Here is a 57,671-nt window from a genome sequence, read left to right on the forward strand (position 1 = left end):
GGTTGATGAAGTACTGCCTGAACAACCCATGCGTCAGTGGGTGTTGAGCTTCCCGTTTCAGCTGCGTTTCCTGTTTGGGGTCGTTTGCGGGAAGGGGCGGAATCCTACGCTAAGGCTTTGGCCAGCGATATTCTCCGGTGAGATTGATGTGTTCCCAGGGGATAGGAGAAGTCGCTTGATATCTAGTATGACGTCTGTCGCACCTGCTTGATCGCGGCCGCGATAGCTAGATCGCGTTGCTCCTCTTCTCCATCCGCGTTCCAAGCTGCGGAAAGGCACCCATAAGCGTACGCCTGGTCGAGCAGGCGACGCGGATCGACGTCCAGCGCACGAGAGAATGCGTCCGCCATCTGTGCAATGCGTCTAGGATCGAGACAAAGGTCGTCTCTGTCAGCCGGATCGTAGAACATATTGGCGGCGCCAAAGCCCACTTCACCGACCAGACCGACGGGATCTATCACCAGCCAGCCGCGACTGGAGAACATGATGTTTTCATGATGCAGATCGCCATGTAGCCCACGCAGTTCCGAGGCATTGCTCATCATTTGATCGGCTATAATCGCCGCGTGGACGTAGTCAGTTTGACAACCTGCGTTTTGATCATCGCGCGCCCGCTGAAACAAAGCTGCAAAGCGATCCCGGATCGGGAGAAGGGCAGAAGGCAGGGGTTCCTCAGATGCGGCATACAGCTTCGCCATTAGTTCCGCTGCAATTTCGGTCGCCTGGTAGTCGCCGTGCTCGGCAACGATGTGAGAGAGCATTCGCTCCCCGGCATATTCGAGCAACATCAGATTGTTCTCACGACCGAGCAACCGGACTGCTCCCCTCCCATTGCGCCATACCAGATAGTCGGCCCCGCGCAGTTCATCAGCAATGTCTTCTATAGGTTTCAATCCCTTGACGATTGCAGGAGTCCCGTCTGGCAATGAAACTTTCCAAACGAGGCTGGAAAAGGTGTCCGCAATGAGAACAGGTTGCGAAACGTGCCAATGAGCAGGAAAAACAGGCGGCATGAAGGGGTCGTCTCAGAAAACGGAAAATAAAGCACGCTAAGGCGTAACTACCCTCGGCTACACCGCGTCGGCACCACGCGGCTCTTTCTCCCCTTGCAGCGAAGCAATCAGCGGGCAAGAAACGTTCCCTTGCCGCGCATGGCAGGCGAACACAAGTTCGGATAGCACGGTTTCCATGCGCGCCAGGTCGGTCATTTTTTCGCGCACGTCCTGAAGCTTGTGCTCGGCCAGGCTGCTGGCTTCCTCGCAGTGGGTGCCGTCATCCAGCCTCAGCAGCTCTGCGATCTCGTCGAGGCTGAATCCGAGCCGCTGGGCTGATTTCACGAAGCGCACCCGCGTCACATCCGCCTCGCCAGAGAGGCCGAGCGCGGCCGTGAGGCTTGGACGGCTAGGGCAGGGCATGAAAAAGCCCGTAGCGGGCTGCTACGGGCGTCTGACGCGGTGGAAAGGGGGAGGGGATGTTGTCTACATGGCTCTGCTGTAGTGAGTGGGTTGCGCTCCGGCAGCGGTCCTGATCAATCGTCACCCTTTCTCGGTCCTTCAACGTTCCTGACAACGAGCCTCCTTTTCGCCAATCCATCGACAATCACCGCGAGTCCCTGCTCGAACGCTGCGTCCGGACCGGCTTCGTCGAAGGCGTCTATCGCGGCCCGCAACAGCGGCGAGAGCGGAGCCTGTTCAACGGTGCCGCCGCGCTCGCCGGCATCGCTGTCGCCGGCCTGCTCCTCAAGCACGGCCCCAACAGTGAAGTAGCTGATTGTCATCAGCGCATTGACGGCGTCCCCGGCCGAAAAACCCGCCTCGCAGAGGAAGCGAAGCTGCGCGTCGGCCGTTTCCATCTGCGGTGCGCCCGGTCGCGTGCCGGCATGGATGCGCGCGCCATCGCGGTAGGCGAGCAGCGCCTGCCTGAAGCTGCGGGCATTCCCGATCAGAAATGAGCGCCAGTCGTCGTCGGCTCTCGGCACCGAATGCGTATGATTCTCCGCCAGCATGGCTTCGGCCAGTGCGTCGAGCAGCGCCCGCTTGTTCCTGAAGTGCCAGTAAAGCGCCGGCTGCTGAACCCCCAACCGTTCCGCCAGTTTGCGTGTCGTCAGACCGTCTACGCCGACCTCGTTCAACAGGTCCAGGGCGGCACGGATCACTGTATTCGGCTGCAACTTTGTCATGCTTGACACTTTATCACTGATAAACATAATATGTCCACCAACTTATCAGTGATAAAGAATCCGCGCGTTCAATCGGACCAGCGGAGGCTGGTCCGGAGGCCAGACGTGAAACCCAACAGACCCCTGATCGTAATTCTGAGCACTGTCGCGCTCGACGCTGTCGGCATCGGCCTGATTATGCCGGTGCTGCCGGGCCTCCTGCGCGATCTGGTTCACTCGAACGACGTCACCGCCCACTATGGCATTCTGCTGGCGCTGTATGCGTTGGTGCAATTTGCCTGCGCACCTGTGCTGGGCGCGCTGTCGGATCGTTTCGGGCGGCGGCCAATCTTGCTCGTCTCGCTGGCCGGCGCCACTGTCGACTACGCCATCATGGCGACAGCGCCTTTCCTTTGGGTTCTCTATATCGGGCGGATCGTGGCCGGCATCACCGGGGCGACTGGGGCGGTAGCCGGCGCTTATATTGCCGATATCACTGATGGCGATGAGCGCGCGCGGCACTTCGGCTTCATGAGCGCCTGTTTCGGGTTCGGGATGGTCGCGGGACCTGTGCTCGGTGGGCTGATGGGCGGTTTCTCCCCCCACGCTCCGTTCTTCGCCGCGGCAGCCTTGAACGGCCTCAATTTCCTGACGGGCTGTTTCCTTTTGCCGGAGTCGCACAAAGGCGAACGCCGGCCGTTACGCCGGGAGGCTCTCAACCCGCTCGCTTCGTTCCGGTGGGCCCGGGGCATGACCGTCGTCGCCGCCCTGATGGCGGTCTTCTTCATCATGCAACTTGTCGGACAGGTGCCGGCCGCGCTTTGGGTCATTTTCGGCGAGGATCGCTTTCACTGGGACGCGACCACGATCGGCATTTCGCTTGCCGCATTTGGCATTCTGCATTCACTCGCCCAGGCAATGATCACCGGCCCTGTAGCCGCCCGGCTCGGCGAAAGGCGGGCACTCATGCTCGGAATGATTGCCGACGGCACAGGCTACATCCTGCTTGCCTTCGCGACACGGGGATGGATGGCGTTCCCGATCATGGTCCTGCTTGCTTCGGGTGGCATCGGAATGCCGGCGCTGCAAACAATGTTGTCCAGGCAGGTGGATGAGGAACGTCAGGGGCAGCTGCAAGGCTCACTGGCGGCGCTCACCAGCCTGACCTCGATCGTCGGACCCCTCCTCTTCACGGCGATCTATGCGGCTTCTATAACAACGTGGAACGGGTGGGCATGGATTGCAGGCGCTGCCCTCTACTTGCTCTGCCTGCCGGCGCTGCGTCGCGGGCTTTGGAGCGGCGCAGGGCAACGAGCCGATCGCTGATCGTGGAAACGATAGGCCTATGCCATGCGGGTCAAGGCGACTTCCGGCAAGCTATACGCGCCCTAGGAGTGCGGTTGGAACGTTGGCCCAGCCAGATACTCCCGATCACGAGCAGGACGCCGATGATTTGAAGCGCACTCAGCGTCTGATCCAAGAACAACCATCCTAGCAACACGGCGGTCCCCGGGCTGAGAAAGCCCAGTAAGGAAACAACTGTAGGTTCGAGTCGCGAGATCCCCCGGAACCAAAGGAAGTAGGTTAAACCCGCTCCGATCAGGCCGAGCCACGCCAGGCCGAGAACATTGGTTCCTGTAGGCATCGGGATTGGCGGATCAAACACTAAAGCTACTGGAACGAGCAGAAGTCCTCCGGCCGCCAGTTGCCAGGCGGTAAAGGTGAGCAGAGGCACGGGAGGTTGCCACTTGCGGGTCAGCACGGTTCCGAACGCCATGGAAACCGCCCCCGCCAGGCCCGCTGCGACGCCGACAGGATCTAGCGCTGCGTTTGGTGTCAACACCAACAGCGCCACGCCCGCAGTTCCGCAAATAGGGGTCGTTTGCGGGAGAGGGCGAAATCCTACGCTAAGGCTTTGGCCAACGATATTCTCCGGTAAGATTGATGTGTTCCCAGGGGATAGGAGAAGTCGCTTGATATCTAGTATGACGTCTGTCGCACCTGCTTGATCGCGGCCGCGATAGCTAGATCGCGTTGCTCCTCTTCTCCATCCGCGTTCCAAGCTGCGGAAAGGCACCCATAAGCGTACGCCTGGTCGAGCAGGCGACGCGGATCGACGTCCAGCGCACGAGAGAATGCGTCCGCCATCTGTGCAATGCGTCTAGGATCGAGACAAAGGTCGTCTCTGTCAGCCGGATCGTAGAACATATTGGCGGCGCCAAAGCCCACTTCACCGACCAGACCGACGGGATCTATCACCAGCCAGCCGCGACTGGAGAACATGATGTTTTCATGATGCAGATCGCCATGTAGCCCACGCAGTTCCGAGGCATTGCTCATCATTTGATCGGCTATAATCGCCGCGTGGACGTAGTCAGTTTGACAACCTGCGTTTTGATCATCGCGCGCCCGCTGAAACAAAGCTGCAAAGCGATCCCGGATCGGGAGAAGGGCAGAAGGCAGGGGTTCCTCAGATGCGGCATACAGCTTCGCCATTAGTTCCGCTGCAATTTCGGTCGCCTGGTAGTCGCCGTGCTCGGCAACGATGTGAGAGAGCATTCGCTCCCCGGCATATTCGAGCAACATCAGATTGTTCTCACGACCGAGCAACCGGACTGCTCCCCTCCCATTGCGCCATACCAGATAGTCGGCCCCGCGCAGTTCATCAGCAATGTCTTCTATAGGTTTCAATCCCTTGACGATTGCAGGAGTCCCGTCTGGCAATGAAACTTTCCAAACGAGGCTGGAAAAGGTGTCCGCAATGAGAACAGGTTGCGAAACGTGCCAATGAGCAGGAAAAACAGGCGGCATGAACATCAACCCCAAGTCAGAGGGTCCAATCGCAGATAGAAGGCAAGGCGTTCGCGGTCGGGGGCTTCGATCCCCAATACATTGAATAGGACAGCGAAGGCGCGCTCTGCTTCATCTGGCGCTGCCCAGTTCTCTTCGGCGTTAGCAATCATGAGTGCCAAATCGGCATAGCGATCTGCTGTTCCGAGCCGCCCAAGGTCGATCAGACCCGTGCATTGAAGAGTTTTAGGGTCCACCATGAAGTTCGGCATGCAGGGATCACCATGGCAAACAACCATATCGGTGCGCTCTTGGTCGAGCCGCACCGGTAGCTCTCGTTCGACACGAGCCAAAAGATCGAGCTGCGGCGTACTCTTGTCCTCGTCCGGTAAGAAGTCGGGATTGACGGCATTGCGGGACACCACATCAACGGCGCGTCCGAACATTCGCGACAGCCTGCGCTCAAACGGACATTGATCAACCGATAGGCTGTGAACAGCGCCAAGTTGCTGCCCCATTGACGGCCACGCTTTGAGCAAATCCGCTCCAGACAGATCAGCCGCCGGTACTCCCGGAATTGCCGTTATCACCAAGCATGCACCCTCCTGTTCCTCCTGCCAGTTGATCACCTCGGGGCAAGCCACACCTCGACCTTTGAGCCAAATGAGGCGGTCACGCTCTCCAGCGAGCTCACCGCGGCGGGAAGCAGGTGCGATTTTCGCGAAGGCATGCCCGTCACCACGTCGAAAAACAAAATCACCAGATTCTCCGCCTCTGACAGGCAACCAGTCAGAATGCGATTCACCAAAAAAAATATTAGTTCGATTCAATGGAGGTTCCTTCAGTTTTCTGATGAAGCGCGAATATAGAGAAATATCCCGAATGTGCAGTTAACGAATTCTTGCGGTTTCTTTCAGCGCCGCCAATACCGCCAGCCCGTCGCGCAAGGGGCGCGGCTCGTGTGTGCGGATGAAGTCAGCTCCACCTGCGGCGGCGGCAAGCTCTGCAGCGAGTGTCGCGGCCCCGACATCCCCCGGACCACGGCCTGTGAGCGCGCGCAGAAAGGATTTGCGCGAAACAGACAGAAGCACCGGCAAATCGAAGCGCAGCCGCAATTCATCGAACCGCGCCAGCACCGAGAGCGAGGTTTCGGGAGCAGCCCCCAGAAAAAACCCCATGCCGGGATCAAGGACAAGGCGGTTGCGTTTGATACCGGCACCCGTCAGCGCCGCGATGCGCGCGTCAAAGAACGCCGCAATGTGATCCATGATGTCGCCAGCGGGTGCCTCGCGCCGATCTGCCTGCCCGTCTTGCACCGAATGCATAACGACGAGTTTGGCAGATGATTTCGCCAATTGCGGATAGAACGCAGCGTCTGGAAAACCGCGAATATCATTGAGATAGGCTACACCACGCGACAAGGCATAGGCTTGCGTCGCGGGTTGATAACTGTCGAGCGAGACGGGAATGCCATCTGCCTTGAGCGCGTCCAGCACCGGCGCGATACGCGCGATTTCTGTGTCGGACGAAACAGGCGCGGCGTCGGGATTGCTGGATGCCGGACCGAGGTCGATCACATCTGCCCCCTCGGCCATCAGCTTACGCGCCTGCGCAATGGCTGCGTCTGGCGCCAGATACCGGCCTCCATCGGAGAAACTGTCCGAGGTTATGTTGACGATGCCGAAAATGATGAGCGATTTATTCATGGGGGCTTCTATAATAATAATAATCGAGCATGAGTCTCATACGGATGCTCGGGTCGAAAGGGAATCCCCAGGCGAGTAACCTGTTTGCGGTGATCCATTAGCTGCAGGAGCAGAATAGCATACATCTGGAAGCAAAGCCAGGAAAGCGGCCTATGGAGCTGTGCGGCAGCGCTCAGTAGGCAATTTTTCAAAATATTGTTAAGCCTTTTCTGAGCATGGTATTTTTCATGGTATTACCAATTAGCAGGAAAATAAGCCATTGAATATAAAAGATAAAAATGTCTTGTTTACAATAGAGTGGGAATAATTTTCCTCTAGACAGTTGAGTTTATAAGAACCAGCCTTCGGGCTGGTTTTTTTGTACTTCAAGTTTGTGAAGAGGTGGCTCAACTTTTTTGTGAGAGATATATACATGCGGTTAAATTAAATATATATTCATTTTAATTGTTTGATTATCATAAATGGTATTGCTATGGAACAGGCTGACGTTACCTCTCTCATTCCCATCCTTATTACTCTTTTCCTCGCGCTGACCACAAGAAATGTCGTTGTTGGTTTATTCGCCGGTGTGGTGAGTGGTGTCGCTATGCTCGAAGGGACATTTGTCGAAAAAGGGCCACTAGACTCGTTTAGTGCATTGATGAAAAGCTATCTACTGCCGCAATTAACTGACAGCTACAATGCGGGCGTCATTTTGCTCTTGGTCTTTATTGGTGGCTTTGTTGCCTTGATGGAGAAATCTGGCGGTGGTGTGGCGTTTGCTAAAAAGGTTACTCAATGGGTTGCGAGTAAATGCCAAGCTCAACTGTCCGCATGGTTCGGTGGTGTGGTTATTTTCTTCTCAGACCTTGGTACACCACTGATTGTTGGCCCTGTTTTTCGCCCTTTATTTGATAAGTTAAAAGTATCACGCCAAAAATTAGCTTTTATTATCGACTCTACTTCCTCTCCCGTCGCAATCTTGATCCCTTTTATCGGATGGGGCGTTTACATCATGGGATTGATTCAAAAAGAGTTTACTGCCCTGAATGTCAGTATGAGTGATTGGGATGCTTTCATTGGTGCGATCCCGTATCAGTTTTACGCCTTTCTTGCGATCGCGATTGTGCCGATTGTCTCTTTCTTCAAATTAGATTTCGGACCGATGGCGAAGGCTGAACAACTAGCAGAGCAGGGCTCTGACTTTGGGAAAGTGCAGGAGTCCATGAATGTGTTTACGCATAAAGATGCAAAATCTAGTTTTGTATGGGCCCCGCTGCTCGTTATGCTGGTGGTTCTATGTACCATCCTCGTGCCACACGGTTTTCCATTTCAAAAAGTGGCAGGATCAACGTTTAGGGCTGCACTTTCTTCTGCATATTTCTTCGCGGCCTTCACTTTAATTGCGCTGATGGCGTTTTATGGCGTAAGAAAGCTTTCGGATGGTATTCAGGTTTATCTGAAAGGGATGTCAAACATGATGTCAGTGGCGGTTATTCTGGTATTGGCTTGGGCGCTTAGCTCGGTTGGGAAAGAATTAGGTGCAGCTGCATACATTGCTGAACAAGCTCAAGCCGGTTTCCCGTACTGGCTATTGCCAGCAGTCGCCTTTTTGCTTGCTGGTGTTATCTCATTCGCTACGGGATCATCTTGGGGGACGTTCGCCATCATGATGCCATTAGTGATCCCAACTGCCGTTGCGATTGATGCACCACTGTTGGTTTGTATTGGTGCGGTATTATCTGGTGGCTTGTTTGGCGATCACTGTTCTCCCATCTCTGAAACTACGATTTTGTCGTCGACAGGAGCGGGGTGTGAACAGTATGAGCACTTCCGTACACAATTGCCTTACGCATTACTCAATGGAATGATCGCATTAGGGTGTTTTCTTTTAGCTGGAATCAACGCCTCACCAGTGATTGTGCTTGCCGCAATCATTTCTCAGTGTGTGGTTTATTTTGTGCTGTCTAAACAAAAGTCAACCGCGAAGCTAGAGGTGGTTTCGGCAGAACAATAAAGAGAGAAACATCACAAAGCGGAGGCTCACAGGGTCTCCGCTTTTCTTTTGAGTCAAGGTAACATTTTTCTTGTGACAAAATGTGTGTGAGGACCTATTTATTCATTTTGTCTCGCAGAATCAACGTACTTGGCTCGGTGTTTCGTATATATGATCCACTATATGTCTAGTTATTCCTCGTATATTGTATTGTTGAAATCCGGAGACTAGACATGTTTGCACTCAAACATCTTCCTCTTGCATTGAGTTGTGTCTTAGCAGCACAAGTGAATGCGAGTATGAATATTCAGCCCGATCCGCAAAATCCGAATGGTTATGTTATTGCTCGTGGTGACGTTCAAGCCGTAGAGCAAAGCAAAACTTCTGATCCTATGTATGCCATTTGGTCACAAGCATTAGAGACACGCCCGAACTCAGTAGTTGAAGCGATTGTTCCAGGGGCGACAACCAACCCAGAAAACGTGAAGCGTGTAGAGCGTGTATTCCCCGAAAGTGAGTGGGACTTCCTGACTCAAATGGCGGCACCTGAATACACTTACACGCGTTTCCTACGTGCAATTGGTAAGTTCCCTGCATTCTGTGGTGAGTACACAGACGGTCGTGATTCGGATGCAATTTGTAAAAAATCGATCATGACAGCGTTTGCTCACTTTGCACAAGAAACCGGTGGCCATATTTCGATCGATAACGTATCGGATAATCCGCTAGGGTTGGAAGAGTGGCAGCAAGCTTTGGTTCATGTGCGAGAAATGGGATGGTCTGAAGGGCAAGAAGGTTACACAACAGGTTGTGGTCAAAATGACTGGCAAAACAAACGCTGGCCATGTGAACCTGGACAAGGTTACTTTGGACGTGGTGCAAAACAGCTTTCTTACCATTTTAACTATGGCGCGTTCTCTGAAGTGATGTTTGATGGTGATGCATCTGTATTGCTAAAAAATCCAGGCTTGGTTGCGGATTCGTGGCTGAACTTAGCATCGGCTATCTGGTTCTTCCTAACCCCACAAGCACCGAAACCTGCAATGCTACATGTGATTGACCGTACTTGGGTGCCTTCACAGCGTGAGCTTGATGCTGGCATTGGTTACGGCTTTGGTACCACCATCAACGTGATCAATGGTGGTATTGAGTGTGGTGAGCAAAACAAGGATAAGGTCAACCTGTTAACCGTATTCGTTATTGGGAAGGTCTTGCCGCCCATTATCAAATTCCAATTGAAGCCGATGAGACCAATACCTGTTGGCAGCAGACGCCTTACGGTAGCTTAAATCTGAATGGTGCGACAGACGTGTTGTACACCAACTGGGATGGAAACTGGAAATACTACTCAGATCGTCCGGGAGGCCACTCTTTTGAATGTGAACTTGTTGGTTTCCAAACGGCTTACTCTGCGCTAGTTGCGGGTGATTATGAGAAATGTGTAACTAACTTCTACCAATCTCATGCGGGTTGGCCAGAAGTTCGTGTAGTTGACAAGTTAGATCCAGTGGATCCGGTCGATCCGCCTGTAGGTGGTGTAGCAGCTTGGGATTCTGGCAAAGTATATAACACGGGTGATCAAGTTTCTTACCAAGGTGCTGTTTACGAAGCGAAATGGTGGTCACAAGGTAATGAGCCAACGAAAGGAGACCCTTGGAAGCTGGTTTCAGGCACTCCTACGGAGCCGCCTACAACGGAACCTGAACCACCGGTGACTGAGCCAGAGCCGCCCGTCACAGAACCTGAGCCGCCAGTAACCGAGCCAGAACCACCAGTGACAGGCAATTTTATTCAGTGGGAGCCGGGTGTAACGCAAGTCGCTAACGGCGATAAAGTTACGTACCAAAACAAATGTTTTGTTGCGAAAAATGGCCCAGGAGTGTGGGAAAGCCCAACGCAAAGCAACTGGTTCTGGGACGAGATTTCTTGTCAGTGATCGAGTAAAAAACAACCTAACCATCTATAAAGACTCTGCTTTTTTGCAGGGTCTTTTTTTATATATGTAGTGGTTTATTTATGGAATCTAAGTTTTCAATAACAGCTTTTCTCTTTTGTTCTGGAGCCCATTAAAATTCGCGCGCATTTTTTATCAACATTTTTGAAAAAAGGTATTTGTACATGTCGACAAAACTGGCTAACCCAGCACCGCTAGGTCTTATGGGTTTCGGTATGACCACTATTCTGCTCAATATTCATAATGCAGGATTTTTCCCAATTGACTCTATGATTCTAGCGATGGGCATCTTTTACGGTGGCCTTAGCCAAGTAATCGTTGGCATCATGTGCTTTAAACGCGGTGATACATTCGGCACAACTGCGTTTACTTCTTACGGTCTATTTTGGCTAACATTGGTTGGTCTAATCGTAATGCCTCACATGGGTCTTCCTGCAAGCCCTGCAAGCTTTATGGGTTGGTACCTAGCGCTTTGGGGCATCTTCACTGGTTTCATGTTCATTGGTTCTCTATGTTACCCAACAGCGAAGCAAGTGGTATTTGGCTCTCTAACTATCCTGTTCTTCTTGCTTGCTGCTCGTGATTTCACTGGTAGCGAAGTGATCGGTGCTATCGCTGGCTTCGAGGGTATCTTCTGTGGCGCAAGTGCAATTTACTTCGCAATGGCACAAGTACTGAACAACGAATTTGGTCGTGAAGTGTTACCTGTAGGTAAAGCAAAAATCGCTCGTAAAGTTGAAGCGGTTATCGCCTAAGCTGCTACTCATAATGAAGAAAGGGGGATTAACCATTGGTTAATCCCCCTTTTTTATGTCCTCAATCGGACCACTGCTTTTTCTTATTTATGTGATAACGCTATGTTGATGGTTGCTCAACAGTTTCTGCGCTATTGCTGTCTGCCGTTGGTGCTTTACCCGTTTTACGTCGGTACTTATCTTCCCAGTAATCTGCGCCTTTAATGCCCAGTGCAACAGGGTTAAATGTAAAATCGGTCACACCACGTTTTTGTTGCTCTTCGTAGTCGTTCAGTGCTTTGAGTGCAGGCTTCGACATAAAGAAGATGATCAAAATACCGATGATGTTTAGCCACGCCATCAGTCCTACGCCTACATCACCCATCGCCCATGCTAAGTTGGCGGTTTTCACGGTTCCGTAGAACACGGATGAAATAATGATGACTTTCAGAATAAACATCAGTCCATTTACTTTGAACGTACGACGAATGTAAGCAATGTTCGTTTCTGCAATGTAGTAGTAAGCCAGAATGGTCGTAAACGCGAAGAAGAATAGAGCGATTGCGATGAATGGTTTACCCACGCCAGGTAGTGCGCTTTCGATCGCCATCTGTGTAAACACAGGACCATTTGCACCAATATCCGCTGGTAGGTTTTGAACCAGGAATGTACCTTCAATTGCACCATTTACGTTGTACGCGCCAGTGATAAGAATCATGAACGCGGTTGCTGAACACACAAGTAGTGTATCGATGTAAATAGAGAAAGATTGAACAAGACCTTGCTGAGCTGGGTGATCAACACTCGCTGCTGCTGCTGCGTGAGGACCAGTACCTTGACCTGCTTCGTTGGAGTAGACACCACGTTTTACACCCCAGCCGATTGCTGCACCAACGCCTGCCATTGGTGTGAATGCGTCACCAATGATCATGCCGAAAATGCGTGGAACCTCACCAATGTTTAGAAGGATGATGACAAACGCAGTAATGATGTAAGCTAACGCCATAAATGGCACAACGACTTGGGTAAAGTTCGCGATACGCTTTACGCCACCAAAAATGATGAAAGCCAAAATGACACAAACAACCGTACCAGTGAAAATTTTAGCAAAACTGAAGGTACCAATAGCGGTTTCAATCATGTCACCTGAGCCAAATGCGGCTTCTACTGCGTTACCGATACTGTTCGATTGAACGCCAGGAAGTAGAACACCACAAGCAAAGATGGTCGCGATAGCAAAGATCCAAGCGTACCATTTTTGTCCCATTGCTTTCTCAATATAGTAAGCAGGGCCACCACGGAACTCGCCTTCGTCTTCTTCTTTATAAATTTGTGCAAGTGTTGATTCTGCGTATGCGGTTGCAGCGCCAAAGAAGGCTACGACCCACATCCAGAATACGGCGCCTGGGCCACCGAAACCGATAGCAGCAGCAACACCAGCAATGTTACCTGTACCTACACGGCCAGACAGTGAAACGGCAAGTGCCTGAAATGATGATATCCCTTTTGTTGAACTCTTCCCTGAAAGTAATAAGCGCCACATCTCAAAGAAGTGACGAATTTGTACAAAACGCGTCATGATTGAATAGAACAAACCTGCGCCAAGGCACAAATAGATCAGTACCGGGCTCCAAATAATTCCATTCAGAAAATCAACTAATGACTGCATGAGTATTTTCCCTGTTAGTTGTGTTTGTGGTTGTTTTTCACACAATACATTACCCTTTATGTAATGCAATTGTTAACTTTTTTAGCTACAAATCCTTTGTAGCGTGATGATGAACACAGAATGGAGAGTAGTTGTTAAAATTTGGTTCTTGTTGCTTATTTGCTCCTTTTAGGTAGAAGATTTGCCTGATGATTAATTATGCAGCACATTGTCATTTAAATGTGCTGCGATTTTGATGAGTTAAAAATGCCAGTGGTTATGCATTTTGTGGAGTAAGTGTCTGCCTGTTTTTTGTTCAGTCATGTCCTCAGGAGTAACGACAAAGGTTAAGCTCTGCATTATCCATCACTTTTGCTTTTTCACCTTTCATTACGCTTGCTAGCAATTGACCTGAACCACAAGCCATCGTCCAGCCCAGAGTTCCGTGTCCGGTGTTAGTAAAAAGGTTATCGTATTTAGTCGCGCCGATAATTGGTGTGCCATCAGGCGTCATTGGCCTAAAGCCGCTCCAAAACTCAGCTTGGCTGAAGTCACCACAACGAGGAAAAAGATCACGGATGACCATTTCGATGGTGTTTTTGCGCTTTTGTGGAAGGGAAGCATCAAACCCTGCTAATTCTGCGGTGCCAGCTACGCGAATTCTGTCATCAAATCGAGTCATAGCGACTTTATAGGTTTCATCCATCACAGTAGATCGAGGAGAGAAGTGTTCATCTTCCATCGGGATGGTAAGTGAATAGCCTTTGACAGGGTAGACCGGAATATCAATATCGAGTTGCTTGAGTAGCGCTGTAGAGTAGCTTCCAGAGGCCACCACATATTGGTCTGCTTTAAATTGTCCTCGGTTCGTTTGGACACCTATGATCTTTTTACCTACTGTAACCCAATTGCTTACTTCAGTATCGAATTCAAATCGGACACCGTGTGCCTTAGCAAGCTCCGTTAGTTGTTGGCAAAATTGATGGCAATCGCCCGTTTCGTCATCAGGTAGATGCAAGCCACCAACCAGTTTGTCTTTCACAAGTGCAAGCCCTGGCTCTTGTTCAATACATTGTTCGACGTCCATTAGCTTAAATCGGGTTCCGCTTTGTTCAAGGAGCTGCATGTCCTTTTCAATGGCTTGCAGCTGTTGATGTGTTCGGAATACTTGCAAGGTCCCAAACTGACGTCCTTGATACTCAATGGCGTGTTCTTGGCGTAACTGTTCTAAGCAAACACGGCTGTGGTTAGCGATCGAAAGCATGCGAGCCTTGTTAACTTGATAGCGAGGTAGGGTGCAGTTCGCGACCATTTTACTCGCCCAGCGGATCATGTCGGCATTCAGAGTGGGTTTGATTTTAAGTGGAGCATGCTCCTCCATTAACCACTTAATGGCTTTAACAGGAACACCAGGCGCAGCCCAAGGCGAAGAATAGCCATATGAAATCTGCCCGGCATTGGCGAAGCTCGTTTCCATGGCACTGCTTGGTTGGCGGTCAATGACGGTAACTTGATAGCCTGCTTGAGATAAATACCAAGCAGAGGTTAAGCCGATAACGCCGCTGCCTAATACGATGACTTCCATTGATGCACTCCACACATTTATCAGAGTGCTCAGTTTCTTTTCTTTACCTTTTGTTAACAATCGATATAAATTACACACTGCGTTTAGAAAAACTATAGGCTCAAGGATGAAAAGTAATCTGATAAGTGGTTTGTGCCTATTTAGCCAAGTCGCGGAGTACAGCAGCTTTACTGGTGCTGCAAGACATTTACACCTCACCACTGGTGCCATAAGCCAACAAATTATTCATTTGGAAGCGTTATTAGGTTTTACTTTATTTGAACGCCACTCTCGCGGTATTCGTTTAACCGTAAAAGGCACTCAGTTACACCAAGCGACGCAGTTTCACTTTTCGGAACTGAGCAAATTGCTTGATGAGCTCAAAGTAGAAAAGCAAACCAATGAAATTCGTTTGAAGTTGACGCCTTCTTTTGCTTTCAAATGGTTAGTCCCAAAGCTCGAAAGCTTCCATCATGATAATCCGGATATCCAAGTACAAATCTTTGCGGAAGGTGCGCTGGTAAATAGTGAGATAAAAGACTATGACGTCGCAATTGACTATGGTCTTCATCCTTATAGAAATGCTAACGCGGAGCTGATTTTGGATGAGCATCTGCTACCGGTGATGAGTCCAAAATACCTTGAGGATCATGGCTGGCTAAAAACGTTGTTTGGTGAGCAAAAAAACTCAATGCCAGTGAAGCAATGGCAAGAGGCGACGCTACTACACGATGCGATGCCATGGGAAAAAGCGACGCGTGACTATGAGTGGCTATATTGGGCGTCAGCGATGGGGTTGGATTTTAAAACCGATATCGGACACTTTTTTAATCGAACGGATATGGCAATGTCTGCAGCCGAAGCTGGCGTTGGGATTGCGATGGCTCGAATGGCATTGATTGAGGATGAATTGACGACAGAGCGTTTGGTTTCTCCATTCAAACCGATTCCTGCCAATGCAGGGTATTACTTGATCATGAACACACGTACGAATGCGACAGAAACGTTTCGTCACTGGTTACTTGGACAGTTGAATTAGCGTTTTATCTCTGTGATTCATCCCTACGTTATTTGTTGAAAAATTGGGCAATATAAGTTTTAAGCAAGGTAAGTGCTTTGCTTGCCGCTATTTGAGTGATGAAAGACAGGGAAGAACATGAAAGACGAAACGCTATCTATCCATTTTGGTTACGAAACTGACCCGACCACCAAATCTGTCGCGACACCGATTTATCAAACGGTCGCGTACGAGTTTGATAACGCGCAGCACGGCGCTGATCTGTTTAACTTGAAAGTGCCGGGGAATATCTACACTCGCATCATGAATCCGACTAACGATGTTCTGGAAAAACGCATGGCGGCGTTAGAAGGTGGCATTGCTGGATTGGTCGTGAGTGCGGGGAGTGCAGCGATTAACTATGCGATTCTGACGTTAGCGCAAGCGGGCGATAACATCGTTTCTATGCCGCAACTTTATGGCGGTACTTATACCTTGTTTGCGCACATGCTCCCAAATCAAGGTATTCAGGTGAAGTTTGCTAAAGATGACAAGCCAGAAAGTTTGGCCGAATTAATTGATGAAAATACCAAAGCGGTGTACTGCGAGAGCATTGGGAACCCTGCGGGCAATATCATCGATTTAGAACGTGTGGCGGAGCTTGCTCATGCACAAGGCGTACCTGTGATTGTGGATAACACCGTTGCGACGCCAGTGCTTTGCAAACCCATCGAATTTGGTGCGGATATCGTAGTTCACTCTCTCACTAAATACGTTGGTGGGCATGGCACCACATTAGGTGGCGTGATTGTGGATTCCGGTAAATTCCCTTGGGCACAGCACAAAGACCGCTTTCCTGTTTTCAACCAACCAGAACCTTCTTACCACGGCGTGGTGTATACCGAAGCGTTTGGTGAGGCGGCATTTATCGGGCGTGCGCGTACCGTACCACTGCGTAATACCGGAGCAGCATTATCACCGATGAATGCATTTATGCTTATGCAAGGGTTAGAAACGTTACCGCTGCGTATGGAGCGCCATACCGAGAACACACTCAAAGTGGCTGAATTCTTGGAACAGAATGACAAAGTCAGTTGGGTAAGTTATGCCGGATTGCCAAGTTCTGAACACTTCCATCTCGCCGAAAAATACATGAAAGGTAAGCCTTCTGCGATTTTGTCGTTTGGTTTAAAAGATGGTTATGACGCTGGTGTGCGTTTTTATGATGCTTTGAAAATCTTTAAGCGTTTGGTGAACATTGGCGATGCAAAATCATTGGCTTGCCATCCTGCATCGACGACTCATCGTCAATTGAGCGAAGCAGAACAAAAACAAGCTGGTGTGTCTCCAGAGATGATTCGTTTATCGGTGGGTATTGAACATATTGACGATATTCTAGCCGATTTAGAACAGGCACTAAACGCGTAAAACGATTCTTTTTTTAGCTTTGGGTTACCCATAGGCCAGTCTTTAAAAAAGCTGGCCTATTTTTATTTTATTGTTTAAATATCAAGGGTTTTGGTGTTTTTGGTTTGTGGTATTCCAAAAGCTCATAGAGGGTGAGATTTATTCTCTTGTCACGTTTGGGTTTGTTCCTGATGATGTGTGCATGTATTACACATTGGAAGGGACTCAAATGTCTTACGTATTTCACCGTCACTGCCATGCCACGCTGCCAATCATCGATAGAGGTGAAGGTGTTTATCTATTCGATAAGCATGGAAAGCAGTATCTCGATGCTTGTGGTGGGGCTGCGGTATCAAACCTTGGCCACAGTCATCAAGCCGTTAAAAAAGCGATGTTGGAACAGATCGAGCGAGTGCCGTTTGCTCATACTGGATTTTTTACTAGTGATAACAGTGAGCGCCTAGCAGAATTGGTTTGTCAGCACATGCCTGAACAGTTCAACCATGTGTATTTAGTCAGTGGCGGATCAGAAGCGGTGGAGTCGGCACTAAAAATGGCGCGGCAGTATTTCGTGGAATCAGGTAAGCCAGAGAAAAAGCAATTCATCGCGCGTCAGCAAAGTTATCACGGCAATACCTTGGGGGCTTTGGCTGTCGGAGGTAATGAATGGCGACGTGAACCGTTCAAACCCATCTTACACCCGAGCCATCATATCGCCCCTTGCTATGCTTATCGTTATCAGCAGAGTCATGAGTCGGAATTGGATTACTCATTGCGAGCGGCGAATGAGCTAGAGGCAAAAATTCTTGAGTTGGGGGCTGATAATGTCATGGCTTTTGTCGCCGAGCCCATTGTGGGAGCCACCGCTGGAGCTGTGCCTGCCACACAAGGTTATTTCAAGCGTATTCGCGAAATATGCGACCAATACGATGTGTTATTGATCTTGGATGAAGTCATGTGTGGCGTTGGACGCAGTGGTAGTTTTTTTGCGTTTGAGCAAGAAGAGGCAGACCCCGATCTGGTGTGTATGGCTAAAGGGCTTGGTGCGGGTTATCAACCTATTGGCGCGGTGGTTGCGAATGATCGAGTCTACCAAGCTATTGCCGGTGGAAGCGGTTTTTTCCAACATGGCCATACCTTTATGGCGCACCCTGTGGCGTGCGCTGCTGCCGTGGCAACCATTCAAACCATCTTCCAAGATGATTTATTAACGGCGGTGAATCAGCAAAGTGCTTTGCTGCGTAATGAGCTTACTTCTGAATTGGCCCATTTACCGTACATTGGCGACATTCGTGGTAAAGGCTTATTTTTTGGCATTGAGCTGGTGGCGGATAAAGAAAGCAAGGCGCCTCTGAGTAAAGCCACATTGGCAGACAAACGCATCAAACAGCGAGCAATGGAAAATGGCTTAATGTGCTATCCAATGGGCGGAACGATTGATGGCGTTAATGGGCACCATATCTTGCTTGCGCCGCCATTCATTATTCAGCCTCACCATATTGATGAGCTAGTTGGCAAACTCTCATTAACGCTAAAAGAGGTAGCGAAGGAATGGAATTAGAAAATCGATGTATACGAGAGCCTATCGCTATTATCGTGGCCCCAAACGGTGCAAGAAAAACTAAGCACGATCACGCCAGCTTACCCATGACAACAGACGAACTGGTTGCAGAGGCTATCGCTTGTCAAACGGCAGGGGCTGCCATGATCCATTTGCATGCTAGAGACGCCAACGGACGTCATTCATTAGACATCGACGACAACATGGCAATTTACCATGCCGTGAAAGAAGCGGTGGGACAAAACATGATGGTACAGCTCACCACAGAGGCGGTGGGCTTGTATTCTCCGCCACAACAGATGGCGTTAGTTAAAGCTGTGAAACCAGAAGCGGCTTCTTTTGCATTGAGGGAGTTAATCCCCGATCGCGCAAGTGAGAAAGAAGGGCATGCCTTTTTCCATTGGGTGGCAGAACACAACATCGTGAGCCAAATTATTCTCTACGATGCAACCGACATTGAACGTTATTTCCAACTGCGTGATGCGGGCGTGTTACCTAAAACGCATCAGCATGCATTAGTGGTGTTAGGGCGTTATCACCAAGCTCAACAGTCTTCGCCATGGGATTTACGAGGTTTGAATTTGGCGCGTTTTGTCGAGGAAGAAATTCGATGTGCCATTTGTGCTTTTGGCGCGCGAGAGCAAGACTGTTTAGCGAGTGCGATGTTACTTGGATTCGATGTGAGAGTGGGGTTTGAGAATAACCACGTCGATGTGGCAGGCGAATTAGCAATCAGTAACGCGGCTCAGGTGGAAGCTCTACGCGATGTGGCGCATCGCTTTGCTATTCCTTTACACAGTGCGCAAAGTTTGCGTTCAGCTTTGAAGTAAATCTGCTCGCGGAAAAGAAAAAAAGAAGAAAGGAAAGTAAAAAGGCTCCATCGGAGCCTTTTCGGTATTTGTCGTTAGTTCTCAGTTTGCGCTACAGGTTGACGAGCGGGATGTTTGATAAACACCGCGACAACAGCCGCTATCGCTAATGCAAAACAGTAGTAAGAATTGGCAACTACTTCAAGTGGCGATAGGTTGAATACGGAACCTAGCAGCAGTACTTGAGCACCGTAAGGCAACACGCCTTGCACCACGCATGAGAAAATGTCTAACAAGCTTGCTGAGCGGCGAGGAGAGACATTATTCTCTTCCGCCAGTTGGCGAGCAACGCTGCCCGATACAATGATGGCTACGGTGTTGTTTGCCGTACAGCCATTGACCATTGATACCAAACCTGCAATACCTAGCTCGCTTGCACGACTGTTCGCATGCTTAGAGTGACTAGAGCCAAACGCGTGGATAAGGCTACTAACGAAATTTGTTAGAAAAGCAAGACCACCTTGGCGACGCATCAGTTCACTCAAACCACCAATCAGCATGGATAACAAGAAGATCTCTTGCATGTTACCAAAGCCTTTGTATACGTCTTGGGCTAGATTAGTTAGTCCGTAATTGTCAATCGATGCCAAGCTCACGCCGCCAGCCAAAAGAATGCCAATCGACAGAACCACAAACACATTCACACCAGATACCGCTAGGATCAAAATAGTGATGTACGGCAAGACTTTTAGCCACTCAATATCGCCAGTTGCAGGCACTTGAGTCGCGGTGCTGTTGAAAGCGAACACTGCAATCGCGATCAACGCCGCAGGCAAAGCAATACGAATGTTCTCTTTAAACTTGTCTTTCATCTCACAACCTTGAGAGCGTGTCGCCGCGATCGTGGTGTCAGAGATGATAGAAAGGTTATCACCAAACATAGCGCCGCTCAGCACAACGCCTGCGGTTAACGGTAAGCTCATTCCTGCTGATTCAGCAATACCCAACGCTACGGGGGCAACGGCTGCGATGGTACCCATCGAAGTGCCCATTGCTGTTGCGATAAAAGCAGAAATCAGAAAAATGCCCGGTAAAATCATGCTGGTTGGAATAGCGGATAAACCAAGGTTCACTGTTGCATCAACACCACCAGAGGCTTTTGCTACCGCAGCAAAGGCACCTGCAAGCAGATAGATCATACACATTGCGATGATGTCTGGGTGGCCAACACCACGCATGAAGTGTTCGATTGAGCGGTTAAGTTTCTCTTTACTTAAAAGAAACGCAATGATGATGGCTGGTAATACCGCGATGGGTGCAGGCAGCTGGTAGAAGGCAAATTCCACGCCTTGCAAAGATAAGTAAGTGCCTACGCCAATAAATAGCGCAAGGAATACAATTAATGGGATCAGTGCGACCGCAGACGGTGCAACTGTTTTAGTAGTTTGTTGGGAACCGGACATGTAAACGACAATGTTAATGATAAGAGAGAAGAGCAGACTAATATCACATTTCTACATTGTCAACGTCTAGACGTCTAAATGGCCGTTTAAATTTTACACGTGAAGAAAAAGAGAAAAGCTCGTGTTGCGTATCTCACTGATACCACGAGCTTTAGTTATGCGCTAATGAAGAGACTGTCGTTATTGCATTGATTTGGCTTTTTTGCGTTTAACAATACCTAAAACCATCCACGTAAATAAGACAGCAGCAAATGCCCATACCAGATATTTGTATTCGGTGTACAGGTTGCTCAACACGCTTAAATGCTCAAATGCAAAGTGAGTTAACAAGCTGAATACCAATACCCAAACCGTCGCCGCGAGAGCGTTACCGAGCAAAAACTCTCTACGTGGCATTTTCGCGATACCGCATGCAAGAGGCATAAATTGCTTCATTCCTTCAATAAAGCGGCTGACGACCAAGCACGTAGGGCCGTATTTCTGGATAGTCAATTGAAGCGTTTGCATCTTCGGGCCGGAAATGTAGCCTTTTTTATCCAACCAGCCTTCAAAGTAATAGCCGATTAGGTAACCACAGGTATTACCCAAAAAGCAGCTCAGCCACGATACCATCATTACCATACTTAGGTTCATGACTTGTTCTGACGAGAGCAAAGATGCCGCGATCATCAGTGATTGACCAGGCATCGGGATACCTATCCCTTCTAGAAATATACTGACAATCAGCGCAACGTAGCCGTATTGCTCAAGCAAAGGCTTCATTGACACGAGAAGTTCGTTAATCTGTTCCAAAAGCTTTCCCCCAATAAAAGCGGAACGAAGTTGGAGTGATACTCCGAATGTCCTATTGGGTCAATTCTTGTTTCTCACCATTGAGAAAAACTGACATGCCTCTGATAATTGCGCAGAATCAACCTGCAGCAGGCTTTATTCGCCGCCACGCTCTTTGGTAGCGGCGAATTAGGGAGATCCTTATGACTCTTTGGCTTTGGTGAATGCACCATACAAATCAAGGCGGCGATGACGTAAGTTGGTGACAGAGCCTTCGGTATTAAGCTGTTTCAACTTAGTCAAATCAACATCAGCGAAGATTATCATTTCGGTGTTGGCGCTTGCTTCTGTCAAGGTCGCATCGTGTGGAAAATAGATATCCGACGGTGAAAATACGGCAGATTGTGCGTACTGGATATCGACATTATCAACACGAGGTAAGTTGCCAACACTGCCACCAATTGCAACATAGCATTCGTTTTCAATAGCACGCGATTGGGAACAAATTCGTACTCGTTGATAGCCATTTTTTGTGTCCGTCCAGAAAGGAACGAATACAATTTGTGCGCCTTGTTCTGCTAACATTCTTCCCAATTCAGGGAATTCGCTGTCATAACAAATCAGTATGCCGACTTTGCCCGCATCGGTTTCGAACACTTGAACATTGTCACCACCGTCGATCACCCAGTCTCTTTGTTCATGAGGCGTGATGTGGATTTTATATTGAGCGTTAATTTCACCATCTCGTTGCAGCAAGTAGGCCACATTATACAGTTTGCCATCTTCGATAACGGGCATACTGCCTGCAATAATGTTGATGTTGTAGGTGACTGCCATCTGCGAGAAACGGTTTTTGATCTCTTCCGTAAAGCTAGCCAAAAAGCGGATTGCTTCAACGGAATTTTTGTCGTTTTGCAAGCCCATCAGCGGTGCGTTAAAGAACTCAGGGAATAGGGCGAAATCGGCCTTGTAATTCGCAAGAGAAGAAATGAAGAACTCAGCTTGATCGAGCAAATCCTCCAGGTCATTCATCGCGCGCATTTGCCACTGTACAACACCAATTCGAATCAGAGTCTTTTCTACATCGTGTACGGATTGAATATCCTCTTCGTAGAAAAAGTTATCCCACTCCAGCAGTGTCGCGTAACCTTTAGAAGCGCTATCCTCTGGTAAGTAGCCGCGCATGATTCGTTTTACATCGAAGTCGTTAGCAAGCTGAAAAGACAAAATAGGGTCATGAAGCTCACGGCGTTTTACTTTGTCGATGTACTCTGCAACGCTCAGTTCATCTGCGTATTGGTGGTAATTAGGAATGCGACCACCGGCTAAAATTGCTTTGAAGTTCTTACTACGGCAAAGCTCTTTACGCGCATCATACAAACGTCGACCTAAACGTAGCCCTCGATAGTCCGGGTGGACAAATACATCGAGACCATACATTGCATCACCGGTTACTTGATTCTGTATGACGTTGTTTTCGGTAATGATGTCGGTATATAGATGAGGAAGAGAAAAGCGGTTGTAGTCCACTTTAATGGTTAATGCTGCACCGATTATTTTGCCGTTATCTTCAATACAGATTTGGCCATCAGGAAACTGATGAATGAGATCCATAATAGTCAGCCGTGGCCATGAGCCGCCAACATCAGGAAACACTAAGTCCATTAGTTCTGCAAGCTCAGGGTAATCCGTTGGCTCAATGGTACGTAATGAGAGTTTGGGCGAATTGCTGTCCATATCTTTCAATCCATTTATCCTTTTGAAACAGTGTTAATGAGAATGCCACAATTTGGAGCAGACAGATACTGAAGTCTTTGAGTTGTTTTGGTTTACCAAAAGCATTTCAAGAAAACAATATTAGCTTAGTTTGCTCTTCAACCATTCGTAAAACGCCGCCACTTTCTTAGCCGATAGGCGATAATTCGGGATCATCACGTAATAACCATAACCACTCTGTAAAGTTAGGTTGAGAATATGTTGGATATCCCCTCTTAAAATAGAATTCTGCGCCATAAAATCAGGAAGTAAGGCGAGTCCTTTTCCCATTTTGACGGCTTCGTAAGCTAGGTAAAAATGTTCAAAGCCTACAGGTTGATAGGTAACGGGAGATTCTACAGTGTAGACAGCTTTAAATTGCTCCCATAGCTGAGGGCGAGTGATTTGAGGTATAAAAGGATAATTGCTAACAGCGTGCACACTCTCAATTGCAGGAGCATTTGTACAACCGACTAATAACAATGTTTCTTCGCACAGTAAGTGGCTGTATTCATAATGTGTGGATAATGGAAGGCAGCGAATATGTAAGTCACTTTCGTTGCTCGAATCTTTGACGTTCCCATCCCCAGTACAGACTCTTACTCGGATGTTAGGATGTTGCTGGTGGAAGTCATCAATATTAGGTATCAACCAAAGACTGGCAAAAGAAGGGGTTACGTCCACGGTGAGTAATTCTTGCTTTGAATCTGACTGGATTAAGTTGGCAGTTGCATGCTGAATAAGCTCCAAAGCTTCTGTGACTTGCGGCAGATAACGCTTGCCTTCTTCGGTTAACTCAATACCACTCGTCCCTCTTTGTATTAAAGGTAAGCCCACCAATTGCTCCAGCGATGCGATTTGTTTGCTTACTGCGCTTTGCGTAATACATAGGGCATCCGCTGCTTTAGAGAAACTGAGGTAATTAGAGACCGCGACAAACGTCCTTAATGCTCGAATAGAAGGGTATTCACTGCCTTTTAACATACTTCAGTTCCATTAAACTCTGCTTAGGCAAAGAGTAGAGTATTCACGGCTTGAAGCAAAGTAAGATGCAACGTATGTGTGATTAGCTTCCTTTCTTATAAAAACTAGCTAAGCGTTTTTTGACGGATTAATCTACAAGAGTATTTTAGATGTTTATTTAATTTCTTTGAAAAATCTACAAATTAACAAGAATCTTTTTCACATCAGAGATTAACCTCAATTTAGTATTGTTTATATAAAGTAAACAGACAGCTCTTTTTTCTATTTTTGTTCGGCGATCTTTAGAGGATTGTCAGTATTCTATAAAATTAAATATATTTTTCATTAATTTAAAGTTGGCATTGCATTTGCTCTTTACTATTCGAACCTTCAATGGAACTTATATTAGGAGAACGAAATGAAAAGCAATGTTGTTACTTTGATTAGCCTTTTTTCTTTAGCAACGTTTAGTACTTTATCACATGCTGCGGACTCCAACGATCATGGTGTATATGTTGGCGCCAACTACGGTTACTTAAAAGTTGATGGACAAGATGACTTTGATGATGACAGCGATGTTATTCAAGGTTTAGTTGGTTACCGTTTTAATCCTTACTTAGCGTTGGAAGGTGGTTACATTGATTTCGGTAGCTATGGTAATAACTTAGCAAATGCCGAAACGGACGGCTATACAGCGGCTCTAAAAGTTACTGCTCCCATTGCTGATCGTGTCGACCTTTACGCAAAAGGCGGTCAAATGTGGTACTCGACGGATTACAACGTTGCGGGCTTCCAAGGCAACAAAGATGATGAAGGTGTATTCGCTGGTGCCGGTGTTGGTTTTAAAGTTACTGATAACTTCTTAGTTAACGCAGAATATATGTGGTACGACGTAGAACTCAATGCGGAGAATGTCGCGAACGGTGCAAACACGGAAACAGACTTTAACCAAGCATCACTAGGTGTGGAATATAGATTTTAATATTGTTAACAACTCTAAGCCCTAATAAAAAGCGAAGCCTAAATAGCTTCGCTTTTTCTGAACTCAATCTAGTTGAGGATAATTGAGCGGTTTTTAGAATAATTGTTAGTGTCTTTTACTGTTACGCTACTATATTTAGAGCATTTCTAACATGACTGTCTAACCTTCTTACTAGTCTCGAAAAACAAAGTTTTATCACTCTATAAGTAATACTCGATAGGTCGATCGCTGCGCTACCTGACATTACATTCATGTGACCTAAAATACCGCGGACGTGTTCTGTATACTCGTTTTTTAGTTTTGAAATGTACGCCATAGCTTTAGCTAGTTGATCCCAAGCAGTAAGGCCTACGGTTGCTATTTGTTGTATTATATGACCCAGACCTGAAATTCTTAGTAAGGTCAAAATTGAAGAGACTATTTTACTTACCCAACCATCAGTCATTCGAGCATTATATCTATTGTTGAAGTCAAGAAATACGTTGCGTTCTAGGTAAGTTTGAGATTTGGGTTGTAGTGCCGACCACTCATTACTTGTAGCGGTATTGACATAACCCGGAACAGATTTTTTTCCTAGTCCATGAGCGCAGAAGTAGATGCCAGAACTTCCATCTAGCCGATACTCAATACCACCGTGAGTAAATGGCCAAAGAGGAGACATAGGAACTGGATCTGCACCATGAGTGCAGCGATATGAAGAATCTAACTCCCTTCTTGCGTATGGTTTAAAGCCAACTTTTGGTGCGCCAAAAGTATATAGGTGTACGCTATAGCCGTACTGACTCTTCACCCAATCTGCCGCTAATGAAGCAAGAGCACCACCTAAACTATGACCTACACAGTGTATTGCCTTCGGTGCTTTCATGTTCTTTTTCGAATAACCAGCGATGTATGCTGCAAGTTGTGGCTTTATCGTATTGAAGAGATTTACAAAACCTGCATGTACCCTGTAACCTGATGAGGTACCTGATATCCCAATGTTTCCATCGGTCATAATGTCGCCGATGTTTGCTTGAGTGCCACGAAAGGAAAATACTAAAGTATCGGTAAACTCGCCCTTACCTCGACCTATCGCTACAAAATCTGATGTCATTCCACCAAATCCCATAAAGCCACTTGTCGTTCCTTTTTTGACATCATTCCTTAGATCAAATGTAAAAAACTTTGCTATATAACCACTAACGTTACGAACATTAGTTGCGAATACAGAATAAGGGATTTCTGCGATTCTAGATGATAGCTTTGGTGAGAGTGATTGCATTCTTTAATTTCCATATAAATCAGAGTCAATATATCCAAATAAATCACATTGACTATTTACGTAGTAGTCATCGTTTTCGTCATCATCAATTGAAAAAGCAAAGTACTTAAGAGGGTTTGCTGCATCACAGACTAGATTAGCCATATTGTTTTTTACGTAATCCTCTATTTCATAGCCATCGAACGAACCTTCCCAAATAATAACGCTTTCATCAATATCTAGTTCTGTGGTTAAAACAATAGTTACATAATGTTCAATAAGCGGGATCTTAACGCTCTCTTTGTTCTCATACACAGGAGAAAATTCAAACCGACCATTGCTGTCAGTAAATGTTGATAAGTCTATTGATTTTCCTGAAGCGCTTAAACCAATACTAAGACTAACCTTTTGGTTATCAATCGGCTTCCCTTTTTTTGTTAGCACACCATTGATTTGTGGTGTGTATTGGTTAACTTTATCGCTATTCAATATACTCTCTCCAAAACTCATATTAATGCTCAACAATATGATTGTAATAAATCCAACTAAGTAATTTCTCACATCGACTTTTTTCATTTTAAAAATCTATAAATGTATATGTATTGTGTGTTTTTACAATATTTAATGCTAACTATGTGATTCGTACTGCATTGCCCTTGTAACTTGTGAATTTGAAAATTACATTTTTAGATTTATGTTTATCTACTTGACCGATTTTTATTAGCATTAATAAAGTTTAAATCTGGAATACTCAGTCTACGCTAACCTTAGGTAGTTATATTGTATTGGATTTTTTAGGCTTTCATCAGGTAATGTGGAAGCAAAATAAACGAGAGCTATCGAATGGGAAAGAGCTCTATAAATACTAGGTTTCAGACAATGAAATCGTATTGAAAATAGTTAATTAGTCGCTTGCTCAAGAGGTGTTTTTATTACTTTACATCGTAATGCTAGATTGACTTGATAATTTATTTTTCCGCCAATTGTGATAACCAAGAACAAAAGAAAAGGCTTATTGAGTATCTTTTGATGGTTAGTGATAAACCCAAATTGTTCAACTTTAACCCATCATAATTCTATAACTTAGATTTAGCACTCGTAGTTGTTGATACCCCAAAAACTTAGAACACTTTAAATCGAAGAGCATATAGTACACACTTTTTGTCCTTGAATGAGTTCTTCTGAACTTCCATGTGTTTTTGGTGGTGTATTTATGAGCGTATCGCCTGTTACTTAATACTCAACGAGTTTTTAAATCGGTGTACGTTCAGAGTTATGCAGTAATGCTCGTGAAAAGTTATCAGGTAGCATGAGTGCGTGAGAAAAGAAGACAATGTGGATAGTGGATAGTGGATAGTGGATAGTGGGTTGTTGATACAAAAAAGGCCACCCGAGGGTGGCCTTTTCCAAACGTTTGGTGGAGCTGGCGGGATTCGAGAGTTCGTCGCCTTTCATTCTGTAAGTCTCTGATATACAAGGAGGGTACACCAGTGGTTTACTCGAAATGTAGCACACCTTGTAGAACACTGCTAGTTCAGTTCAGTTCCCACTTTGGGAGTTGAATTACTTGATTAGAGAGCTGTTGAGTTTCGAACCATTCTAGCTTTTGCGCGATAGCGTTTATCAATTACTGACATCGAGTAAAGTCGGCCAAGCATACGATTTGTTATGTTTAGATGAAGTGCTCTTGGTGAGTCTTTGATTGATAGCCATTGCGTCATTTCACTCAAGAGATATTGGTGTTGTTGGTTCCGGACTTTTAGTAAGCTTCCTTGAACAACTACGCCCGTGATTAGCTTTGGTGATGTTGCACTATAAAGCTTAGTTTTGTTTGGGTGCATGCAGTGGTCGTACTTAGATATTATCCTTCTAGCACAAGAAGAAAATAGACGATTCACTTCCTTTCCTGAGAATGTTAAGTCATCGACGTAAACGGTCATTTTAACGTTGTGCTTTATGGATAGTTCGTTTAGCTCATTGAACATCGTATGATTTGCCCAGAACGCTAACGGCATACTCAGACGACTTCCTGTGGGAATGTGTGAATGAATAGTGCATAGGTCAGCTAATAGATCTGCCACATCAGGAGCGCACTTCATAACACCATAAAAGAAAGAAAAGACCATCCTCCTAGTTGTTGAAGGAAAGAATGAGCGAATATCAGTGGTCAGGACGTTGTGACTATCTATGTGTGCTTCTGCATTCGTTACGTTTGAAACCCCTTTCTTTCCTGAATGTAAGTAATCAGGAGTGTCGATTCGACATAAAAGGCTCGCGATTCGAGTATGCACCATGTCTAAACTTCGAGCTGGTTGCTGTATCTTTCTAGCTTTACCCCCTGAATTATCTTCGAATTCTTTGTAGTTTCCTTGGTCTGTGCGTAAAGCTCTAAGGGTCTGTAGGGAGTGATTTAGCACCTCTGCGAGACGCCGTTTAGTTCTGAGTTTATATAAGGGAGAGTCTTTAAGAGCGTAGAACTTGCCTCGCGTATCAATTTTGAGCTTTGTTTTTGTTTTGGGCATGTTCGTCAGTCATCCATTCCAAGATTTTTAAGGCTTTACCAGCGAGAGACTTTCTAATTATCTGACTATACTTCCTTTCCTTTTCTACAGTCTCTGAAAACAAGACTAAAGAAGATACTGGAAGCTCAAACATCAGCGCATATTTGTTTAGAAGTTCAGGGGATATTGGGCGTTGATTAGACTCTATTTCAGATAGCTCGGTCTTAGATATTCCTAGGGCGAAAGCAGTTTCCGAGGGGGACTTATTGTGGTACTTCCGTATCAGTCGCAAAGCTTTATGAAGCATGAAGTTTTCCTTTGAGTTGAAAGAGGGGAGAACACATTACTCACCGTCTCCCTCTAACCATCTTACGATGGCTACTAGAATGTTAAGAATCCTAGTGAGGGTAATGAAGCAAGTCCAAGCATAAGCTTTCCAGCTTTTCTTCGGCTTCTGGTTTTCCTGTGTCTGTTGTTCTGTATTTGTTTGGTTCATATGAACATCTCCTTGTGCCCTTGAAGCCGTAGACTTATGTCCACTGGAAAACTTCAAGGTTCGCCTCACAAAGAAGGGATGAACAACACTAGCTCCCATTTCACGAACCTTGTTCGTCAAAGGTTCGAAACCCGCCCGCGCTTTCGTTCTCAGTCTTATCCAGCAACCTGATGATGAACATCAAGCGACGGCGAAGGGAGCACGCACGGGGGAAAAGGCAGAAAGTCCGAAACTTTCCTCGAGTTTGCACTCAGTTGATGGCGAGTTTCCCTCTTAACAAACACAATATTAGATTAGTTTATCTACTGATTGCATGTCAATGTGTTGAATATCAATTGGTGGATGAGGTTATGGCATATGTGATGTTGGGCGTTTTAGCTCTAATGATTTTGTGTAAAAAATCTGAGTGCTTGTATACATAATGCGCTTACTTGGTTTTCCCCCATGCCCCTTTAGCATACCTGCGGCTCTATGTTTCGATAGAGCTATTGCCAGCTTATGTCTAACTTTAAATGTATGAGTTGGAATACTCTTGTCAAAGGTTGAGTGCAATAGATTATGCCCAAATGCATACACTCTAAGGGTGTTATTTTTGTATGCTTTAGGTGTTGACTTGTCGATATGCATATAGCAAGTTAAGCATACAGTAACCTAAAGCACTCGTTCGAGGTATGACAATGACAACTCAATCCAATGACAGCAACTCAATGGTCTTTGCTTATGTCCGTGTGTCGACTAAGGAGCAGAACGTAGATAGCCAATTGAGTGACATCTCAAAGCTCTACCCTGATGCGGAGATTACGACAGAGAAAGTGTCGGGTACTGTGCCAGCTAAAGAGAGGGCAGGGCTATCGGTTCTTCTTGGTAAGCTACGTAAAGGAGATACTCTAGTCGTATGGTGGGTTGACCGTTTAGGGCGTGACTATCGAGACGCTGAATCGACTATACGTGAGCTTCTCGACAGGGGTGTGTGCATTAAGACTATCAACCAAGGTCTGACGTTCTCATACTCAAGCAAAGATGATGACATGCAGAACATGGTCACTGACATCCAGATTACCATGCTCACGGCTATGGCTGCGGCAGAGCGTAAGAATCGCTTAGCGTCGGCTGAGGCTGGAAGACAAGCGCTTAAAGCTAACCCTGCGAAGTGGGCTGAGAAGTTCCAAGGACGCAAAGCTAATACCAAGCAGCATCAGCGTATCATTGAGTTGTTACTTGAGGGAAAGTCTATCCGTGGTGTCGCTCAGGAGCTTGGCTGTAATGCAAGTACCGTACAGAGAGTGAAGAAGAAGGCGGTTGAAGCTGGCACCGTGTTCTAAGTGTCGGCTGCTTGAACAATAAGTACTCACTTAGCAAGCTCTTGCGTGACCATATTCAAGTTATTGCACTCACTAGTGACTACACATAACACAACCAAGTTGAGTTTCGGTATCTTTAGCTCACCTTAAGCACAAAGGAGCATTGATATGAACGACGTCTTAACTATTAAAGCCTCTAATCATCTTGATACTCAAACGCTGCTTACAACGCAAGACTCGCAGCTTCACCAAGAGGTGTGGGGGCATGTTAAAGCGTTAGTAGAGCTTGGTGTCTTTGAGGACGCTACAAATGGCATTGAGAATGTCTTAGCGCCTTACATGGCGGAGGTTAACGCCGAGCTTATCTAGGTCACTTGGGCGGGTGCAACGCCTGCCCTTGTCTGTCTTAGTTGGGTCAAACCATCGAGGTATCAACGCTCTCCTCCCCTGCCTTTACGCTCTCTTTGAGTCTCAACGCAATGCCAATCGAATTACGACTGCCTATAGGGCGCAGCCCGATACGGTGAGTCTGACAGGATGTTAATAACCTGTAATTACGACTGCCTATAAGAACAAACCCAATGCGGACTGTAGCCGCCAAACCACAGCAAGAAGTCACACATCAGAGTCACGCACTGAGTGGGCTTCAAGGCCATCACCTCGTTACCTCTCGGCTTCATAGAGAGTGAGTCTTAATGCCTTGGGCAAGCAGAGAGACAAAGAGCAATACATGCACCAGACGCAAAGCTTAAGAGTTCTCTTTATCTTTAAGGGAAGCTTTAAGCTTGTAAGACGTGCTGGTGTAGGGCGTGGATACTTAAAGTCTGTCTTTAAGATGTGATTGTAGTTATTAACAATAACAATCACTTACTTAGAGCTTAACTTAAAGTAGTTCTTAGAGAGACTTTAAGCTCTGCGCCTTCCTATCAATCATCGTCCTTTCTACCCAACCCTAAGTAACTACTCAATGCCTTTCTTATATATGTTGCAGTCTTGCAGGATTGTTCTGTAATTTATTGTTTTTAAAGGACTTGATATGACGTATGTAAACAACTCAAAGCTGAAAGCTAAGCTTGCTTGTGCACTTGAGTACTCAGACCTTAGTCGTCGCCAGATGGCCGTCTTTGATAACGCCTGTCGTTTGTCTGGGGTAGGTCGAGGGCTGTCTAGAAGCCGAATCTTTCGATTGCTTCAGACGCTCGATACACTTACCTATGACAGTCTTGAAAGGCGTCTTAATGTCAGTCTCAAAGCACTAAGCCGCGAGTCGTATTCAAAGCGCACCATTGCGTTGTACTTATCTGTTTGCCGTAAGGTAGTGTCTCAGTTAGCACAAATGTATGGGATACCTCGTCATGAGACAACAATCCCTGAAAGTGAGTCTCAGTACTGGCTCAGTGTTAGCGACAAGCGAGTCTTTACTGTTGCTGAACGAATGCTACCGAAAGGGGCAAAGTATCTTATCGTGTCGATGTCGACGCTTGAAGAAGCTCTAAGGCTCAAGCCTCGTACTATTCGAGAGTCGCTAAAGCGGCTTGACCACCACGGCTATATCGTGTGTTTAGGTGGTGATGAAGGTGCGAACTACAGCATTACCTTTAAACGCTCGATACATGCCACATCAGTGCTATCACTCCAAGCAGCCTGATTAACCCTCAGATCTCCACAACCCACAATAGGCCACCACAAGGTCTACTTCACTTCAAACCCAACGCTTAACCGCAAAGCCATGCTGTCAGCTAGTCACTACGAGTCTTTCGTTGGTGTAGTTGGCTATGTGGGGCTTTCGGTGTGGCTTTACGATTAAGGACTCAATATGAATACACAGCTTCAAACGATACATCTATTACACAACGCTCAGCACCCACTAAGTATCTATTGCGATGGTTCAGCACCAGACAATCAGCACGGGTGTCTTCAAGGGGGTGTTGGTGTCGCTGTTTACGACGCTCTTGGACATTGCATTCAGGAGTACTCATCCTCCGTTCGCAGGGCTGGTGGTGTCACCAGTCAAAGGGCTGAGCTTCTGGCTCTCATCATTGCCTTACTTGTAGCTGGTGAGGGGGACAATGTCTTTAGTGACAGTCAGTACTGTGTGCGGGGCTTCAATGAATGGCTTGATAGCTGGAAGCGTAACGCTTGGCGCAACTCAAGCAAGAAGCCTGTCGCTAATCAGGACTTATGGATGCTGATAGATGAGCTTAAAGCTATTCGTCCACGTGTTAGCGTTGAGCACGTAGCTGGTCACTCTGGCGTCAAAGGTAATGAGCATTCAGACTGCTTAGCGAGACAAGCAGCCGAAGGTAAAATGTAAAATGAAAGGTAACACTTGGGTAGACGTCAGGTGTTACCTTTTAATTCGTACTAGTTAGATAGTACATAGGGCTTTATGTCGAAGTCGAACGTAATGTTGTCCAATATAGGAGCTAATGCTGATGCGACATAAGCTTTACCATACCGTCCAAACGTTTCACTTCCGTCCCCATGACCCACATAGGCTGCTGCATGACTGCGGGATACGCCTGATTGCTTCAGGGCGTTGATGAAAGTGTGCCTGAAAGAATGGTAAGCCTTATGTTCGTTCTTGGCGTTAGGCAGCACTTTGTCGCGGAAGCGAGCAAACCATTTGGATGGTGCTTGTCCATACCCATCTCTTCCTCTCTTAAGCTCAGGAAAGACGCGCTCATGAGTGAGGTTCTGTACGTAGTCAACGAATCCTAGTTCAATTAATTTAGGGTGCAGTGGAATAGTGCGAATTGAACTCATATTCTTGGTTTTCTGGTCTTCTTGAGTATTGGTGATGGTCATAGTCCAAAGTCCGCTCTCATCATCTCTACGAACGTCACATACATGCAACTGACACAACTCGTTGAGACGAGCACCTGTATAAAGCCCTAGTACAGGTAGCCAGTAATAGTGTGGGTGTTTACTCTTACCTCCTTGGAAGTATGGATGCTGAAATAGGGTCTTTAAGTCAGACTCAGTGAACGCGCTACGCTCATCAGATGCCTTTTTCTTGGTCTTTACTTTGAGTCCTTTAAAGGCATTCTTGGACGCGTACTCATTCAACACGCACCAGTCGAAGAATGAGCTAACACCAGTCATTGTGTCATTTGCTGTGCTTACTGCCATCGGTGTCGGTTTGAGAGCAATGACATCATCAACAGGTAAGCCCTTAAAGCTCGACACTTTGTTGAGGTTCGCTGGTAACTGCAAGAGTTTATCCTTGAACATCAAAGCATCAGCACGCTTGAGAGAGTCAATAGGACGGTCGCCCAAGATGTATAGCATGAGTCGCATACGAGCCTTGTAGCTTTCAAAGGTCTTGGGTTGCATGTTGTCTTTTTCTCTATCCTTGAGGTAAAGCTCTACGCATTCAGATAACAGCAAGCTTTGATGTTCGCTCTCCGTCGGAGCTTGCGTTCCCCTTAGCTCATGAAGGTAGGTATCAGACGCATTAGGTAACTCAAGACGCTCTGCCATCACATCCGTGAGCTGAGTAGTTAATGAGGATAGTCCTTGTATCGACTTTCTACAGCTCTCGATGACAAGTTGTCTTTGATTTTCAAATGGTTGCTCTACAAAGTACTCGTAGTGCTCTGACTCCATCGCACCCTCAATGATACGCCACGAGCGCGAAAGCTTGGCGTCATACTCACTCAATTTATTTTCGGCAAGGTCGCACATGAGTTCGCATAAATCATCTCTCATTGCCTCAATACCCGTAAAGACGCTCTCACGCTCCTTTAGTGGCGCAGTAAAGACTTGTGCGTGTAGTAAGCTCTGAGTTCCTACTAGGTTGCCAGACGTCGCTTGAGTGATTTCTTTGTGTTGAGCTTGGCTAGCTTTGACGTCAACGAGCACCTCAAGTGGGTTACTTGCGTAGCCTTTAGGTTTGCTTGTCGTTGTTGCGAGAGTCTCATGCTGCGCAAATAGGACGTCATGCTCTACAGATAGCTGACGCGCTCTAACACGAGCTTCTGCGACAGACTTGGTGCGCAGTGAGATTTTGATGGACTTTTTGTTGCCAAAGAATGGCTGAGAGTGGGTTGGGATACGGCGTTGATAGTACCAGTTACCGTTTGCCCGTTGTGTCATGTGCAAAGTGTCATCTCCGTCCATATGTAGAACAGGATGTACCTCAATTTCTCTTTTCATAGGCATATATAAAAAGAAAGCCCCTGAAAAATCAGAGGCTTACATGATGTTTGGTGGAGCTGGCGGGAGTTGAACCCGCGTCCGAAAACCGTTCATCATTGGTACTACATGCTTAGTCGATCTTTAATTTCGCCACCCACCTGCGAACCGACACGCTAATGAATGACTAGCCTGAATTAAAATTCGCCGTTCATCTCTCAGGCGGGAGAATCCGGGCTAGCGCGTTTGGGTTTGATCCCTCGTTGATCCCCGTCTTACGTGCGGAAGCTAGGGCGAGAGAGCTCTTAGCAGGTTATTAAGCTGCTAGTGCGTAGTTTTCGTCGTTTGCGACTATTTTTTTGCGGTTTGTTAACGAGGCCTACCGCACCTCGGCATGCACCTCAGACTTCTGAATTCCCGTCGAATCCTAAATCAGCCCCAGGTAATATTCGCATAGTAACAGAAAAGCATTGGCTGTCCAGTACTATGCGTTTAAGTGGTCAAGATTAACGCAGCGCGCTCTTCATTACGCGTGCTTTTTCTCTTGCCCAGTCTTTTTCTTTTAGATCCGTACGTTTATCGTGCAGCTTTTTACCTTTTGCTACGCCAATTTTTAGTTTCACCCAAGAGCGAGACCAGTACAGTGAGAGGGCCGTTAATGTCATACCTTCACGGTTTACACGTCCGAATAGATTATCCAGCTCACGACGACTCATTAGTAGTTTACGCACACGTGTAGGGTTCGCCACAACGTGTGTCGATGCCTGATTTAAAGGAGTGATTGTCATGCCACTCACAAAGGCTTCACCGTCACGCATAAATACGTAACTTTCAGAAATATTGGCTTTACCTTGGCGAAGGGCTTTCACTTCCCAACCTTGGAGCTCCAAGCCAGCTTCGATTTCATCATCGATGAAATACTCGTGGCGAGCTTTTTTATTCAGCGCGATAGTATTGCTACCCGCTTTTTGTTTCGTTTTTTTCTTTGCCATAATAGCGTCATTATACGGGTTGGATATCGGATAGGAAATCCTTTTATTTGCGCAATCGTGGAATAAAAGTAAAATTGGCGAGTAGCTTTAAATCTGTACATGTATCGATAGGAGTATGTATGAAGCAAGTCAGCCGTTCTGCGCTTGTGTCTTTTAGCGCCGAACAGATGTTCAATCTGGTTAATGATGTTGCTAAATACCCTGAATTTCTGCCTGGTTGCTCGGGCTCTAGAATCATTGAGTCTTCGGGGAATGGTATGGTGGCTTCTGTCGATGTGGCGAAGGCTGGAATCAGCAAAACGTTTACGACTTCAAATGAGTTGATCCCAGGTCAGGCAATTATGATGAACTTGGTGGATGGCCCGTTTAAGACGTTGCGTGGTGGTTGGATTTTTACCGCGCTAGATGAGCAAGCTTGCAAGGTTGAACTAAAGCTTGAGTTTGAATTCTCAAGTAAAATGATTGAGATGGCCTTCGGTAAGATTTTTAACGAGCTTACTAGTAATATGGTAAATGCATTTACTAAACGCGCAAAACAGGTCTACGAGTGTTATGAGTATTGAGTCAGATATGATTCACGTTGAGGTTGTCTATGCTCTTCCTCATGAACAGCGTGTATTTAACTTAGTGGTAAATAATCACGCAACGGTAGAAGAGATCATTCGACAATCCGGTGTATTGGAGTTGTACCCTGAAATTGATTTGTCCAAGAACAAAGTGGGTGTGTTTAGTCGTAACGTGAAGTTGGATGCGACCGTTCGAGATCGAGACCGAATAGAGATTTATCGTCCGTTACTCGCCGATCCGAAAGAGATTCGCCGTAAGCGGGCGGAGCAGGCTAAAGCCGAGGGAAGTGCAGACCCAGTCACCGGTGGCAAGCCTAGTTCTGTACGTAAAAATAAGCAGGATTAATATAAACCCAATAGCTCATGTGAGTTACTCAAAGTTTGACTAACGTGATTTCTATATAATAAAAAACCTCCCAAACGGGAGGTTTTTTTGCAAAAGTCAGTTTACTGAATTTGCTCGTAAAATGCGTCACTTTTTGGAAAGTCACCACTGATGTCTGCGAGTGTGCCTTGGTCATTAAAGTTTACAATCAGATCTTTCTGTACTGGTTCGCCATGGCCAGGAGTATGATGATAGATGTAATACCAAGTGTTTGGATAGCCGTTTTCAATAAGCATTGGCGACCCTAATACGAAGCGAACCTGTGCTTTAGTCATCCCAAACTTTAATTTATCAACCGCACTTTGTTCTACATAGTTGCCTTGGTTGATATCAATACGATAAACCAGTCTTTCCAATACCGAACATCCTGTCAGCAATGTCATTGCTAATGGTACGGCAACTAACCACTTCTTTAATTGCATAATAATTTCTTAGTAACCTTTAAAATACTGCGCTGATAATAAACAAGCTCGACGCAGATGTAAAAAGCTATGCGTCGTATGGTAGACAATCTGACAACGAATTTTGAGTTGAGTTGCATTTATTCACCGATATTAGGCGGTAAATGTCACCACATGACGTATTAGTTAGGTGACGAAGAGCACATTTCAATCGGAGGTAGGGTGATGGACGCTTTCAGCGGTGAGCCAAGCCTAGTGACTCGTTAGTCGGTTTTGGCGAATTCGCGTAATGCATCACCTGAAAAACGATAATACTCTTTTTCATGAATTAGTGTTGCACCAATTGAGCGGTAAAACTGACCTGCGGTAGGGTTACTACTTTCAGCTGTCCAGTCCAACCTTTGGCATCCACACTTGATCGCCAAAGATGCCAGATACTTCATTAACTTGAGACCAACCCCTTTTCCTCGAACCTTCGAAGATACGAACAGATCTTTTAAGTACATCTGCCCTGAGAGTTTTGGGGCAGGGAACATGACGGTATAAGATGCAAAGCCTACGACGTCATCATTATCGTAAACCGCAATGATATTAACACCAGAATGTTCAGAGAAGACTTGGCTCTTTAGATAATGGACCAGATCGTGTTTTGATGAAGCTTTTTCTTTGAAGTAGTAATGTTCTAACTCAATAAAAATAGGGATGAGATCTAAGCAGTTGGTTTTGTGTATTGCTCTGATATCCATATCTCATCCCTTGTCGATTTATTAAGCGGCGATAAGCAGTTCTTTTGCGTTTGCCAACGTTGAGTCGGTTATTTGACTACCACCAAGTAAGCGAGCTAATTCTGCCACACGTTGTTGTTCATCTAATGCGTGCATTTGGGTTTCGGTTTGGCCTGCTTTGGTTTGCTTAGCAACAAACATTTGTTGATGGCCGCATCCGGCAACTTGAGGGAGGTGAGTGACACACAATACTTGAGTAGATTCGCCAAGCTTGCGTAGCATTTTGCCCACTACGGCAGCTGTTGGGCCACTAATACCTACATCCACTTCATCGAAGATTAAACTTGGTGTATCTACTTTCTGAGCGGTGATCACTTGGATCGCTAGAGAGATACGTGATAGCTCACCGCCTGACGCAACTTTTGCTATAGGTTGCAATGGTTGTCCCGGGTTGGTCGATACTAAGAAGCACACGCTGTCCATGCCAAGCGGCGATGGGTGCGTGTTGTCATTGCTAACTTCGATACTGAATACTGCTTTCTCCATGCTCAATTCGTGCATGCTTTGTGTGATCAGTTTGTTCAGTTCTTTTGCGTAACGGCTGCGTGATTTGTGCAGTTTTTCTGCTTGTGTTAGAAAGCTTTGGTACTTGTGTTCTACTTCTTGAGCAAGCTCATCTAAACGTTCATCGGAGCAATCTAACGCTTCTACTTGGGCCAGAAGATCTTGATGATGTTGGTATAGTTCTTCTGGCATTACGTGGTGTTTACGAGCTACAGACATCACTTTAGAAAAACGTTCTTCTACATAAGCCATACGAGCAGGATCAACATCGATGCCATCTAAGTAGCTGCGTAATTCATTCTTCGTTTCTTCAAGTTGAATCATCGCTTCTGACAGCATGTTAGGTAGCTCAGATAGCTTTTCATCTAATTCGGCTAATTGAATTAGGGAGTGATTGGCCGATTGCAAAATACCAAGCGCATTGACTTCTTCACCTTCGTAAATAAGTTCGATGGCTTGCTGACAGGTAGTGGCGAGTTCACCACTGTTGGATAGTCGTTTATGCTCTTGCTCGAGCTCTGCAAATTCTTCTTCACCTAGCGATAACTCATTCAGTTCTTTGATTTGGTATTCAAGCAACTGTTTTTGCGCCTGGTTTTGCTGGCTATTTTCTTTTAGCTGCTTGAGGTTATTATCCGCCTGACGCCAATGCTGGTAAGCACTTCGTGTGCTTTTTAGTAGGTTTAAATGCCCAGCATATTGGTCGAGCATGGCCATTTGGTGCTCACTTTTCATCAATTGATGATGAGCGTGCTGCCCATGGATATTGATAAGTAGCTGCCCTAGAGATTTGAGTTGTGATAGTGGAACAGGGCTGCCATTAATGAAGGCTCTTGAGCGGCCTTCTTTTGTGATAATACGACGCAAAATACACTCACTGCCATCTAGCAGATCGTTATCTTCTAACCAACGTGTTGCATGTAAGTTGTTGTCCAATAAAAAAGCGGCGCTAACTTCGGTTTTCTCTTCACCTTGTCGCACCATGCCGGCATCGGCTCGTCCGCCTAAGCAGAGCCCTAAAGCATCGATAGCAATGGATTTACCCGCGCCTGTTTCACCTGTAATGGTGGTCATGCCCTTAGAAAGCTCGAGTTGTAAAGACTTAACAATCGCAAAATTATTAACACTTAGATGAGCCAGCATTTTATTTACCTGTATAACTGAACAATACTGTATAAGAGAACAGTATATACTGTTTCTTTATACAGTAAAGTCAGGTAAGGAAAATTTTCTTTGTAGGCTGTTTTTTTGTGATGAAGTGGGAAAAATGAGCCGATGTGATTACAACGACTCATTAAAATTGAACAGGTTACGGACGAGTTGGGTTAATCGTTAATGGTTCTAGTGTGACGACTGCATTCACACCTGCACCTGGGTGATCCACGTATGAAGTGTCTTGCATTAGAGTGTAGTAAACGTCGACGAAGTCATCATCATTCGTGAGTACACCATCGGGGATAGTGTCGATGATCTTGTTCGTGATTTGCGGAATAATCGCATAAGCCTGAACTTCTGGATCTGGAATCGCTTTCAATACTTCTTCGGCAACTTGAACAAGGAGTTTTGCCAATTGTTTATAGTCTGTGCCGTCATCTTGCTCCATGAGCACAATGTCTGCCGCACCCCAGCGGTAACGAGACCAGTGAATAATGATCTGATTTGGATAATAATCTTGGTTATCGTAGTCTAAGTATGGAAGCTCCACCAAATCGAGAGTAGGTTCATCACGACTTGGATTGACGCCCGTTACGATAGCGTAGATTTCTGCCTTGCCAGAGATCCAAGGTTCTTTGTCATCGGCTAGACGGATCTTTTTCAACTGCGTGGTTTGAATTGGAGCCGCTTCGCCCACTGCGCTACTTGACAATAACGGTGTATTTTGGCGTTGTTCATCAGCAATATATGGTTGAACTAAAGCTGGTTGACCGAGTTTTTCATCTCAGCTTGCATAGCTTGCAAGCCTGCTTTTAGCTCTGCAGAGCTATTGTTATCAACGACAAGTACAGGTACCTCAGGGAGCTGGTAAACATCGAGTTGATGGATGTTGCCATAAACATCAAATGCTTCGATGTATTGCCAATTCTCATCATCACCACTTGGTTCAAACGCAAATAATGGCTCGACCTCGCCACTTTGCCATGCTGTTATCATGGCTTCATTTGCCAAGCGAACTTCTAACAACTGATCTGAGTATTCAGAAATACCTTTCCAGCTACGAATTTGAGTGTCAGCTTGTACAAGCTGGCGGCTGAACTCTGAGTTAGGGTTTTGCTTAACAAATGCTGATACAGACACGTTAGTCTGTTGTGGAGTAATATCTCTTCTCAACATGGGTTCAATGGCAGCATAGTTCTCACTCAATTGTTGAGCTAGGGCACGCTTCGTCTTAGTGATATCTTCCGCTTTTGCGTTGGATACACTGTTGACTTGCGTTTCCTCTGATTGGCAGCCAATAAGTGCTAATGTACTGAGAACAGACAGAATGATGGTTTTCTTCATAATATGTCCTTTATTGATTGTATGAAATAGAGTTAATACTCTATTCATGGTGAGAATATCACCGGACATAGATCATTGAATTTGCTTTTCTATCTTTTGTGTAAAGTTTGCCCACAGGATCAAAATTTATAAGCTTCTCTTTAATGATGACAAATATCGTGTCGCCTCACTACTTTGTGTCTATTTCTTGTCTAAGAAAGCCAAAAGCCAGTAGCAATTAAGCTGCTGGCTTTTTTATTGAAGTTATTGCCCTGAGTAACAAGTGTTAGAACAATTTACTAGACCAGCCAAGCTTATTCCGTAAGACGTGATAGTAGCTGTAGTCTTTTGGATGGATGAGCTTTAGTACATTTGGACTTTGATAGATGTGAATTTCGTCGCCAGGGGTAACTGGAAGTGAGACTTGTCCATCACAGCTAACTTCTTGTGTTCCACGGTTTTCTGGTGATACCACCAATTTAATTCGACGTTTTCCATCAACCACCAAAGGTCGACTCGACAATGTATGAGGGAACATTGGCACGAGTGAAATGGCATTCAAGCTAGGAGAAAGAATTGGGCCGCCGCCAGAAAGTGAATATGCCGTCGAGCCAGTCGGAGTGGAGACAATCAAACCGTCGGCCCGTAAAGAGAAGGCGAAGCTTTCATCAATATACACTTCAAATTCAATCATATGAGCAATTTGCCCTGGGTGAAGTACGGCTTCGTTTAGCGCAGCGTTATGGCTCTTTATTTGTCCGTGGCGGTGTACTTCCGCCTCTAAAAGAAAACGTTCCTCTTCAATATACTCACCGTCGAGTACCGCTTGCAGAGACGCTTGGAAGTCGTCTGGGTTCAAGTCAGTTAAGAAGCCCAAATTTCCACGGTTCACGCCTATAACTGGCACATCAAATCGGGATAAAATTCTTGCCGCACCTAACATGTTGCCATCGCCACCAACCACAATGGCTAGATCGGCATTTTTTCCTAGTTCAACTAAGCTAGCAAACTGACTCTGTGGGATATCATCCAGTATTGCGGCAAGGCGATCGTCAATGAATACTTTATAGCCCTCAGAGGTCAACCATTGGTACAACTCTTTATGAGTTTGAATTGCTTGTTGATCTCTTGGTTTTCCGATAATCGCGATCACGTTACATGGATTTTTCATAGCATTTCCGCATTAAAGAGGCTTGAATCAGGAATCTTCATCCCCATAATAATGGCAAGTCACCTAAATATGCGAATTTTTATGTGGTTAAAGCCCGCAAAAACGCGCATGGCTTTAAGGGCATTATGTTGAATTCTGGAGATATCATGAGCAACGAAGAAAACAAAGTTACAGAAGAAGAGCTTGATCAAATCATCGAAGAGGCTGAAAAAGTAGAAGCTGAAGCACAAGAAGTTGAAGCTGAGCTTGAAGAGCTTGGTGATGAGACAGACGCTAAGATTGCTCAACTAGAAGCGGCACTATTGTCTAGCGAGGCAAAAGTAAAAGAGCAACAAGATGCGGTGTTGCGTTCTAAAGCTGAAGTAGAAAACATGCGTCGTCGCACTGAGCAAGAGATCGATAAAGCACGTAAGTTTGCGTTGAACAAGTTTGCAGAAGAGCTGCTTCCTGTTATTGATAACCTAGAGCGTGCAATTCAAGCGGCAGATACAGAGAATGAAACTGTGAAGCCGTTCCTAGAAGGCGTTGAACTAACCCATAAAACGTTTGTAGACGTTGTAGCGAAATTTGGCTTGAAAGCAATCAACCCTGAAGGTGAAGCATTCAATCCAGAGTTCCATCAAGCGATGTCGATTCAGGAGAGCCCTGATCATGAATCAAACACTGTTATGTTTGTTATGCAAAAAGGTTACGAACTAAACGGCCGTGTGATTCGTCCGGCAATGGTAATGGTTGCTAAGTAACTTTAACTCCCTGTTTTTTAAATATAAAAGCGCCCATCATTTTTGATGGGCGCTTTTTTGTTTTAAACATAAATGACTGCATCGAACTTCGTTGTATATCGATAAATGAAAATTTGATCCCCTTCATATTTTTTCCTATTGGTTAATTATTTTCCTATAGGAGATTTTCTCTCATCTCGCTGCGTGTTTATTAACGGGAAGGGCTATAAGTGATTGTAATCATTCGCTGCGTGAATGTTTGTTCTGCATAGGAATGTAAATATAGTCATTTTTTCTAAAACAATTTCGTTAACAAAAATGTAAATTATCACTTTATTTTGTAACTTTGGTGTGTATGATTTGCGACTAATGCTTTAAAAGTAAGCATATATAACTACAAAAATGTAAATAGCAAACACAACATATCGGAGATTTATAATGGATAAATCGCTTTCTAGTAAGATTTTTATAGGCTTGTTTGCCGGCCTTGTGCTGGGGACAGCAATTCAGTACTTATTTAGCGGTATTGCGATTTTTGATACATACCTACTTGGAGCTGCAGAAGGTGTTGGCGGCATGTTCGTCTCACTGATCAAATTGCTTGTTGTTCCTTTAGTTTACGTTTCAATCGTATGCGGCATTGTTGACTTGAAAGACATCAGTGCATTTGGTCGTCTTGGTGGAAAAACTTTTACCCTTTACATTCTTAACACCATCATTGCGATTACGGCGGCTTTGACTGTCGGCTTGATCTTCCAGCCAGGAGCGGGCGCTAATCTAGCAGGAACGGTATCTGAGGCTGTACAGCTGACAACGACAGAGACGCCGGACATTTTCTCTTTAGTTGTTAACATTGTTCCTAGCAATCCTGTACAAGCGTTTGCTAGCGGCGACATGCTGCAAATCATCTTTATGGCAATTTTGACGGGGCTTGCAATTCAAGCTTTGGATTCTCGTGGTGGCCCAGCTATTCGCACATTCAAAATGGCAAATGAAATCATGATGAAATTGGTTGGATTAGTGATGAGTCTTGCACCATATGGTGTGTTCGCACTAATGATTCAACTAGGTGCAACGCTAAACGCCAATACATTAATGTCCGTTGCCGGTTACGTGGCTTTGGTGGTTGCGATGTTGGTGTTCTGGATCTTCTTCTTCTACCCAATGGCAGTGAGTATTGCGACAGGAACTTCTCCAAAGACTTTCCTACGTGCAACTCGTGAGCAGATTCTTTTCTCTCTATCTACCGCGAGCTCAAACGCGACTATCCCGGTAACGATGCGCACACTGACAGAAAAGCTTCAGGTCTCTAAATCGGTTGCTGGCTTCGGTGTACCACTGGGCGCAACGATGAATATGTCTGGTGTGTCTATCTATATTGCTCTAGCAACGATGTTTGTTGCGAACGCTTTTGGCCAGCCAATTAACACCGCAGACATCTTCACACTTGGCTTAACTATTCTTCTGTTATCTATTGGTGCTGGCGGCGTTCCTGGGGGCGGCGTGGTAATGGTAGGTGTTTTGCTTCACCAGCTAGGCTTACCACCTGAAGGTTTGGCAATCATTGCAGCGGTCGACCGTATTAATGATATGTTCTGTACATCATCTAACGTTGTCGGCGACACGGCAGTGAACACCATTGTTGCAAAAACAGAAGGTGAGATAGGTAAAGAAGAAGGTGTTGATGCTGAGCCTGCTCAAGCGAACGCCTAATACCTTGAATCATTTATTTTAACCCTAATATTGAAGCGAGCTCTTATGAGCTCGTTTTTTATTTAGGAAGAGTCGGGCATAAATAAATTTATCTGGGAAATGACGTTTTGTTGCGCTACAGCAGTGTGACGAGTTCCCAACTAATCAGAAAGAAACACATAAATTTCGAAAAAAGACGCTTTTTTTTAATTCTGCCCTTGAAAAGCATTTTGCCGCCCTTATCTATGTGGCATAGAGAAGCAAACATTGATTATTTTTGTTTGTGAGCAAGGGTTGAAACCCGATTCTCCTCCCCCCACATTGGGGTTATAACCAAACGAAAATAGAATTTATTCGGAGATAGCCAGATGGGTAAAATCATTGGTATTGACTTAGGTACTACTAACTCATGTGTTGCTGTATTAGACGGCGACAAACCACGTGTAATTGAAAACGCAGAGGGCGAACGTACTACTGCATCGGTTATTGCTTACACTGACGGTGAGACGCTAGTAGGTCAACCAGCGAAACGTCAAGCAGTAACTAACCCAGAAAACACGCTATTTGCAATTAAGCGTCTAATCGGTCGTCGTTTTGAAGACGAAGAAGTTCAGCGTGACATCGAAATCATGCCTTACAAAATCGTTAAGGCTGACAACGGTGATGCTTGGGTAGAAGCGAAAGGCCAAAAAATGGCAGCTCCTCAGGTTTCTGCTGAAGTTCTTAAGAAAATGAAGAAAACTGCTGAAGACTTCCTTGGTGAGGAAGTAACTGGCGCAGTTATCACAGTACCTGCTTACTTTAACGATGCTCAGCGTCAAGCGACAAAAGATGCTGGCCGTATCGCAGGTCTAGAAGTTAAACGTATCATCAACGAACCAACGGCAGCTGCACTAGCTTACGGTCTAGATAAGAAAGGCGGCGATCGCACTATCGCGGTATACGACCTTGGTGGTGGTACATTCGATATTTCAATCATCGAAATCGATGAAGTTGAAGGCGAGAAAACATTCGAAGTTCTAGCAACTAACGGTGATACTCACCTAGGTGGTGAAGACTTTGATAACCGTCTAATCAACTACTTGGTTGATGAGTTCAACAAAGAGCAAGGCATCAACCTTAAGAACGACCCACTAGCAATGCAGCGTGTTAAAGAAGCAGCAGAGAAAGCGAAAATCGAGCTTTCTTCTACTTCTCAAACAGACGTAAACCTACCTTACGTTACTGCAGATGCAACTGGTCCTAAGCACATGAACATTAAAGTGACTCGTGCAAAACTAGAATCTCTAGTTGAAGACCTAGTACAACGCTCTCTTGAGCCATTAAAAGTAGCTCTAGCTGACGCTGACCTATCAGTAAACGACATCACTGACGTAATCCTAGTTGGTGGTCAGACTCGTATGCCAATGGTTCAAGCGAAAGTTGCTGAGTTCTTTGGTAAAGAAGCGCGCCGTGACGTAAACCCTGACGAAGCAGTAGCAATGGGTGCTGCAGTTCAAGGTGGTGTACTTGCTGGTGACGTTAAAGACGTACTACTACTAGACGTAACTCCACTGTCTCTAGGTATCGAGACAATGGGTGGCGTGATGACTAAGTTAGTTGAGAAGAACACAACTATCCCAACTAAAGCGAACCAAGTTTTCTCTACAGCGGAAGACAACCAGAGCGCGGTAACTATCCACGTTCTACAAGGTGAGCGTAAGCAAGCGATGTACAACAAGTCTCTAGGCCAATTTAACCTAGAAGGCATCCAGCCTGCACCACGTGGTATGCCACAAATCGAGGTTACGTTTGACCTTGATGCGGATGGTATCCTACACGTGTCTGCGAAAGACAAGCAGACTGGTAAAGAGCAGAAGATCACTATCCAAGCTTCTGGCGGTCTAAGCGATGAAGACATCGAGAAAATGGTTCAAGAAGCAGAAGCTAACAAAGAAGCGGACAAGAAGTTCGAAGAGCTAGCGACTGCACGTAACCAAGCTGACCAAATGATTCACGGTACTCGTAAGCAAGTAGAAGAAGCTGGTGAAGCGCTACCTGCAGAAGAGAAAGAGAAGATTGAAGCAGCAATTTCTGAGCTAGAAACAGCACGTAAAGGCGAAGACAAAGAAGCTATCGATGCTAAAGTTCAAGCACTAATGACTGCTTCTCAAAAGCTGATGGAAATCGCTCAACAACAAGCTCAAGCGCAGCAAGCACAAGGTGCTGACGCAGGTGCACAGTCTAAAGAAGACGACGTTGTAGATGCTGAGTTCGAAGAAGTTAAAGACGACAAGAAATAATATTTCTTAACCAGATGGCTGCATAGCCATCTGGGGTCGATAAGACTTCGTGTGCGGGCGTTTGGGGCAACTCTTACGCCCGTCTGTTTGTAAACGCTGTCTTTCTAGTTAAGTATGTTGCAGACAAGTGCACTTACCTAGAACGATACAAACACCAAGCGGTGAATCGATGCCGTTTGTAGTAATTAACTGGTGACGAAGAACATGTCAAAACGTGATTTTTACGAAGTATTAGGCGTAAGCCGTGATGCCTCAGAGCGCGATATCAAAAAGGCGTATAAGCGTCTAGCGATGAAATTCCACCCAGACCGAAACCAGGGTGATGATTCTGCGGCGGACAAGTTTAAAGAAGTAAAAGAAGCGTACGAAGTTCTGACCGACCCTCAAAAGAAAGCGGCGTACGACCAATACGGTCATGCTGCTTTTGAACAAGGCGGCGGTGGTTTCGGTGGCGGCGGCTTTGGCGGCGGCGGTGCTGATTTCGGCGACATCTTTGGCGATGTATTCGGTGACATCTTTGGTGGTGGTCGTCGTGGCGGTGGTGGCCATCGTGCCCAGCGAGGTGCTGACCTACGTTACAACATGGAATTGACGCTAGAAGAAGCGGTTCGTGGTGTAACGAAGGAGATCGAAGTACCGACACTAGTACACTGTGATACCTGTGATGGTAGTGGCGCGAAGAAAGGTTCATCTGCTGAAACATGTGGTACCTGTCATGGTCATGGTCAAGTACAGATGCGCCAGGGCTTCTTCGCAGTGCAACAAACCTGTCCTACCTGTCACGGCAAAGGTAAAATCATTAAAGACCCTTGTAATGAGTGTCATGGTCAAGGTCGTAAGCAGAAAACAAAAACACTTAATGTTAAGATCCCTGCAGGTGTTGATACTGGCGACCGTATTCGTCTATCTGGCGAAGGTGAAGCGGGAGAAATGGGAGCACCAGCGGGTGACTTGTATGTACAAGTGCACGTGAAAGAGCATCATATCTTCGAACGTGATGGTAACAACCTATACTGTGAAGTGCCTGTAAGCTTTGCGATGGCGGCTTTAGGTGGTGAAGTTGAAGTACCAACTCTGGATGGTCGCGTAAGCCTAAAAGTACCTTCAGAAACGCAAACAGGTCGTATGTTCCGCATGCGTGGTAAAGGTGTGAAAGGCGTTCGCGGTGGCGGTGTTGGTGATCTTATTGTGAAGTTGGTTGTCGAAACACCAGTAAATCTAAGCTCACGCCAAAAAGAACTGCTCAAAGAGTTTGAAGAGTCTTGTGGTGGTGAAGCTGCAACTAAGCACAAGCCTAAATCAGAAGGCTTTTTCAACGGTGTGAAAAAGTTCTTTGATGATTTAACCAGCTAAGACGTTAGCGAAAAGCACACATACAAAGGCCTGCTAAAATGCAGGCCTTTTTGCATCTCGGTGTTCTTCCTAATTCCAGCAATCACTTGGTTCTTCGACATTTGTTGACGTTAAAGTAATCGTTTTAGAACCAGTCAAGCACTCGTCGTCGTCTTGTCCCAGAGACGATTTTGCTGTTGCTGTAATGGTATAGGCCGTACTTGCAGAGCTCGCAATATCGAAAGAAAATCTATTTGTGTCTGAGTCACATAGAGTGCATGTGCCTCCAGAGAGAATATGACTCCAGTCGTACCCACCATCATAAGATGTCTCTAGCTCTAGCTGAATTCGACTAAGATCGCTCAAGGCTACCGTCCTATGAGACTTGATTACATGATTAGTGTAAGAGGGGTAGGCGACTGCAGCAATGATCCCGACAATCACTACAGCTACCAGTAATTCGATCAATGTCATCCCTCTCAATCCTTTTTTGTAGCCGTTACAACGAGAAATTCGAATCATCACGAGTAGTTTCCTTTTCACTTTTCCGCCTATTTTTGGCAGGTGATAGCATCTGTGCAAGATGAATTACGGCCCTTTTGCCGTTTACATAGGAATTTGGGAAATGCCTCGCGGGTTTACGTTGTTGGAGCTTCTTATTACTGTTGCTGTACTGAGTATTATATTGGCGTTTGCAGCTCCAAGCTTTAGCCGTGTTTCACAAACTGTGCAAATGCAGCGATTAGCAACTGAATTAGCTGGCTTTCTAAGCCAAAGTAAGTCCGAGGCGGTAATGAGAAATCAAAAGTTATATATACATTTCTCTATGGCTAAAAACGTCGTTGTCAGTCAAGGTGCATGGTCTCTACAGTTAACTAACTCGTCTAGCGGCTCTGGGGGCGTAATTTTAAGCCTTTCCGGCTCTGCCTACCCTGAATTATCTTTGAAGCACAGCTACGATAATCAAAAAATAAGCTTCGATGAGGTCCGTGGACGACCCCAAGGAGGAAATATAGAGTTTTTCCCAACCAATGCTCAAAACATAAAACTACAAGCAAAGCTCTCTAACCCTCCCGGAAGGATTAAAATTTGTAGTAACTCTGGAGCTAAGTTATATGATTACCGTCAGTGCTAACAAACGTTATCAAATAGGTAGCTCTTTAATCGAATTGATGATTAGTTCTTTAATTGGATTAATTGTCCTTAGTGTAGTGGGCTCTATATTCTTGAGTTTACAAAAAACAGCAAAGGAAAAAAGCTTAGAGCTAAATTTATTGCAAGGTCTGAATATCACTTTATCTGTTATGAAAGAAGATATTCAAAGGGCAGGTTATGATGGTGGGAACGGTAGTTCACTCAAATTATCCGGAGCTACAGGAACCATAATGCTGAGCGGCGCCTCTTCTGTAGGGCTTGTGTATTTTAAAGAGGACTCAGCTGCCAATGAAGACTATCGAAATATTAAGTATGAGAAGAGAGATACTCGGTTTTTTATATGTGAAAAAGGCGTTGTGTCTCAAACACAAATATTATCTTTTGATGGTATAGATTTTTGTCGTTCTCTATTTGATGATGATATTTTCCAAGTTACCCAATTCACCGTTAGTTCAGAAACAGTGACTAATGGAGGAAATGTAAGTTCGGTCACGAGCGTTAAGTTAGGTTTGAAAACGATTGATGGAGTCTTTAGTGAAGTTGCGGAGTTTTCTATCAAACAAAGGAATTGGCAATGACATCTAAATATAGCTATTCCGGTTATACCACTTTGCTTGTGACTTCTATACTTTTATTACTTGCTTTAATTGCATCATTAGCATCATCCAAAGGTGTATTTTTTCAAATAAAAGTTGCGCAAAACGAAATAAAATCTCGACAAGCACATTGGTTAGCGGAAGGAGGTGTTGAATGTGCATGGGCGCAATTTAGAGTTAATAATATTGTACCTGCCGTAATAACAGATTGTGGCTCAGGGCTTTGGACGATTCCGAATTTTACGAGTACTTCCAAGGGGTATTTGGTTACTTCTAATGTTGGATTTACAAGCATTAGTAAGGAGATTATTTTGGGAGGTAACTTGAGTTATGGTGCAATGCAGTCTAGTGCCGACATTTATTTTCATTCTAGTGCAACGTTCTCTACTCCAGACCCAGGGGAATTGAGCAGCGATGGGTGGGAGTGTATTGCGTTAAGGTATAAAAAGCGCTTTTACTCCTCTTCAGTTGATAATAAAGGCGTAATTCATGGAGAGTCTCCCTATGCCGATTTTAACAACCCTACAAATAAAGATTGTGCAAACACGATGGCAAACCGTCATCTCTCATCTAGTGTTGGCGGGGTTGGTGCTGGTGATGATTTTACTCAAGATACAGATTTAAAGCCATTTGAATCCTTCTTTGGAGTAAAGGCTGAAGAGCATAACGATGTCCGAGATAATGGTGTATTTCATGTTATGACGGGCTCAGTGGCTGATGGTATACCTAATTGTGGTGCTGCTTTAACAGCAGAAATTCAGTCAGGGAAGCATCATTTATGGGTGGAAGGGAGCTGTGAAATCAAGCAATCGGAATACAATGATTTAGTGAATGCTACATCATCGACCAATGGCGTAACAGTGCTCATTCATGATGGTCTTTTCTCCGTGATGGGACCACCGAGCTCCGGCGCTACATCAAATAAGTTTAAAGGGGTCTTGTTTCATTTCAATCATGATTATACCCCGACAACAGCGGATTGGGTTGGGTTCGAAGCCAATGCTCACCTAAATCATGTGCCAAGTGTTGTAGAAGACTCATACAGGACAATAGCTTCTTATTATCAGCATGGTTCTTTTACGGTATCTGGTGGTCAATATTTTGATAGTGAAGATCAGGCAGCGGTTTTCTTCGATTCTTTGGACTTTAGATACAATAAAGATGTGATAGACAATTCAAGGAATGCGCATGCAATTCCTAGATGGAAAAAAGGCTCCTGGAATGATCTCTAAACAAAAAGGTTTTAACCTTCTTGAAGTTCTAATTTCTTTTCTACTTATCGGTGTTGGGGCACTAGGTTTAACTAAGCTAAACGTGTATTTAGAACGCGAATCCGAATATGCCATAAAAAGTATTGAAGCACTTCGTCTAGCAGAAAACCAGCTCGAATGGTTCCGGACGCGTGGTGCTTCTGCGGCGATGTCTACCATCACACCTGCAAATTTTGCTTCTATTGCAACAGGCTCTTCTGTTACTGGATCTTATGTCGTCGAATGGGAAGTTCCAGCTGCCACGGTTTCAGGAACACTGAAAACTATCACCATTACCTCTAGCTGGAAGGATAGAATCGGCGAGACACGATCAGTTCAGCTTAAAACGATGATCTCACAATACAGTGAATTCGAAAACTAAGTTCAATTGCATACATGGGCTGGGACAAATGCGGGTGTAATTCCTGTTTAATACCGGACTTGTCACGGTTAATAAATAGTTTTTGAACTGTTAATTGAGTTGATGTGCTACTGTTTTTATTATGTTTAATTGAAGTGGTGTTTTTGCAAAATATGTCTCCAATTATGAAAAAAAATCTAGAACCTTGTGCTTTCTCCATTAGTGTTTACTAGAATACTCGTTGGATAGTAGGTCGTTATAATTATTCAAATAGGCCTTGGCACCAACATCATTCACTATGGAGTTACCATGAGTAACCAAGCTGTAAATAAGGCACCATCATCGAAGCCGAGCGGGATGGAGCGCTTTTTAAACTTTATCGAGAGGACAGGTAACAAAATTCCTGATCCTGCGATTTTGTTCTTCTGGGCATTGATCATTACTTGGGCGGCGTCAGCACTTTTGTCGAATGTATCATTCGATCTTCCAAACCCTCGAACGGGCGAAGCTCTTACTATCACCAACTTACTTACGGGCGAAGCGCTAGCAAGTTTCCTTGCTAATATGGTGACGACGTTTACTGGCTTTGCGCCACTGGGTATCGTACTTGTCGCAATGCTAGGTGTGGGTGTTGCAGATTCTTCGGGTTTTATTACGACGGGTCTTAAGAAGATGCTGAACTTCACGCCAGCTAAGCTTCTTACTCCAATGCTTATTTTGGTTGCCATTGTATCGCATACTGCGGCAGATGCAGGCTATGTTCTGGTTATTCCTCTTGGCGGTATTATCTTCCATGCGGCAGGTCGTCACCCTCTAGCAGGTATTGCGGCAGCATTTGCAGGTGTATCTGGTGGCTTCTCTGCAAACTTTATCCCTTCAGGTATAGATCCACTACTAGCAGGCTTTACGCAAACTGCGGCGCAGGTTCTTGATCCTGAATACGTGGTTAACCCATTAGCGAACATCTTCTTTACTGGCCTATCTTCCATCATTATTGTAGCGATTGGTTGGTACGTGACAGAAAAAATCATTGAGCCTCGTTTGTCAAAAATGCCAATTGATGACGATGCGGAAACTGCGCCAAACCTAGGTTCATTTACTGAACTGGAATCAAAAGCATTCCGTTATGCAGGTTGGGCAATGATGGCGGGTATTGCTTTACTTGTTGCAGCGTTAATTCCAGAAACATCAGCACTACGCTCGCCTGAAGGTGAAATTACGGCCTTCTCAGCACCGATCATGAAGTCTATCGTTCCGCTGATCTTTATTCTGTTTATCATTCCTGGTTACGTTTACGGTAAAGTGTCTGGAACGTTCAAGACCAGCAACGACATTATCAAAGCGATGGCTGACACCATGTCAACCATGGGCGCATACATTGTAATGTCGTTCTTCTGTGCTCAGTTCTTATCTGCATTTGCTCAGTCAAACATCGGTACGATGCTAGCGTTGTATGGCGCAGAAGGCTTAAAAGCGATGAACCTACCAGGTGAAGTGACCATCATCGGTATGATCCTTCTAACCGCGTCTGTAAACCTACTTATTGGTTCGGCATCGGCAAAATGGGCTTTAATTGGTCCAATCTTAGTGCCAATGCTAATGGCGGTTGGTATCTCGCCTGAGCTGTCTCAAGCGGCTTACCGTGTGGGTGACTCTGTATCGAACATCATTTCGCCTCTAATGGTATTTTTCCCTCTTGTAGTGGTTTACTGTCAGCGTTATGTGAAGTCGGCTGGTATCGGTACGCTTGCGTCACTAATGATGCCATTCTCGATCGCAATGCTGATCGGTTGGTCTATCTTCCTAGTTGCTTATTGGATGGTAGGTATCCCGCTAGGCATTCAAGCTCCTTACACTTACACAATGTAAAAACGTGTAGGGTGTGAAAGCCGCTAATTGGCAGCCAAAAAGCGCAGGTCTTCGATCTGCGCTTTTTTGTTCTCGTAAAACGAACATCGATAGGTCTTGTAACTAGTTTTTTGGAGTTGCAGACTTTGTCCCGTGATGTGTTGCTGTAGTGAAACCGAAGTTGGTGATAAAATTCCTGACTTCAATCGTTTTTTGTTTCTTTGGAGCCTCCTTTGTCTAACCATCCGTTTACCCCTCAAGATGAATTGTTTATGCGCAGAGCGATGGAGCTTGCTGAGCAAGCAGAAGCTGAGGGGGAAGTACCTGTTGGCGCAGTGCTTGTCAAAGATGGTGAAATTATCGCTGAGGGGTGGAATCGCTCTATTGGTACTAATGACGCTACCGCACATGCTGAGATCCAAACGCTGCGTAAAGCAGGCCAAAAGCTAGAAAATTACCGCCTTCTGGATACGACGTTATATGTAACACTTGAGCCATGCCCAATGTGTGCCGGAGCCTTATTGCATAGCCGCGTTAAGCGGGTTGTTTTTGGAGCGCCAGATTTAAAAGCTGGAGCAGCAGGAACAGTGCTTAATTTGTTTGAAAGCCAAGCCGCTTACCATTACGCCTTAGTTGAAAAGGGGCTGCTAGAAAATGAGTGCCGTACTCAGCTACAAGCGTTTTTTAAGCGCCGCCGAAAGGAAATTAAAGCGAAGAAGCAAGCACAAAAAGCATTAGAAAATCGAGAGAGCGAGCAAGGTAGTGGGAGTAGTGAGGGCTAGCAAACACCTACAACGTGGTAGATGTTTGCTTGGACGCACTAGTGATTGACTAAATGTACAAAAACACGATTACGTGAACTTACTTTCTTTTTCATACATGTCAGTTTACGTTTACGTCGGATAGCAGCTACTGTGTTATTTAAACGCTTTGACTGCACTCTACGTCTTCTCATATTCAAAACCTCCTGCAGACAAGACTTATACCAGTAAAGCGCGGCTCATCGATGCTTGGCAATAGGCTCGATAATCGCACTAAACATTGTATGGTTTAAACGTTCTTCATTTGACTTCTGCATTGCACAGAGCCAGCAAACAATTTCAATACGATGCTTAATAATAGGAGTGACGTTATTTCGGCAGAGTGTAGCCGAAAGCGCCGCTTCATCAAGTGAGCTAAACCATGTGGTTGTAAAGTAATCTGTTACAAAGCAATCAGTTTTACTAACGATGAAGAAAAGGCGACCAACCAAAGGAATGGTTGAGTGTGGTTGGTGTCACTCAGAATATTGGAGTCTAGATAAGTTTTCGTTAGGACTCAACAAAAATGACGAGCTTCATAGGCTCGTCATTTTTTAGTTTACCGCGGGTTTATTCTTCAATGCTTTCTTGTTCGGTGTCTTCTTCAACCGTGACGTCAGAAGCGCCAGAGACTTGTTCTACGACGGTCTCTACTGCGCCCGATATCAAAATGTCGGGGTTGAGCGGCGGAATCACTTGCAAGTCATCGCTATTCTCATCAATCGCTGGCTGTTGGCTGACATGACCAATGATGGATTGGTAGTAACGTCGAATATTTTCTACGTAATTACGCGCTTCATCGCCTCTGGCGTACCCATAGCGAGTTTGGCTGTAATAGCGCTTCTGACGCAGTAAAGGCAGCCTATCTTTTACATCGGCCCAAGCGTTCGGATCGCCACCTTGTGCTTTGGTGAGTCGTCGTGCGTCCATCATGTGGCCGTAACCAATATTGTATGAAGCTAACGCAAACCATATTTTTTCATGCTCGTTGATGCTATCAGGCACGCGACCTACAATGCGACGTAAGTACTCGACACCACCACGAACAGATTGCTCAGGGTCTAAACGGTTTGTTACCCCGACGCTTTTCGCTGTTGGCAGAGTAAGCATCATCATCCCCCTAACACCCGTTGGCGATTTTGCTGTTGGTTTCCAATGTGACTCTTGATAAGCCAATGCTGCAATTAAGCGCCAGTCGAACTCTTCGCTGTATTTTTGGAATAAAGGTGCCCATTTAGGCAATTTGTCATCCAGAGCTCGAATGAATGCGCGAGTATCAACGTAGTCAAATGCTTCAATATGACCAATGTACTTTTCTTCGAGGGTGGACAGTTCTCCTGATTGTTTGATGTTACCGAAAAACTCTATCAGCATCGCATACAAACTTTCGTCTTCAGAACGTCGAGTAAACCAAGACACTGGTTGATCTTCTGTAAGTTCAAACGCGAGCGCAAGATCGGGGTAGAGGCGTTGAGCTAGGGAAAGTTCCACCGAATCAGTCACAGTAAAACGTAACTCACCCGTCGATACGTATTTGAGTAAGTCTCTCGTGTCAGCATCACCAACAATTTCAAACTGAAGTTCTGGATACTGCTTCTTTAACGCTGTTAGGGTCGGAACATATTGCGATTGTTCAACGATCTTTAATGTTTGAGCGCCTGCATTTGTATCTTCGTCGGACTCGTCGTCTTTCGAGGCTTGGTATTCAATGAGTTGTTCGATATCACGTGGTCGAAGTTGCCCTTTTTTATATACCACTTGTTGGCTTACATAATAATAGGCAGGGCCTGGTCTAAATCGTTTGACTGCTTGTGACGTTTGATTTAAACCCGTAGCGATGATATCGATATCTCCTTTCTTAAGAGCAGGAAAAAGCTCAGCCTGGCGAAAGGCTGGTTTAATCTCGAGTTTGACGCCGAGCTGCTCCGCAAACTGACGCGCCAATTCGTAATCCAACCCTGCGGGACCATCGGGACCTATGTAGTAGGAAAGCTGATTGTTTAGCGTGCCAACACGAAGCACACCACGTTCTTGAATTTTTTCAAATTCACTTTTGGGCTCCGACTCAATCTGGCAAGCAGAGAGTAAAAGAACAGAAACTAAAATTAGAGCACTGCGCTTGAGCCGGTTGAAGTGACTTATTTGCATTAATAGGTACATCTTGGAAAATTTCTATTTGCCTTTATATCAAAGCGAGCTCATGGGGCAAAGTGAATCACACACTTATAACGTGACATTGTGTGTTTTATCGACATTTTAGTTGTAATTCAAATTTGACAAAAAAAATGACGCAAACGGTTGCTTTTGGTGTTACATCACAAAAATAATTACTATATAATGCGCTCGCAATGACGAGGTGGAATCGGCATAGGTTCGACAGGGCTTATTTTAAGTGTCTGAATTTATTCCAATATCACCTTAATCAATTGCATAAGAGACCTAAGCACATGAGAATTTTGCGTGGCTCCCCAGCTCTTTCTGAGTTTCGTGTTAATAAACTACTGGAACTTTGTCGTGAACAAGATCTGCCCGTAACTGGCATTTATGCCGAGTTTATGCACTTTGCCGATCTAAAGTCAGACCTTGATGACCAAGAGTTAGAAAAACTTGAAAAGTTACTAACTTACGGCCCAACCATCGAAGAGCATGAGCCAGAAGGTCTTCTACTTCTTGTTACGCCTCGTCCAGGCACTATCTCGCCTTGGTCTTCTAAATCTACCGATATCGCTGTTAACTGTGGTCTGGATAAAGTGAAACGTCTAGAGCGTGGTACGGCTTATTATGTCGAATCTTCAGTTGTTCTATCAGAAGCTCAAGCTGACGCTGTTAAAGCGTTAATTCACGACCGCATGATGGAAACAGTATTCACAGCATTTGAAGCCGCATCAGTATTATTTACTGTTGCAGAGCCTAAGCCTGTCGCACATGTTGATATCTTAGCTGGCGGTCGTCTTGCGCTTGAAGAGGCAAACGTTTCCCTTGGCTTGGCACTCGCAGAAGATGAAATTGATTACTTGGTAGAGAACTTTACTAAGCTTGGGCGTAACCCAAACGACATTGAATTGATGATGTTTGCTCAGGCGAACTCAGAGCATTGTCGCCACAAAATTTTTAACGCAGATTGGACTATCGACGGGGTAGATCAACCTAAGTCTTTGTTCAAAATGATCAAAAACACTTTTGAAACGACACCTGACTATGTACTGTCTGCATACAAAGACAACGCAGCCGTTATGACAGGTTCTAAAGCGGGGCGTTTCTTCCCTGACCCTAAATCTCGTCAATACACGTACCACCATGAAGATACGCACATCTTGATGAAGGTAGAAACGCACAACCACCCAACGGCAATCTCTCCATGGCCGGGCGCATCGACTGGCTCAGGCGGTGAAATCCGTGACGAAGGCGCGACGGGTATCGGCGGTAAGCCAAAAGCGGG

Annotated in this window: 49 protein-coding genes, 1 other RNA gene and 4 pseudogenes (1 of these 54 running past the window's edge); 27 read left to right on the plus strand and 27 right to left on the minus strand. The window is 45.6% G+C overall.

The window, feature by feature from the left end; all coding sequences use genetic code 11:
* Positions 1 to 211 (plus strand): hypothetical protein (locus tag R7P35_RS15725; RefSeq protein ID WP_206926156.1); only part of this gene is annotated, 211 nt, incomplete at its 5' end.
* Here the strand turns inward: R7P35_RS15725 and R7P35_RS15730 are convergent.
* From R7P35_RS15730 to tetR(A), 3 genes and pseudogenes are all read right to left on the minus strand, one after another.
* Positions 183 to 1,013 carry an APH(6)-I family aminoglycoside O-phosphotransferase gene (locus tag R7P35_RS15730; protein ID WP_001391758.1) on the minus strand — a complete coding sequence of 277 codons (831 nt, stop codon included), beginning with the start codon at positions 1,011 to 1,013 and terminating at the stop codon, positions 183 to 185. The genes R7P35_RS15725 and R7P35_RS15730 overlap by 29 nt on opposite strands.
* A gap of 57 nt (positions 1,014 to 1,070) precedes the next feature.
* A pseudogene (locus tag R7P35_RS15735) lies at positions 1,071 to 1,401 on the minus strand (MerR family DNA-binding protein); the annotation flags it as partial.
* Positions 1,402 to 1,528: 127 nt separating this feature from the next.
* The gene (gene tetR(A), locus R7P35_RS15745; RefSeq protein ID WP_000164043.1) at positions 1,529 to 2,179 is read right to left on the minus strand and encodes a tetracycline resistance transcriptional repressor TetR(A); all 651 of its coding nucleotides are present in this window, start codon (positions 2,177 to 2,179) and stop codon (positions 1,529 to 1,531) included.
* 105 nt (positions 2,180 to 2,284) lie between these two features.
* Between tetR(A) and tet(A) the strand changes: the two genes are divergently transcribed.
* On the plus strand, positions 2,285 to 3,484 hold the full coding sequence (gene tet(A) / locus R7P35_RS15750) for a tetracycline efflux MFS transporter Tet(A) (protein WP_001973670.1): 1,200 nt from the start codon (positions 2,285 to 2,287) through the stop codon (positions 3,482 to 3,484).
* Positions 3,485 to 3,515: 31 nt separating this feature from the next.
* On the opposite strand, the pseudogene R7P35_RS15755 reads toward tet(A), so the two are convergent.
* The 4 genes and pseudogenes from R7P35_RS15755 to sul2 all read right to left on the minus strand — a co-directional run.
* A pseudogene (locus tag R7P35_RS15755) lies at positions 3,516 to 4,031 on the minus strand (DMT family transporter); the annotation flags it as partial.
* Between the two features lie 107 nt (positions 4,032 to 4,138).
* Entirely contained in the window at positions 4,139 to 4,975 is an 837-nt protein-coding gene (locus tag R7P35_RS15760; protein WP_000480968.1) for an aminoglycoside O-phosphotransferase APH(6)-Id, read from the minus strand.
* The gene (aph(3'')-Ib, locus tag R7P35_RS15765) at positions 4,975 to 5,778 is read right to left on the minus strand and encodes an aminoglycoside O-phosphotransferase APH(3'')-Ib (protein WP_001082319.1); all 804 of its coding nucleotides are present in this window, start codon (positions 5,776 to 5,778) and stop codon (positions 4,975 to 4,977) included. The genes R7P35_RS15760 and aph(3'')-Ib overlap by 1 nt, the downstream gene beginning before the upstream one ends.
* A 60-nt stretch (positions 5,779 to 5,838) precedes the next feature.
* Positions 5,839 to 6,654 carry a sulfonamide-resistant dihydropteroate synthase Sul2 gene (gene sul2, locus R7P35_RS15770; protein ID WP_001043260.1) on the minus strand — a complete coding sequence of 272 codons (816 nt, stop codon included), beginning with the start codon at positions 6,652 to 6,654 and terminating at the stop codon, positions 5,839 to 5,841.
* 472 nt (positions 6,655 to 7,126) lie between these two features.
* On the opposite strand from sul2, the gene R7P35_RS15775 reads away from it, so the two are divergent.
* The 3 genes and pseudogenes from R7P35_RS15775 (at position 7,127) to R7P35_RS15785 (ending at position 11,338) form a co-directional block, all read left to right on the plus strand.
* The gene (locus R7P35_RS15775; RefSeq protein WP_132937059.1) at positions 7,127 to 8,650 is read left to right on the plus strand and encodes a Na+/H+ antiporter NhaC family protein; all 1,524 of its coding nucleotides are present in this window, start codon (positions 7,127 to 7,129) and stop codon (positions 8,648 to 8,650) included.
* Between the two features lie 212 nt (positions 8,651 to 8,862).
* A pseudogene (locus R7P35_RS15780) lies at positions 8,863 to 10,565 on the plus strand (chitinase).
* Positions 10,566 to 10,747: 182 nt separating this feature from the next.
* Entirely contained in the window at positions 10,748 to 11,338 is a 591-nt protein-coding gene (locus tag R7P35_RS15785; protein ID WP_005381682.1) for an acetate uptake transporter, read from the plus strand.
* Positions 11,339 to 11,438: 100 nt separating this feature from the next.
* Here the strand turns inward: R7P35_RS15785 and R7P35_RS15790 are convergent, their stop codons facing one another.
* Both R7P35_RS15790 and R7P35_RS15795 read right to left on the minus strand, forming a co-directional pair.
* Positions 11,439 to 12,986, minus strand: a complete 1,548-nt coding sequence (locus R7P35_RS15790) for an alanine/glycine:cation symporter family protein (RefSeq protein ID WP_005381681.1) — start codon at positions 12,984 to 12,986, stop codon at positions 11,439 to 11,441.
* Between the two features lie 307 nt (positions 12,987 to 13,293).
* Positions 13,294 to 14,550 carry a D-amino acid dehydrogenase gene (locus R7P35_RS15795; protein ID WP_025768866.1) on the minus strand — a complete coding sequence of 419 codons (1,257 nt, stop codon included), beginning with the start codon at positions 14,548 to 14,550 and terminating at the stop codon, positions 13,294 to 13,296.
* A 106-nt stretch (positions 14,551 to 14,656) separates the two neighbouring features.
* Here R7P35_RS15795 and R7P35_RS15800 point away from each other — a divergent pair, with 106 nt between their 5' ends.
* The 4 genes from R7P35_RS15800 (at position 14,657) to R7P35_RS15815 (ending at position 19,324) form a co-directional block, all read left to right on the plus strand.
* Positions 14,657 to 15,568: a LysR substrate-binding domain-containing protein gene (locus tag R7P35_RS15800; RefSeq protein WP_137281744.1), complete on the plus strand. Its 912-nt coding sequence runs from the start codon at positions 14,657 to 14,659 to the stop codon at positions 15,566 to 15,568.
* A gap of 117 nt (positions 15,569 to 15,685) precedes the next feature.
* Positions 15,686 to 16,954 carry an O-acetylhomoserine aminocarboxypropyltransferase/cysteine synthase family protein gene (locus tag R7P35_RS15805; protein ID WP_213904947.1) on the plus strand — a complete coding sequence of 423 codons (1,269 nt, stop codon included), beginning with the start codon at positions 15,686 to 15,688 and terminating at the stop codon, positions 16,952 to 16,954.
* A gap of 208 nt (positions 16,955 to 17,162) precedes the next feature.
* Positions 17,163 to 18,494, plus strand: a complete 1,332-nt coding sequence (locus R7P35_RS15810) for an aspartate aminotransferase family protein (protein ID WP_025768868.1) — start codon at positions 17,163 to 17,165, stop codon at positions 18,492 to 18,494.
* Positions 18,485 to 19,324, plus strand: coding sequence for a 3-keto-5-aminohexanoate cleavage protein (locus R7P35_RS15815; RefSeq protein ID WP_047102133.1), 840 nt, complete (start codon positions 18,485 to 18,487; stop codon positions 19,322 to 19,324). Before R7P35_RS15810 ends, R7P35_RS15815 begins: the two co-directional genes overlap by 10 nt.
* 74 nt (positions 19,325 to 19,398) lie before the next feature.
* Here the strand turns inward: R7P35_RS15815 and R7P35_RS15820 are convergent, their stop codons facing one another.
* The 4 genes from R7P35_RS15820 to R7P35_RS15835 form a co-directional block, all read right to left on the minus strand.
* A complete protein-coding gene (locus tag R7P35_RS15820) occupies positions 19,399 to 20,766 on the minus strand; it encodes a Na+/H+ antiporter NhaC family protein (protein ID WP_005381672.1) in 1,368 nt (455 codons plus the stop codon).
* Positions 20,767 to 20,946: 180 nt separating this feature from the next.
* On the minus strand, positions 20,947 to 21,534 hold the full coding sequence (locus R7P35_RS15825; RefSeq protein WP_005381671.1) for a DedA family protein: 588 nt from the start codon (positions 21,532 to 21,534) through the stop codon (positions 20,947 to 20,949).
* Between the two features lie 204 nt (positions 21,535 to 21,738).
* Positions 21,739 to 23,274 (minus strand): bifunctional GNAT family N-acetyltransferase/carbon-nitrogen hydrolase family protein, encoded by a 1,536-nt coding sequence (locus tag R7P35_RS15830; protein WP_213904946.1) that lies wholly within the window; start codon positions 23,272 to 23,274, stop codon positions 21,739 to 21,741.
* Between the two features lie 120 nt (positions 23,275 to 23,394).
* Positions 23,395 to 24,276 (minus strand): LysR family transcriptional regulator, encoded by an 882-nt coding sequence (locus tag R7P35_RS15835; RefSeq protein WP_025768872.1) that lies wholly within the window; start codon positions 24,274 to 24,276, stop codon positions 23,395 to 23,397.
* Positions 24,277 to 24,673: 397 nt separating this feature from the next.
* Between R7P35_RS15835 and R7P35_RS15840 the strand changes: the two genes are divergently transcribed.
* Positions 24,674 to 25,237 carry a porin family protein gene (locus R7P35_RS15840; protein WP_005381668.1) on the plus strand — a complete coding sequence of 188 codons (564 nt, stop codon included), beginning with the start codon at positions 24,674 to 24,676 and terminating at the stop codon, positions 25,235 to 25,237.
* A 121-nt stretch (positions 25,238 to 25,358) separates the two neighbouring features.
* Here the strand turns inward: R7P35_RS15840 and R7P35_RS15845 are convergent, their stop codons facing one another.
* From R7P35_RS15845 to R7P35_RS15860, 4 genes are all read right to left on the minus strand, one after another.
* The gene (locus R7P35_RS15845; protein WP_025768873.1) at positions 25,359 to 26,498 is read right to left on the minus strand and encodes a lipase family protein; all 1,140 of its coding nucleotides are present in this window, start codon (positions 26,496 to 26,498) and stop codon (positions 25,359 to 25,361) included.
* A 3-nt stretch (positions 26,499 to 26,501) separates the two neighbouring features.
* Positions 26,502 to 27,053, minus strand: a complete 552-nt coding sequence (locus tag R7P35_RS15850; protein WP_225466667.1) for a DUF6795 domain-containing protein — start codon at positions 27,051 to 27,053, stop codon at positions 26,502 to 26,504.
* 1,914 nt (positions 27,054 to 28,967) lie between these two features.
* A complete protein-coding gene (locus R7P35_RS15855) occupies positions 28,968 to 29,285 on the minus strand; it encodes a helix-turn-helix domain-containing protein (RefSeq protein ID WP_025625821.1) in 318 nt (105 codons plus the stop codon).
* A gap of 36 nt (positions 29,286 to 29,321) precedes the next feature.
* A complete protein-coding gene (locus R7P35_RS15860; protein ID WP_155489880.1) occupies positions 29,322 to 29,474 on the minus strand; it encodes a hypothetical protein in 153 nt (50 codons plus the stop codon).
* A 677-nt stretch (positions 29,475 to 30,151) separates the two neighbouring features.
* Here R7P35_RS15860 and R7P35_RS15865 point away from each other — a divergent pair.
* From R7P35_RS15865 to R7P35_RS15880, 4 genes are all read left to right on the plus strand, one after another.
* Positions 30,152 to 30,796, plus strand: coding sequence for a recombinase family protein (locus R7P35_RS15865; RefSeq protein ID WP_025553968.1), 645 nt, complete (start codon positions 30,152 to 30,154; stop codon positions 30,794 to 30,796).
* A gap of 147 nt (positions 30,797 to 30,943) precedes the next feature.
* A complete protein-coding gene (locus R7P35_RS15870; protein ID WP_005479249.1) occupies positions 30,944 to 31,144 on the plus strand; it encodes a hypothetical protein in 201 nt (66 codons plus the stop codon).
* 667 nt (positions 31,145 to 31,811) lie between these two features.
* Positions 31,812 to 32,423: a hypothetical protein gene (locus R7P35_RS15875; protein ID WP_176310827.1), complete on the plus strand. Its 612-nt coding sequence runs from the start codon at positions 31,812 to 31,814 to the stop codon at positions 32,421 to 32,423.
* Positions 32,424 to 32,591: 168 nt separating this feature from the next.
* Positions 32,592 to 33,089: an RNase H family protein gene (locus R7P35_RS15880; protein WP_151514555.1), complete on the plus strand. Its 498-nt coding sequence runs from the start codon at positions 32,592 to 32,594 to the stop codon at positions 33,087 to 33,089.
* Between the two features lie 50 nt (positions 33,090 to 33,139).
* Here the strand turns inward: R7P35_RS15880 and R7P35_RS15885 are convergent, their stop codons facing one another.
* The 3 genes from R7P35_RS15885 to smpB form a co-directional block, all read right to left on the minus strand.
* Positions 33,140 to 34,873 (minus strand): site-specific integrase, encoded by a 1,734-nt coding sequence (locus R7P35_RS15885; protein ID WP_258458722.1) that lies wholly within the window; start codon positions 34,871 to 34,873, stop codon positions 33,140 to 33,142.
* A 111-nt stretch (positions 34,874 to 34,984) separates the two neighbouring features.
* Positions 34,985 to 35,352, minus strand: a transfer-messenger RNA (tmRNA) gene (gene ssrA, locus R7P35_RS15890).
* Positions 35,353 to 35,418: 66 nt separating this feature from the next.
* Positions 35,419 to 35,904 (minus strand): SsrA-binding protein SmpB, encoded by a 486-nt coding sequence (smpB, locus tag R7P35_RS15895; protein ID WP_005381642.1) that lies wholly within the window; start codon positions 35,902 to 35,904, stop codon positions 35,419 to 35,421.
* 119 nt (positions 35,905 to 36,023) lie between these two features.
* Here smpB and R7P35_RS15900 point away from each other — a divergent pair, with 119 nt between their 5' ends.
* Together R7P35_RS15900 and R7P35_RS15905 are read left to right on the plus strand one after the other, a co-directional pair.
* Complete coding sequence (locus R7P35_RS15900; RefSeq protein WP_005381641.1) at positions 36,024 to 36,467, plus strand: SRPBCC family protein; 444 nt, start codon at positions 36,024 to 36,026, stop codon at positions 36,465 to 36,467.
* Positions 36,457 to 36,816, plus strand: a complete 360-nt coding sequence (locus tag R7P35_RS15905; RefSeq protein ID WP_005381640.1) for an RnfH family protein — start codon at positions 36,457 to 36,459, stop codon at positions 36,814 to 36,816. Before R7P35_RS15900 ends, R7P35_RS15905 begins: the two co-directional genes overlap by 11 nt.
* Before the next feature lie 101 nt (positions 36,817 to 36,917).
* On the opposite strand, the gene bamE is transcribed toward R7P35_RS15905, so the two are convergent.
* The 5 genes and pseudogenes from bamE to nadK all read right to left on the minus strand — a co-directional run bounded on the left by bamE (position 36,918) and on the right by nadK (position 42,194).
* Positions 36,918 to 37,277 (minus strand): outer membrane protein assembly factor BamE, encoded by a 360-nt coding sequence (bamE, locus tag R7P35_RS15910; protein WP_017820585.1) that lies wholly within the window; start codon positions 37,275 to 37,277, stop codon positions 36,918 to 36,920.
* Positions 37,278 to 37,519: 242 nt separating this feature from the next.
* On the minus strand, positions 37,520 to 38,002 hold the full coding sequence (locus tag R7P35_RS15915) for a GNAT family N-acetyltransferase (protein ID WP_005381636.1): 483 nt from the start codon (positions 38,000 to 38,002) through the stop codon (positions 37,520 to 37,522).
* Positions 38,003 to 38,023: 21 nt separating this feature from the next.
* The gene (recN, locus tag R7P35_RS15920; RefSeq protein ID WP_005383750.1) at positions 38,024 to 39,688 is read right to left on the minus strand and encodes a DNA repair protein RecN; all 1,665 of its coding nucleotides are present in this window, start codon (positions 39,686 to 39,688) and stop codon (positions 38,024 to 38,026) included.
* 166 nt (positions 39,689 to 39,854) lie between these two features.
* Positions 39,855 to 41,044: pseudogene (locus R7P35_RS15925) on the minus strand (DUF3103 domain-containing protein).
* 265 nt (positions 41,045 to 41,309) lie between these two features.
* Positions 41,310 to 42,194: an NAD(+) kinase gene (gene nadK / locus R7P35_RS15930; protein ID WP_005381631.1), complete on the minus strand. Its 885-nt coding sequence runs from the start codon at positions 42,192 to 42,194 to the stop codon at positions 41,310 to 41,312.
* Positions 42,195 to 42,340: 146 nt separating this feature from the next.
* Between nadK and grpE the strand changes: the two genes are divergently transcribed.
* The 4 genes from grpE (at position 42,341) to dnaJ (ending at position 48,243) form a co-directional block, all read left to right on the plus strand.
* Positions 42,341 to 42,937 carry a nucleotide exchange factor GrpE gene (gene grpE, locus R7P35_RS15935; protein ID WP_021034134.1) on the plus strand — a complete coding sequence of 199 codons (597 nt, stop codon included), beginning with the start codon at positions 42,341 to 42,343 and terminating at the stop codon, positions 42,935 to 42,937.
* A gap of 417 nt (positions 42,938 to 43,354) precedes the next feature.
* Positions 43,355 to 44,629, plus strand: a complete 1,275-nt coding sequence (locus R7P35_RS15940; protein ID WP_005381625.1) for a dicarboxylate/amino acid:cation symporter — start codon at positions 43,355 to 43,357, stop codon at positions 44,627 to 44,629.
* Between the two features lie 347 nt (positions 44,630 to 44,976).
* Positions 44,977 to 46,890, plus strand: coding sequence for a molecular chaperone DnaK (gene dnaK, locus R7P35_RS15945; protein ID WP_005381623.1), 1,914 nt, complete (start codon positions 44,977 to 44,979; stop codon positions 46,888 to 46,890).
* A gap of 204 nt (positions 46,891 to 47,094) precedes the next feature.
* Positions 47,095 to 48,243, plus strand: a complete 1,149-nt coding sequence (gene dnaJ / locus R7P35_RS15950; RefSeq protein WP_005381620.1) for a molecular chaperone DnaJ — start codon at positions 47,095 to 47,097, stop codon at positions 48,241 to 48,243.
* A 69-nt stretch (positions 48,244 to 48,312) separates the two neighbouring features.
* Here the strand turns inward: dnaJ and R7P35_RS15955 are convergent, their stop codons facing one another.
* A complete protein-coding gene (locus R7P35_RS15955; protein ID WP_054579037.1) occupies positions 48,313 to 48,744 on the minus strand; it encodes a type IV pilin protein in 432 nt (143 codons plus the stop codon).
* Between the two features lie 103 nt (positions 48,745 to 48,847).
* Between R7P35_RS15955 and R7P35_RS15960 the strand changes: the two genes are divergently transcribed.
* The 6 genes from R7P35_RS15960 to tadA all read left to right on the plus strand — a co-directional run bounded on the left by R7P35_RS15960 (position 48,848) and on the right by tadA (position 54,214).
* Positions 48,848 to 49,357 carry a GspH/FimT family pseudopilin gene (locus tag R7P35_RS15960; protein ID WP_213904958.1) on the plus strand — a complete coding sequence of 170 codons (510 nt, stop codon included), beginning with the start codon at positions 48,848 to 48,850 and terminating at the stop codon, positions 49,355 to 49,357.
* Complete coding sequence (locus R7P35_RS15965) at positions 49,338 to 49,955, plus strand: PilW family protein (RefSeq protein ID WP_005381615.1); 618 nt, start codon at positions 49,338 to 49,340, stop codon at positions 49,953 to 49,955. Before R7P35_RS15960 ends, R7P35_RS15965 begins: the two co-directional genes overlap by 20 nt.
* Positions 49,952 to 51,205: a hypothetical protein gene (locus R7P35_RS15970; protein WP_318092345.1), complete on the plus strand. Its 1,254-nt coding sequence runs from the start codon at positions 49,952 to 49,954 to the stop codon at positions 51,203 to 51,205. The genes R7P35_RS15965 and R7P35_RS15970 overlap by 4 nt, the downstream gene beginning before the upstream one ends.
* Positions 51,195 to 51,605: a prepilin-type N-terminal cleavage/methylation domain-containing protein gene (locus tag R7P35_RS15975; protein WP_005381606.1), complete on the plus strand. Its 411-nt coding sequence runs from the start codon at positions 51,195 to 51,197 to the stop codon at positions 51,603 to 51,605. Before R7P35_RS15970 ends, R7P35_RS15975 begins: the two co-directional genes overlap by 11 nt.
* Positions 51,606 to 51,893: 288 nt before the next feature.
* Entirely contained in the window at positions 51,894 to 53,453 is a 1,560-nt protein-coding gene (locus R7P35_RS15980) for an AbgT family transporter (protein WP_005383758.1), read from the plus strand.
* A 251-nt stretch (positions 53,454 to 53,704) separates the two neighbouring features.
* The gene (gene tadA / locus R7P35_RS15985) at positions 53,705 to 54,214 is read left to right on the plus strand and encodes a tRNA adenosine(34) deaminase TadA (protein WP_373920882.1); all 510 of its coding nucleotides are present in this window, start codon (positions 53,705 to 53,707) and stop codon (positions 54,212 to 54,214) included.
* Positions 54,215 to 54,802: 588 nt separating this feature from the next.
* On the opposite strand, the gene mltF is transcribed toward tadA, so the two are convergent.
* Positions 54,803 to 56,380 carry a membrane-bound lytic murein transglycosylase MltF gene (mltF, locus tag R7P35_RS15990; RefSeq protein WP_031777268.1) on the minus strand — a complete coding sequence of 526 codons (1,578 nt, stop codon included), beginning with the start codon at positions 56,378 to 56,380 and terminating at the stop codon, positions 54,803 to 54,805.
* Between the two features lie 299 nt (positions 56,381 to 56,679).
* Between mltF and purL the strand changes: the two genes are divergently transcribed.
* Positions 56,680 to 57,671 carry the 5' end (the start) of a phosphoribosylformylglycinamidine synthase gene (gene purL / locus R7P35_RS15995; protein ID WP_213904941.1) on the plus strand. Its footprint extends 2,902 nt past the window's final position, so only the first 992 of its 3,894 coding nucleotides appear in the window; the start codon lies at positions 56,680 to 56,682; its stop codon lies beyond the right edge, outside the window.

It is taken from the genome of Vibrio sp. Vb0304 (genome assembly GCF_033338995.1).
GTDB lineage: Bacteria > Pseudomonadota > Gammaproteobacteria > Enterobacterales > Vibrionaceae > Vibrio > Vibrio alginolyticus.

Coding starts and splice junctions, on each gene's coding strand:
- R7P35_RS15730 (WP_001391758.1), bottom strand. CDS start 1,013: ATGCCGCCTGTTTTTCCTGCTCATTGGCACGTTTCGCAACCTGTTCTC.
- R7P35_RS15810 (WP_025768868.1), top strand. CDS start 17,163: ATGTCTTACGTATTTCACCGTCACTGCCATGCCACGCTGCCAATCATC.
- mltF (WP_031777268.1), bottom strand. CDS start 56,380: ATGCAAATAAGTCACTTCAACCGGCTCAAGCGCAGTGCTCTAATTTTA.
- R7P35_RS15900 (WP_005381641.1), top strand. CDS start 36,024: ATGAAGCAAGTCAGCCGTTCTGCGCTTGTGTCTTTTAGCGCCGAACAG.
- R7P35_RS15855 (WP_025625821.1), bottom strand. CDS start 29,285: ATGCTTCATAAAGCTTTGCGACTGATACGGAAGTACCACAATAAGTCC.
- R7P35_RS15980 (WP_005383758.1), top strand. CDS start 51,894: ATGAGTAACCAAGCTGTAAATAAGGCACCATCATCGAAGCCGAGCGGG.
- grpE (WP_021034134.1), top strand. CDS start 42,341: ATGAGCAACGAAGAAAACAAAGTTACAGAAGAAGAGCTTGATCAAATC.
- R7P35_RS15875 (WP_176310827.1), top strand. CDS start 31,812: ATGACGTATGTAAACAACTCAAAGCTGAAAGCTAAGCTTGCTTGTGCA.
- R7P35_RS15760 (WP_000480968.1), bottom strand. CDS start 4,975: ATGTTCATGCCGCCTGTTTTTCCTGCTCATTGGCACGTTTCGCAACCT.
- R7P35_RS15800 (WP_137281744.1), top strand. CDS start 14,657: ATGAAAAGTAATCTGATAAGTGGTTTGTGCCTATTTAGCCAAGTCGCG.
- sul2 (WP_001043260.1), bottom strand. CDS start 6,654: ATGAATAAATCGCTCATCATTTTCGGCATCGTCAACATAACCTCGGAC.
- R7P35_RS15790 (WP_005381681.1), bottom strand. CDS start 12,986: ATGCAGTCATTAGTTGATTTTCTGAATGGAATTATTTGGAGCCCGGTA.
- R7P35_RS15820 (WP_005381672.1), bottom strand. CDS start 20,766: ATGTCCGGTTCCCAACAAACTACTAAAACAGTTGCACCGTCTGCGGTC.
- tadA (WP_373920882.1), top strand. CDS start 53,705: ATGCGCAGAGCGATGGAGCTTGCTGAGCAAGCAGAAGCTGAGGGGGAA.
- R7P35_RS15970 (WP_318092345.1), top strand. CDS start 49,952: ATGACATCTAAATATAGCTATTCCGGTTATACCACTTTGCTTGTGACT.
- R7P35_RS15845 (WP_025768873.1), bottom strand. CDS start 26,498: ATGCAATCACTCTCACCAAAGCTATCATCTAGAATCGCAGAAATCCCT.
- R7P35_RS15840 (WP_005381668.1), top strand. CDS start 24,674: ATGAAAAGCAATGTTGTTACTTTGATTAGCCTTTTTTCTTTAGCAACG.
- R7P35_RS15975 (WP_005381606.1), top strand. CDS start 51,195: ATGATCTCTAAACAAAAAGGTTTTAACCTTCTTGAAGTTCTAATTTCT.
- recN (WP_005383750.1), bottom strand. CDS start 39,688: ATGCTGGCTCATCTAAGTGTTAATAATTTTGCGATTGTTAAGTCTTTA.
- R7P35_RS15905 (WP_005381640.1), top strand. CDS start 36,457: ATGAGTATTGAGTCAGATATGATTCACGTTGAGGTTGTCTATGCTCTT.
- R7P35_RS15915 (WP_005381636.1), bottom strand. CDS start 38,002: ATGGATATCAGAGCAATACACAAAACCAACTGCTTAGATCTCATCCCT.
- R7P35_RS15940 (WP_005381625.1), top strand. CDS start 43,355: ATGGATAAATCGCTTTCTAGTAAGATTTTTATAGGCTTGTTTGCCGGC.
- dnaK (WP_005381623.1), top strand. CDS start 44,977: ATGGGTAAAATCATTGGTATTGACTTAGGTACTACTAACTCATGTGTT.
- R7P35_RS15960 (WP_213904958.1), top strand. CDS start 48,848: ATGCCTCGCGGGTTTACGTTGTTGGAGCTTCTTATTACTGTTGCTGTA.
- R7P35_RS15860 (WP_155489880.1), bottom strand. CDS start 29,474: ATGAACCAAACAAATACAGAACAACAGACACAGGAAAACCAGAAGCCG.
- R7P35_RS15880 (WP_151514555.1), top strand. CDS start 32,592: ATGAATACACAGCTTCAAACGATACATCTATTACACAACGCTCAGCAC.
- R7P35_RS15865 (WP_025553968.1), top strand. CDS start 30,152: ATGACAACTCAATCCAATGACAGCAACTCAATGGTCTTTGCTTATGTC.
- R7P35_RS15830 (WP_213904946.1), bottom strand. CDS start 23,274: ATGGACAGCAATTCGCCCAAACTCTCATTACGTACCATTGAGCCAACG.
- R7P35_RS15785 (WP_005381682.1), top strand. CDS start 10,748: ATGTCGACAAAACTGGCTAACCCAGCACCGCTAGGTCTTATGGGTTTC.
- R7P35_RS15835 (WP_025768872.1), bottom strand. CDS start 24,276: ATGTTAAAAGGCAGTGAATACCCTTCTATTCGAGCATTAAGGACGTTT.
- R7P35_RS15775 (WP_132937059.1), top strand. CDS start 7,127: ATGGAACAGGCTGACGTTACCTCTCTCATTCCCATCCTTATTACTCTT.
- R7P35_RS15795 (WP_025768866.1), bottom strand. CDS start 14,550: ATGGAAGTCATCGTATTAGGCAGCGGCGTTATCGGCTTAACCTCTGCT.
- dnaJ (WP_005381620.1), top strand. CDS start 47,095: ATGTCAAAACGTGATTTTTACGAAGTATTAGGCGTAAGCCGTGATGCC.
- R7P35_RS15965 (WP_005381615.1), top strand. CDS start 49,338: ATGATTACCGTCAGTGCTAACAAACGTTATCAAATAGGTAGCTCTTTA.
- bamE (WP_017820585.1), bottom strand. CDS start 37,277: ATGCAATTAAAGAAGTGGTTAGTTGCCGTACCATTAGCAATGACATTG.
- smpB (WP_005381642.1), bottom strand. CDS start 35,904: ATGGCAAAGAAAAAAACGAAACAAAAAGCGGGTAGCAATACTATCGCG.
- R7P35_RS15870 (WP_005479249.1), top strand. CDS start 30,944: ATGAACGACGTCTTAACTATTAAAGCCTCTAATCATCTTGATACTCAA.
- R7P35_RS15955 (WP_054579037.1), bottom strand. CDS start 48,744: ATGATTCGAATTTCTCGTTGTAACGGCTACAAAAAAGGATTGAGAGGG.
- R7P35_RS15815 (WP_047102133.1), top strand. CDS start 18,485: ATGGAATTAGAAAATCGATGTATACGAGAGCCTATCGCTATTATCGTG.
- R7P35_RS15850 (WP_225466667.1), bottom strand. CDS start 27,053: ATGAAAAAAGTCGATGTGAGAAATTACTTAGTTGGATTTATTACAATC.
- nadK (WP_005381631.1), bottom strand. CDS start 42,194: ATGAAAAATCCATGTAACGTGATCGCGATTATCGGAAAACCAAGAGAT.
- R7P35_RS15885 (WP_258458722.1), bottom strand. CDS start 34,873: ATGACACAACGGGCAAACGGTAACTGGTACTATCAACGCCGTATCCCA.
- R7P35_RS15805 (WP_213904947.1), top strand. CDS start 15,686: ATGAAAGACGAAACGCTATCTATCCATTTTGGTTACGAAACTGACCCG.